A 57,671-nucleotide genomic window follows, 5' to 3' on the forward strand; every position below is an offset into this window, starting at 1 on the left:
CGCGGTCTAGTTCTTCGTTGATCATTTCGGCTTCGACTACGTCTCTTTTTGATACGTCGCCGATTGTTGCTTTGCGGATGTTTATTTCGGATTCTTTTAGGTTTTTTACTATTGCTTCTAGTGATCCGATTGTGTCTGCTTTTACTATTACTCCGCTTGTTTCGGTTTCTATTAGTATTTCGTTTACTTGTGATTGCATTTCTTCTTTTATTTGTTGTTCGTTTTGTTGGTTGATTACTTGGAATGGGTATCCTGCGAATACGTTTTCTAGGTTTGGTGCGACGATTTTTATTCCTGATGCGGCGTCGACTTTATTGACTTTCTGGAATTTCTGTCCTGTTTCTCGGATTTCTCGGGTTGGTTTGGGTTTTAGTAATCCTCTGATTTTTGTTTTTATTGGGTTTTGGTGGCTTCCGATTAGTATTTCATCGCCTACTTTTATTATGCCGTCGTAAAGGATTACGTCTATTGTTTTTCCGAGGCCTTTTTCTTCTTTTACTTCTAGGACTGTTCCTTTGCCTGGTTTTTGTTTTTGAACTATGAGGTTTTCTTGGAAGTAGTGTTGTGCTACGCCTACTAACACCATTAGTAGGTTTGGTATTCCTTCTCCGGTTTTTGCGCTTATTGGTATTATTCCGACTGTGTTGCTGTAGTCTTTGACTCTGTCGAATCTTTCGGATTGGAATCCGGCGTCGTGTAGTTTTCCGACGACTTCGTAGATTTGTTCTTCGAGTTTGGTTTGTGTTTTGTTTTTTTGGTTTTTTATGGTTTGTTGGAATGGTTGGTTTGGTGTTGTTTGCCATCCGGGTATTTTGTCTATTTTGTTGAGTGCTACTACGAAGGGTGTTTTGTATCTTTTTAGTATGTCTAGGGCTTCCTCTGTTTGTGGTTGGAATCCGTCTGTTGCGTCTACAACTAGTACTGCTAGGTCGGCTAGAGAGCCTCCTCTTGATCTTAGTGATGTGAATGCATGGTGTCCTGGTGTGTCTATAAAAAGTAGTCCTGGGACTTTGAAGTCTTTTTTATTTAGTAGTGGTCCACATAGGTTGTCTATTATGTCTAGTGGTATTTCTGTTGCTCCTATGTGTTGGGTTATTGAACCTGATTCTCTTTCGGCTACTGTTGAGCCCCGTATTTTGTCTAGTGTTGTTGTTTTTCCGTGGTCAACGTGTCCGAGCATGCAGACGATAGGTGTCCGTATGTTTTCCATTATTATTGCCTCTTTTTTGTTTTTTGTTTTGATTGTCTGCCGATATTTCTATGTTGGACTGTTTTTTTATGGGTTTGGTTTCTTTTTGTTGGGTTTACTGGTTTTTGAATTCTGGTTTGGTGGCTTTGAGTTCTTGGGGTGTTGAACTAGCCTGGCGCGTTCTTTGTTGTTTTTAGTGGTATGGGGCGATTTCGTCTATTAGATCTTGGTGGGCGATGAAGATTCTTCGGCAGCAGTATCGTTCTATATCTAGGTCGTTGAGTATTTCTCCTGGTTCTTCTCCTTTTTGTCTTCTTTCTTTGAATTCTTCCCAGGAGCTTCCGATTACTTTGCCGCAGGTGAAGCATCTGACGGGGATCATCATTTGGTGTTCACCTGTAAGATTTTTGTCTTCTGGCTCTTGCGCCTCTTCCACCAGCTTTCTTTCTTTCTTTTTGTCTTGGGTCGTTTATTAGGAAGCTTCTATCTCTATCTAGGAATGCTTGTTTTAGTTCGTCGTCTTCTGTGTATTTTACTAGTCCTTTTGCTATTGCTGTTTTTGCTGCGTCTGCTTGGCCTGAAGTTCCTCCGCCTTCGACCTTTATTTTTATGTCGATGTTTTCAGCTTTTTCTCCTGCTATTATTAGTGGTTCTTTTATTCTTAATCTCCGTAGCTCTGGTTCTATTATTTCGAGGGGTTTGTTGTTTAGGTATACTTTTCCTTCCCCCTCTTTGAATGTTGCTCTTGCGATAGCGTTTTTTCTTTTTCCACTTGATTGTACAATTTTATCCATTTTAAGACCAACCTAAGTATTTGCTGATGTCTTTTATTCTTATGTAGTTGTTTCCTCTTAATTCGTCAATATATTTGATTTCGAGGTTATTGAATTCGGCGTCTTCGTATTCTATTGGTACGCCCATGTTTACTTTGATATTTTTGAGTGCTTCTTTGCCTCTTGGCTTTTTTGGTAACATACTTTTTATTGTTCTCTTGACGATTTGATCTGGTACTCTTGGGTAATGTGGTCCCCAGTCTTTGCTTCCTCTGTCGTATCTTTCTTTGTATTTTTGGTAGATTTGTTCTTTGTTGCCTGTTACCGCTATTTTTTCTGCGTTTACTATGACTATTTCTTCTCCATCTAGTGCTTTTTTTGAGACTTCGGTTGCGAGTCTTCCTAGTATTGCGCCATCGGCATCTATGATCTTCATTTTGTTCACCTCTGTTTATTTTATGATTTTTATCCCTGTTCCGGAGGGGTTTTGCTCCATTAGTTCTTGAATCGTGATTGTTTCTCCTCCTGCTCTCTCTATTTTTTCTCTTGCTGTGTTTGAGAATTTAATTGCGGCTATTGTAGCTTCTTTGTTAATTCTTCCTGCTCCAAGGACTTTTCCTGGGATTATTATCTCTTGGTTGTCTTCGGCGTGTCTTTCGATTTTGCTTAGGTTGACTTCAGCATAGTTTTTTTGTGGTTTTTCTAGTCTTCTTGCTATGTCTCTCCAAAGATTGCTTTCTTCTTCTCTTGATTTCTTTTTAAGTTCGTTTATTAGGTTTATGGTGCCTGGATTTTTAATCATAATATCATCCTTATTGTTTTTTTATGTCCGAGTTTCCCGTTTTTTGTTCGGGATTGATCCGGGGGTTTTTTTAGTATTCTTGAAATTCTTCTTCGTTGAAGTATAGATTTAGTTCTCGTTCTGCGTTTTCTTGTGAGTCTGCTGCGTGAACTATGTTTTCGCTTATCTCTAATCCATAGTCGCCTCTGATTGTTCCTGGGTTGGCTTCGGCGGGATTTGTTGTTCCTATCAAGTTTCTTACTACTGGAACTGCATCTGGTCCTTCTATTGCCATTGCTACAATCGGTTTAGATGTTATGTATTCGATTAACTCGTTGAAAAAGTCTTTGCCTTTATGTTCTGCATAGTGTTCTTCGGCTTTTTCTCTGTCAAGCCATATCATTTTGAGGCCTATTATTTTGAGGCCTTTGTCTTCAATTCTCTTTATTACTTCGCCTATGAGTCCTCTCTCTACTCCATCTGGCTTTACTGCTAGGAATGTTCGCATTTAATCACCGGATGTCCACTCGATGTCTTTAGATTTTCTACCTAGCTTTACCATGTTTTTCTCACATTTAGAGGAGCAGAAGTAGTAGACTCTCCCTGAATTCTGGACATGCATTTTGCCTCTCCCTGGTGGTATTGAATCGCTACAGAAACTACATTCTCGGTCTTTCACCAACCTTATCACCTTGCTGATATGTCTTTTGCTTCTCTGGATGTGTCGATTAACATTAGTATGTCGCCTTCACGCACTGGCCCCATTACGTTCCGAGTGATTATTCGGCCCTTATTGTTGTCTTCTAAGATCCGGCATTTTACTTGAACTGCTTCTCCATGCATACCGGTTCTTTCAAGGACCTCTATAACCTCTGCGGGTGTTGCTTCATCATCCGTCATTTTTATCAAACATTTTTTTATTTTTTTTATTTATTTCTTTACTTCCGGTCGTTTATATTGGGTGGCCGGTTTTTTTAGTTGTTTTTACTCTCTGAGTTCGTCTGTTTTTTCTGAAATCTCTTTTATTAGGTCGTCGGCTTCACCACTATCAACTATTACTACGGATGCTGAAGATACGTTGTTAAGGCCTGCGGCTGCGCCGAGGTCATTTTGGCTTGATACATATACGTAGGGAACTTCGTTTTCTTCCGCTAGTATCGGTAGGTGTGCTACTATTTCTTCAGGCTCTACGTCTTCTGCTATTACTGCTAGTTCAGCTAAACCACTTTCTAGTGACTTTGTTACTTCGTTTGTGCCTTTAGAAATTTTTCCTGTGTTTTTTGCTACTTCTACTGCTTCTAGCGCTTTATCGGAAATCTCTTGTGGAACATCAAATTTAACATATACTTTGGACATTAGATTACCTCCTTTAGACAAATTGTCATCATAATTCATCGGTCTGTTGCATCATCGCCGCACCATAAATGGTTTGGTTTGACGCCGATAGAAATGCACTTTCAACCTTATTGAACCTTTTGCCTATTAACTTATTTGGGCTTTTTTGTTTTGCCCAGAGGACCTTAAAATAAGGATCAAGTATATAGCAAAAGGAAGCGAGTTGATTTAACCGATCCACACAACTCATATCCCCAAAAATATATACTTCTTTCGGTGTTGGTGGTTTGTTTTTGTGTTTGTTTTGTTGATTATCCTAAAACAGGGCTAAGACCCTCTTTGTTCACGGAGGGGGGACTGCAGCCCGATAGTAAAAAGTTAAGTGGTCTGAACACACCGATATTTGGCAGTTGGTTGAGTTGTCCGTCCTTTCAAACAAAAAGCAACTCGATAGTGTCTCAAGGGATACTATCTATAGCTTGAGACCGACATCGAAAAGATGTATTAGGTAACCCCCAATCCAGAACATTTGTGTTCTATGGAGGATCTATGGGGGGTGTGAAAGGCTACCAGAGATGAATAAAAACCTATCACGAGTATGATATATAAGCTATTTGTCTTAATCCAAACTTCTCTCAAAGTATATTTATATGTTGATTAGGTTTGTGAGAGAAGCATGATGTTATAGCAAACCCCTCTGCTAGGATAAGGTCGGATGGAAGCCTTCCCCTCTTTAGGTAAAGGTCACTTCACCTGTGGGCGTAATAGGCTTTGAAGGGGTTTTTTTGGTGTAGTTTTACGAATCCATATCTTTCAAACTGGATTATTTCGTCTTTTTTGATGTTTTGGATTGTTTTTTCTGCTACGCCTTCTTCGATTTCGCCTTGTTTTATTATTTTTAGTGGTATGTTGTCTTTTGTTGTCCATTGTATTATGTCGGCTCCTTCTTGTAGTACTTTCAGGCTGTTTCCGGTGTATATTGCTTTTCCTTTATCGGTTATTTTTATGTTGTATAGGTCTTTTAGCCGTACAATATCTCCTTTTTCGGTTTTTTCTGCGTCTTGTTTTGGTATCAGTAGTGTAGGGTTTTTGGGTACGTCTATTTGTCTTGTTTCTTCTCGGTCTGGGTGTAGTGGTGGTGTTGCGGTGTATTGTTCTGCGTCTTTTATCTCTATTTCTATGGGGTTTGGTACGAAGAAGTATCTATCTGCTTTTTTGTCTATTATTTTTCTGTTTTCTGCGTATAGTGTGGTCCAACTGAATTTTGAGTTTACTTCTGAAACTCCTAGTCCTTTCATGGCTGTTCTAATTGCTTCTGGCTGTATTCCTCTTTTTTTGAGAGCTCTTAATGTTCCTAGTCTTGTGTCGGCCCAACCGTTGTATTTGTCTTCTTCGATTCCTTTTTTTATGTTTCTTGTTGATAGTTCTACGCCTTCGATTGATAGTGTTCCGTGGTGTATGTATTCTGGGGTTTTCCAATCGAAGTAGTCGAATATGAATTCTTGTCTTATCATGTTTGGTATGTGGTCTTTTCCTCTGATTATATGGGATATGTCCATTAGGTGGTCATCGATTGCTACTGAGAAATTCATTAAGGGGTATGCGTGGTATTTGTCTCCATATACTGGGTGTTCTTGGTCTACTACTCTGAAGGCAGGCCATTCTCTTATTGCTGGATCCGGATGGTTTAGATATGTCTTTATTCGGAGTGCCACTTCTCCTTCTCTGTATTCGCCTTCAAGTGTTTTGTTCCATAGTTCTAGGTTTTTTTCTGGGGTTTGGTTTCTACAGTTACAGGCTTTTCCTTGTTTTTTAAGTTTTCTGAATTTTTCTGCCGGACATTCACATACATATGCTTTATCTTTCTTGATTAGTTCTGTAGCGTATTTGTAGTATGTCTCGATTCTCTCTCCTTGTATAATTTTTTCGTCTACATCGATTTCTAGATATTTTATGTCTTCTTCGATCATCTGGTATGCTGGAGGGTATACTCTTTTGGGGTCGGTGTCTTCGATTCTTAGTATGAAATCGCCGTTGTATCTCTTTACGTATTCATCATTGAGTATTGCTGCTCTTGCGTGACCTAAGTGGAGGGGTCCGCTTGGGTTTGGTGCAAAACGCATTCTTACGTTTTCAGTTTCGCCAGGTAGGTCGGGTAGGTCTTTTTGTTCTTTTTCTTTTTCTTCTTCGAGTATTTCTGGCGCTATTTCGAGTAGTTTTTTCCGTTGTTCTTCAATTGACATTTTGTTGATTTCATTGATAACTTCTTTTACTGTTTGTTTTACTTCCGCTGCTTTTTCTCTGAGGTCTTCGCGTTCCCCCATTATACGGCTCATAACGGCTCCTACATCAGCTTCTCCACCATAATCTATGGCATTTGCTAGTGAATATTTCTCGATATCTTCTCTCATGAAAGGTCACCGGGTTTTTTATCCCAAAACGAGTTCCTGACCGTTTCTAAGTATATGTACATCTTCGCTGAAGCAATATCCCATGCTTTCAGCTAGTTCGGCATAGGCACTGTTCATGTTGAGGTCGCCGTGTGCAGGTATTATGTGGTCTGGTTGCACCATATCGATTAAGTCGTAGTTGTCTTGTTTTGATCCATGGCCAGATACGTGTACTTCTTTAAACAGCCTTGCTCCCTGCATTTTTAGTTTTGTTTCTAGCGAGTATCTGTTTGCTCTGGTTAATGGGTTTGGTATTACTTTGGCTGAAAACACTACGTGGTCTTTTTCATTGATTTTAAGTGGTAATGTACCGTCTGCAAGTCTTGTTAAGGTTGCGCCAGGCTCTCCTTGATGTCCGGTGCAGATTATTAGATAGTTTTCTCGGCCTTCTTTTTTTATTTTCCTTAATATCTGATCTCTACCTTGAGGGGTTCCATATATCCCTACATTGTCTGGTAGAGACACTATACCCATCTCTTCAGCTGTTCCTGTATATCTCTCCATTGAACGACCTAATAATACAGGTCTTCTATCCATTTCTTCAGCAGCTTCTATAATTGATTTGATTCTGGCTATGTGTGATGAAAATGTTGTTACAAAAACCCCTACATCTTCGTTTTCTGCTTCATGTAATGTATCCCACACCATTTCTCGCGCTATAGACTCTGATGGTGTTTTTCCTTCATCCATTACGTTGGTGGAGTCGACTATTGCCGCTACTACATTTTCATCGCTTAATTCTTTCAGTCTCTTTACGTCTGTTTCTTCACCTAGAACTGGCCTTCGATCCAGTTTAAAATCAAGGCCATACAAAACAGCTCCTTTAGGTGTGTGTATTACTGGTAATACACAATCAGGTATGCTGTGTTGTGTTCTTATGAACTCAAGTTCTATGTCAGGACTTAGTAGGTAGTGTTGTCCTGCTTCCAGTTCATACACCGGATTGTCGACCTTGAACTTAACTTCTGAACGTATTTCTTTCTTTATTATCTCTGCAGTGAATGGCGTTGCTATTATAGGTGCGTCATACCTGTGAGCAAGTTTTGATATTGCTCCAACGTGGTCTAGATGACCATGGGAACAAACGATTCCTACAACATCACCATTGAAACTGTTCAGTATTGTGTCATCAGGTATCGCTCCAATATCGATTAAGTCAAGGGAATGCATCCTCTCTGTCTGGGTTTCTTCGTGTATCTGGACTCTGTCTAAATGAAGACCCATGTCAAATATGACCATCTCGTCACCTACTCTAACCGCAGTCATATTCTTTCCAACTTCTTCGTATCCTCCAATTGCTTTAATTCCTATATCCATGTTTTTTACTCCTTTTTCTTGTTTTTCTGTTTATATATCATTTTTTTAGAAAACACTCATTAGTGCTTAGTACCCAATTTGGGTGAATTTTAATTAATAAAATAATTGGTTAATTCATTAAGTCAATATTCCATCTATATCTTACTTAGATGAAAAACCATGTTTCTTGTTTCGTTCGAGTTAATTGGTTCTTATTTGTTTTTATAATTTCTCAATCAATTCAGGATGTTGGGAGAACAATAGCTCCAAACTAAAAGATAGTTTTTAGGTTTAATTGATTGAAATGTATAACGTTTATTTCAAGAGGTTAATGCTTGGTTTTTTTATAGTGATCTTTCTTTTATCCATTCTTTTGTTTCGCCTGTAATCACTTTGGGTGTTTCTTTAAGTTCTGAAATGTTTTTTGAACCAGTTAAAAACATTGCTATTATTAACTCTTCTTTTAATTGGTTTATTCGTTTTGTCAGGTTTTCAATATCTTTTGTTGCTGGCTCTACTAATGGTAGTGCTGACCCTGCTACATCAGCGTTTAATGCAATGCTTTTCGCTATATCTATACCAGACCTTATTCCTCCACTAGCCATGATCGGTAAGTTCACATCTGCCTCTAAAAGGCTTACCGCAGTAGGTATCCCCCAACCACTAAATGTCTGACCCAACTGCTCTTTTAATATATTTCCTTCATTCCTAGCCCGTATACTTTCAATTATTGTCCAATCGGTGCCTCCAAGACCCGCTACATCGATTGCATCAACCCCAGCATCTCTAAGCAGTTCTGCTACAGGCCTTGAGACTCCAGCACCTGTTTCTTTAACCATCACCGGAATATCTAGTCGGTTGGAAAGGTTTTCAATAGCATCTATAACTCCCTTTCCATTTGTGTCTCCCTCTAACTGAATGGCTTCCTGTAGAAAATTTAGGTGGATGCAGAATACATCCGCGTCTATCATATCTATAGCTTGATAGGCTTCTTCAACACCATATCCATCTGCGAATTGTGGTGCCCCTAAATTAGCTATTTTAAGAGCGTTAGGAGCATATTCTGAAACAATTTTAAGTGAACCAGCCAATGAATCATTTTCAATAGCTGCTCTCTGACTACCAACACCAATACCTATATTTAATTTCTCAGCAGCTATAGCCAATCTTCTATTTACATCTCTCAAGTTCGGATGGCCTCCAGTAATTGCTGGAATTACAAATGGAAAATCAAGTTTTTTGTTAAGAAATGTTGTAGTTGTATCAACCTCGTTTTTATCAACTTCGGGTAATGCTTTATGCAATAACGTTACATCCTGAAAACCGGTACTTCCCGACTCAACATCATATTTCTTACTCACATAGAGATGTTCTAGTTTCCTATCGGTTATCTTCATCATTGACCTCTCTATCTACCAAAATATTCTTAATTTAGATTAAAGATTTAGTAACCATTCGATTTAACCAAACTTGACTTACTCACTCTGTATATAGAACTTGAAACAACAATTTACTTTTCCAAAATAATTTCCATCAATCTACAGAGAAATCAAGCAGAGTACCTCGGGGCTTGATCCTGAGGTATTTCACTTAAATATCGGTGACATCCTCTTCTCCTTGAAGGAAGAGGTCTTTGCCCTGAATCAAGATAAATGAAACGAATTAACTCTTTTAATTTAAAATACAATATTAATCTAATATACAATGAATTTTTACTTTCTTCTCATATGGAAATACTCGGTTTATTTGGAGCATTCTCTAAAATCGCTTTAATTTAGTGTATTGCTGGAAATAGTTTAACAACCATAGTTTTATAGTTTATTTTATTTCGGTTCCTATTTTTTGGCCTTCAAGGAATTTTGTTATCGATTCGGGTTTTGTTGCATCGAATATATAGGATGGTATGTTTGTGTCTAAGAGTTCTTTTACTTTGTTTTTCATGCCACCTGTTACGTCTGTTGACTCGGATGTTTTGAGGTGTTTTTTATGTTTTTGTTTGAATTTATCGATTTTTTCGCCATTACTGTTTAGTACTGGTGTTTTTGTTGCCATTCCTATTCTATCTATTTCTAGTTTGCTGTTTCTAGCTATGTATGAGATTATTTTGTCCCCTGATAGTACGGATCCTCCGAACTCTGTATCTAATACCATGTCTCCATGTAATATTGGTATCATTTCTTTTTTTATTGCTGAATAGATTAATTCTAGTTCGAATTTTTTTATCTGGCCTTTTTTGGAGATTACACATGAGGATGGGTGTATCGTTAGGGTTGGGGCTCCATGTTCATTTAATGATTTTACAAAAAATGTATTTAGTTCTTTAACACTTCTTCTAACTTTTTCCATTGAAATTAAAGCTTTTCTAGACCTATCTCTCTCTGTTATTTTTTTGGGTTTAATTAGGTTTTCTTCTTTTACTATTGGATGGCCATATGAACCTGCTCCATGTACTAATATCAATTTTTTTGGTGATTTAGCTATTTCTTTCGTGACTCTGTTAACTGTTTTTTCATCGATAGACTTATATCCATTTTTTTCTGTTATAACGCTTCCACCTACTTTAAGTAGCTTCATTCTTCACGTACTCCAGTTCTTGTTATCTTTGTTTCAAATGCTTCATATCCATTTGATTTAATTGATGACTTGATTTTTTGTGAATTATTTCCTATGGCAAGTATACAGCCACCACCACCAGCACCGGTTATTTTTGCTCCTGAAGCACCTGCTTCCCGAGCTATATATACTATTTCATTTAGTTTTTGGGTTCCAACACCCAATGAATCTAAAAGTCCATGGTTTACGTTCATCAATCTACCTACTGCATCATAATCATTTTTATTAACTGATTGAAGGCCTTGTTTGGTTATTTTACCTATAGATGTTATTACCGGCTCGATGATTTCTGGGAAACTTTCTTTAAGTCTACTTACTTGTTCAACTAGAACTCCAGTTGGACCTGGTTGGCCGGTGAATCCAATTACAACAGGAATCTCTAGAGAGCCTTTTTTCTCCAATTCTTCTCCTGTTTCAACCCATGTCAAACCACCCATTGTTGAGGTGAAAGTATCACATGGACTAGCTCTTTTCTGAACCTTTTTTTCAACTCTGTATGCAGTTTCTGCTATTTCATCCTTAGTTAGCTCTAAACCTAGTAATTCGGATAGACTTTTTATTGATGCAACGGTTACTGCTGCGGATGAACCTAATCCTCCACCATAAGGCAATTGGCTTTCTATATTCATCTCAAACCCAGGTATATCTTTTTCAATCGATTTAATTTCCTTAATTGATTCGAAGACATATTCAAGTGGTTTTAATGTTCTTTCTCCCGGGATTAAGCGAGTTTCATCATTTATTAATTCTACCGTTACGTCTTTAAAAAAAAGATCATTTGAAAAAACCTTTATTACATTATCCGATCTCTCTTCAACTGTAACAAAAACTCTCTCATCTATTGCACATGCTAACGCTGGTTCGCCATAAACAACGGCGTGTTCACCAAATAAATACACTTTTCCAGGTGCAGAAAACTTAATCATTATAAACCACTTTGATTAGATAATTCAAGATTATTAAGTCTTTATTAGAGATACAGACCCGTTTCTACTTATAATTTAATTTTTTCTCTGAAAGATTGATTTATGGCACCTTTATCTCCCTACCCTAATGAGGGGTTTTAGCCCGAAATCAAAACATAAATTAAACCACTTTAAGATAATTTTCAAAGCCTTGTTTTCCCTAACTTATTTCAGGTTTTCATCTAAAGTTTATTGCTGCGTAACCTACGACTTGATTTCTATCTCCGGTTGTTTCTGCACTTGTTGTATACTCAAGTAATTCACCTTCTACTTCTTGGTTTCTAGCAATCTCTATTGCAACAGCTATTGGGCCATATCCGCAGATAGATATGTTGTTTTTTCTTACTGTGTTGTAAAATCCATCTATGTCTAGGTTTAGTATTTTTTCTATAGCTTTTTTGTCTTTCTTTTTTGCAGAACTCTCTGATTCGTAATGTGTGAAATCGCTGCTTGAAATTAAAGCTACTTCATATTCTTCCATTATCTCTAGTATTTTCTGGGATAACTCAATAGCGGTTTCCTTGTCTTGTAGTCCCATAGAGATTGGCACGATTTTGAAGTCTTTATGGAGGTATTGTAAGAAGGGGAGTTGTACTTCTATCGAGTGTTCTTGTTCATGGGCCAATGAGTCATATACAGCTATATCTGTTAGTTTATCTGATATCCCTGTATCTACCTCGATTTCGCCCAAGGGTGTTTTCCAACGATCTTTTGATAGGGATAGAGCGGCTCCACGTCCATGATGGTCTGGCCCTACAATAATGTATGTATCAACATCTCTTAGAGTTGAAATAGATTTTCCTGCGACTCTACCTGAATATCTATATCCTGCATGTGGAGAAATAGCTACCAATCCATCTCTAGATTCAGTAACGCTAACATTTTTCTCTATAAAATCAATTAACTCTTTTTTAGATCCGGGATAGAAGGTGCCAGATACTGCTGGATTCCTCATATTTATTTCTATTGTATATTTGAACAAAGATTTTTCGTTCCCACACTAAACCTCAGGGACATCCTTATCCCCCTAGAGAGGAGAGTTCTCACCCCTGAATCAACGTGAAAGTGTTCTAAAAAATATATTTAGGGCTCTCTTTAGCGTTTTTATTTCCCTATATCAAGGGTTTTTTATTGGGCCACGGGTTTTGGCCCGTGGTTTCTGGGTTTTTTGAGTTTAGATTTCTGTTTCGAAATCTTCTGGTTCGTATTTGAATTTGTCTTGTTCGCTTAATCTTCCTTGGCTTTTTACTGTTTCTCTTGCGAGTAACCAATATACCATTGCAAGTGATTTCCGTCCTTTGTTGTTTACGGGTATTACGAGATCTACGTTTGAAACCATGTTGTTTGTGTCGCATAAGGCGATTACTGGTATCCCTGATGTGTTTGCTTCGTTTAGGGCTTGTTGGTCTCCTATTGGGTCTGTTGCTACTACTACTTCTGGTTCTGTGTATACATCTAGGTTTGGGTTTGTGAGTGTTCCGGGTATCATTCGGTCGACTATTGCTTTTCCACCAATTATTTTTGCAAACATTTCGGCTGGTTTTTTTCCGTATTCCCGTGCGGATACGGCTAAGATTTTTTCTGGTTCAAACTGTGATAGGAAGTTTGCTGCTGTTTTGATTCGTTGATCTGTTTTCTCTATATCGAATATGTATAAACCGTCATCTCTTGCATGGTAGATGAAATCTTGCATGTCTTTAGATTTGTTCTGTGTTCCGATGTGCACTCCTGTTTTAAAGTAATCTTCAGTAGGAATCAATGTTTCTTTTTCTTCTAATACGTCTTGTGTTTCCAATTTAACACCTCATTTTTTTAGGTTAATCTCCAGTAATAGCTACTGGTATGTTTCCATTTTCTTCAATTCTAATTAATTCATTTAGTTTGGCGGTTCTTTCACCACCAATTGCCCCGGTTTTAATGATTTCGGAGCACGCGACAGCTAAGTGAGCTATTGCGGGGTCGGTTGTTTCCCCTGATCTATGGGAAACAGCTGTATAACAATCATATTCTTTAGAAACTTCTATTGCCTTTAATGTATCCTGTAAAGTACCTATTTGGTTTGGTTTTATTAGGACTGTGTTGGCTGCTCTAATCTCCATTCCTTTCTTAATTCTGTGTTTGTTAGTTGTGAACAAATCGTCTCCACATATTAGGGCTCGGTCACCGATTTCTTCTGTGAGTTTGCTGAAGCCTTTGTAGTCATTTTCATCTAATGGGTCTTCAACGTAGAAGATATCATAATCCTCTATTAATTGTGTTATAAACTCTATCTGGCTTTCAGTGTTTCTATCTTTATCTCTACGATATTTATATACAGATCCATCCCACATCTCGCTTGCAGCGACATCAAGAGAAATTTTAATATCAAAACCAAGTTTTTCACTGATTTTATTTATCGATTTATTAAGTATTCCGAGAGCTTCTTCAGTTGTTAAAGGAGCTACCCACCCAAGTTCATCTCCTTTTCCACCACCAAAACTAGATATCTGGTTGGAAAGTCTCTCTCCAACTTCATGGTGAACTAAAGCGTTAGCAAAAACTGCATCCTGCACTGTAGGAGGGTTCACTGGGATTGTTAAAAACTCCTGAATCTCTGTAGAACCCTCACCAGCATGCTCACCACCTTCAATTATATTCCCCAATGGCAATGGCATACTTGGGGTATATCCAGCTAAAACAGAGATATATTCATATAAAAACATCCCTTCATTTTTAGCAGCCGCTTTAGCAGTTGCTATAGAAATTGCTGTTGAAGCATTGCTCCCCAAACGACTAAAATCTCCAGTTCCATCGATTTCTCTTAAAAAAGAATCGATTTCGAATTGTTCATGTGCATCACGACCTAACAACCGGGGTTTAACTTCATTCTCTATCAAACTAATAGACTCTTCCACGCCACCATCCGGTAAAGCAACCGCTTCATGTTCACCAACACTCGCACCACTCGGAGAAGAAAACCTACCAACAACACCACCTAAATCAACCTCAACCTCTATAGTCTCCTCACCACGACTGTTCAATAGCTTACGAGTCCGAATGTCTTTAATTTCGCCCTTCATGTTGATTGATCCTGCTCCTGACTTTTCTACATTAACCATAAACACTTAAATCAATATCTTAACCCAACAAACCAAATGGCTGAAAAGGTGCTTACAAAGAATCTCACTCTTCCATAACCAAACACCACAACACTATATTTCTACTGCCCATTTGGGTTTCAAAACACACATACCGACGTCCTTATTTTGTCCAAACCTTTTTTCAAATTACGACACATCTCAGCCAAACAAACGTCAACTGCCTTCGTAATATCTGGCCGTAATTATTATTTAATTTTCCCACTACAAACCAACTTAAACCAACTTAAACCTATCAACCAGAACAAAATATTAAAAATTTCTCTCAAAAACTACTCCATCTAAATTAACCAAACTATTCAAAACCATAAAATATTGGCTCAAAAAACACCAAAAAATGGAGAGAAATTTTAAGTCGATTCAGTTTGACTCTCCCGATATTCATCAAAACTACCGAAATAATGATTACGTTTCTTAGTTTTATCACGAACTGTTAGAGGTATAACCTCTTCATCAAGTTCTTTCTTAGCAATGTCAATAGACTCCATCTCCTCATCCGTCTCTACAAGAACCGGTGCACCAAGAGATATCTGTAGAGCTCTGGCCCCAATTATCCTAGCCTTTTCAAACTTTGTATACTTCAAAACAATGACACCTCACAAGAAAAAATAAATCATTCAGCCAACATAGTTAAATCTCCAACAATAAAAACCTTTTGACTTAAAACCAAAAACATACCCGCAACTCTATCCTAAACCGGAAAAAACAAGCAATAAAGAAGTTCGCCGGTCAAAAACTCAGACATCTCCATTAAATAGTTCCCAAAAACAAGCTCTAAACAAAGAAAATCTAATTAAATTCTATTTATGAAGACCAAAATTAAGTTAAAAACCAATGAAATGACCTCCCCCTCAAAGAGAAGAGGTCTTAGCCCTGAGTTAAGATAAAACATGTTTCGAATATAGCTATAAAATCCGGTATTTTTCAAATATTTTAATAGAGCTGGAAATACATTGGTTTTGTCACGACTTTGCTAATGAGGTTGAAGCCTTTGGAAAAACTTATCTTAAGGTTGTCAAGCCTTCTAAAGCAAATAAAACATCACTTTGTAGGCTAGTTAAAAGAAGAAAAGAGGTTTGAAGATTATGGTTGAACTTAAAGATTGGTACAAATACTTATGGATATTAGGTTTTTTAGGATTGTTAGGTTTGTTCACAGATAATTGGGCATTCTATGGTTTTTTCGGTTTTTTTGGATTTATAGCATTTAGATCCACTAAACCTGCACAAGTAGATCTAAATAGATCCACAAGAAATGCCTTTATAGTTTCATTGCTAATATTCGCAACTTTCACCCCATACGCTACCTTAGTCGATATACCTGAATTGTATATCTCCGGATATGCCCTAAATTTCACTTTAATGATACTAGTATTCGTACTCTCAATGATGTACTACGAAAAAAAATAACAAAAAAACCAATAGAACTCAAAAACAGGTTAAAACCTACCAAAACCTACCAACCATCTATTATTTATATTAAATAGATCTTTTGATTAATTGGTAAACAACTAAACTACTCCATGCAGTTTTTTATTTAGAGGTTTTTGTACATCCAAAAATCTTTGTTGTTGAAAAATATCTAGAACTGTAACTAATACTGTAACTAGTAACTATAGCATTCTATTCTTGGAGCTGGGTTATATCACTAGAGAAATTGAGTTATCTGATATTGAAGAAGATGTTATCGAAATACATGGGAAGAGAGGGGAAAAGGCTGTTAAAGGCGTTAAAAAGGATTGTGTTAAGAAATATAGGGATTTCTGGGTTGTTGTAGGTAGTGAAGACCATGTAGTTATAAATGATGCTTTTTGTGACTGTGAAGATTATTTATACGAAGTTTCCTCAAGAAACTCGGATATAGAGTATTGTTGGCATGCTATAGCCGTTAAACTAGCTAAAAAAACAGGCTTATATAGTGAAGTAGATGTTTGGTATCATGAAATCAAAAAAAACCTGTAGTCAAAAAAACTATTTTAACTATTTTTCTTCACATAAATAGAAAGATCAAAAATACAAATCATTGATACAACTTATTTGCAGTTGGATTCAATTACTTGTTAAACTAATAGATTAATTAGATTAATAGATCATGGTTTTTAGTTGGGTTGTTTGTTTATGGTTGAAATAATATCTTTTGATGCTGATGGGACTTTGTTTAGAGTTGATATTTTGAAGAGGTTTTGGTTTCAAGAAATTCCAAAACTATATGCTGATAGACATTCAGTTGAACTGGATGAGGCTGTTTCTGAAGTTAAGGGACAGTATAAGGAGATTGGTCCCAGTGATATTAGGTGGTATTTACCTGAATATTGGTTTAATCGTTTTGAATTAACTGAATCTCCTAGAGAAGTGGTTAATGAGATTAGTCATGAGGTATCGCTTTATGGTGATGCTAGAGATGCTTTGATTGAGTTAAATAAGGATTATACATTAATTGTTGTTTCAAATTCTCCGAGAGAGATACTTGATACACAGATTAGTCGGATACCTTCATATTTTGATTATGTTTATAGCTCAGTTTCAGATTTTAAAAAAGTAAAAAACGACCCTGATTCTTATAGGCTGGTTGCAAAAGACCTGGATGTTGCTCCAGATAGAATTCTCCATGTGGGGGATAATAGGGAGCATGATTTCGAAGTTCCAAGACAGATAGGAATGAAGTCCTTACACCTTGATAGGTATACAGATAATCAAAAAGAAAACAGAATAAACAGTTTGAGAGAACTCACAAACAGTGATTTAATCAAAAAAATTAGGTCAAAAGAAATATTCAAAGAGATCCAAGAAAACTAGTTTTATCTTGATTCAGGGCTAAAACCTCTTCTCTTTAGGGAGAGGAGGATGGAACTAAAACAAGATAATAGTTTTTTTGAATGAGTATTGTGTTTTATCTCCTTGTTTATCTACTTAGTCTTCTAGCTATTTCTCTGAAAAAAGAGCTTAAAGCTTGTTTAGTGAAAAGGGTTAATGGTGTTTTTATTAGTTCTATCTCTGTCTGGCTGGATCTTACTGCTTCGAATATTCCCTCTACTGTTTTTTCACAATCCAGTTTTGTAACTCCTCGTCCAACCATTGCGGGGATATGAGAGTCGCTTCCAGCAACTATAGGGATGTTGTTTTTCTTGGTATATTTTTTTGCTCTAGCGTTGGCTATTCCGGTTATATAACGTGAGTTATAGACCTCTACTGCATCGATTTTGTCTTTTAGTTTATCTATTTTCTGACCGATTCCATGTCTATATCTATGGAATAGATGTGGAACTATAATGAAGGCGTTTTCTTTTTTAGCTATTTCTATAGTCTTTTCTACTGATAGGCCTGACTCGATTTTTTTGTTAATCCCTAATACGATGAGGTGGCCGTCTTGTGTTGTCACTTCAATTCCTGGAATCACTATTAGTTCTCTTTCTTTGCATATTTCTTGGGCTTCTATATTGCCTTCAATTCGGTCATGATCTGTTATAGCTATTGCATCTAGTCCTTGTTTTTCAGCAGAATCTATAATTTCTTTTATAGTGCCTGTTGCATCTTCGGAATATTCGGAATGAACGTGGAAGTCTACTCTAATATATCTCACCTATCTCTTATCTCAGTGACATCTTCACTTACCAAACCTTATGGTTTGTGAGGACAGTTCACAGTTGTCGGCTTCATTCCACGACTAAAGTCGTGGGCTTTCGGCTTGAAAAACTGTAATTTGTCTTCTCGGCAAAGGGGATAACTCTATTTCTCACTTAGTTTTAGGTTTTAGTATTAGTTTGGTATATCTATGTCCGTTTTTTAAGGGATATAATGGTTTTTTTGAGGTCAAAGGTAAGTTGGACTATGGTTTTGCATTTCTCCCTTAGTTATTCTGCTATCGCTTTCTGATATATGTGGCATAATCCTCTCCCTGGAGAGGAGAGGTCTTAGCTCTGAGTTAAGAATGATTCAAGTTAGTTGTGGAGCTCTCTGCTTTATTTAGATTATAAAGCTGGTTTTTATTTGTTTTATAGTTTTCTGTTTTTTTTTGTTTGGTTGAACGAATGTTTTTTATGTGTGTTATTAATAGATGTTATTTGATGTTTTTTGAAAGAGTGGTTTCTGAGGGTTTGGCGCATTTTTCTTATGTAGTTGGTGATAAGGGGGAAGCGGTTGTTTTAGATCCAAGAAGAGATGTTTCTGTTTATTTTGATATTTGTCTTTCCAATGATTCGAGAATTAAGTTTGTACTTGAAACTCATCGTAATGAAGATTATGTTGTTGGTTCTCGGGAGATTTCTGATCGATGTGATGGCTCTGTTTTTCATGCGGATAGTCAATTAAATTATAGGTATGGTGGTGAGGTTGTTGAGGGAGATGAGTTTAAGGTCGGTGATTTGTTGATTAAGGCGATTAAAACCCCTGGCCATACCCCTGGTAGTATGAGTTATTTATTGTATGACAAAGATGGTGGGCCTTGGATTCTTTTTACTGGTGACTCTTTATTTGCTGGGGGGGTTGGAAGGACTGATTTGCTTGGGAGTCAGATGGTGGAGGAGATGACTGAAATGTTATATCAATCGATTTTCCGGAAAATCCTGCCTATAGGTGATGAAGTTATAGTTTGTCCTGCACATGGCTCTGGCTCTGCATGTGGAGCTTCTATCTCAGATAGAGATTGGAGTACTATAGGTATTGAGAGAATGAGAAATCCAATGCTCCAGGTTGAAGATAAAGATGAATTTATTGAAAAGGTAGGTGTTGAACTTAAAAGACCACCATATTTCAGGAGAATGGAGGAGCTTAATCTATATCCACCTGTATTAAAAAGACTTCCTGTCCCTACTCCCCTTAAACCAAAGGAAGTTAAAGAAAGATTGAATGGTTACCAAATTTTGGATACCCGTACTGAGCTTGAGTTTGGGTCTGCACATCTCATGAACTCTATATCTATCATGTCTAAAAACCTACCTAGTTTTGCAGGTTGGTTTTTAAATTACGAAGAACCTGTTTTATTGATTACAAACGATGTTGAGAACAACGTAAAAAAACTTATCCGATTGGGTTATGATAACATACAGGGATATCTATCCGGAGGTTTGTTAAGTTGGCATACCTCAGGATATCGAACTAAATCGATCGATACTATAACGGTCCATAAGTTATGTCAAAAAATAGATCGAGGCAAGGTAAACCACATACTGGACATTAGAGATGAAGAGGAATTGAATAGAGATGGTGAAATCGAAGGTTCGATTCAAATAGAATTAACTAAGCTTACAGAAAACACTGATAAAATCCCTAAAGATGGTGAACTATACATCTTTTGTGGTAGTGGTATAAGGTCTATGACTGCAGCAAGTGTTCTAGAGAGATATGGATTTAACAATCTAAATGTTGTTTTAGGGGGACTCGCAGGCTGGTCTTCAAGAAAAAAAGACATAGTCTAAAATCTCTAAAATCCCTTTTTTTCTACAAAGAGAAACTGGGTGAGGTTCTTAGGCCTGGATTAAAATAAAAAATATTGGGGTTTAAGGAGGTTCGCTTTTTAAGCGTTTTTCCTTTCCGCCCTTGCTATATCTCCATCTCCATCTACATAATAAATAAATTTGCTGTAATCCGGCTCTATCTCTGTGTTTTTAATCTCTTCTCTCTCTGGGTTGTCCATCTTTCCTCCGCCTCGATTCATTTTTGATCTAAATACGCTGAGCGTACCATTAACATTTTTAGCATAGTAGAGCCATCCACTCTCTTTCTCTATATCCAGCTTTTCTAATTTTTCTCCCAAAATATACACCTCATTCAACCAGTGGGTAGGTATTACCTAAATAAGTTTCGGTGTTTTTTACAAAGATTTATAAGTTTACGGGTAATATTCGGTTCTAAATGGTTATTCCGGAGATTTCACCAAAGGATGTAACTAGAAAAATAACTGAGTTTATAGAAAAAGAAGTAGAACGTTCTGGGTCAAAAGGTGTAGTTATTGGGTTGAGCGGTGGGCTTGATTCTACTGTTTTAGCGTATTTATGTTCTGAGATAGAAAATATAGATGTTTTAGGGATTTCACTTCCCATAAGCAATAGTAATAAAGAAGTAAAACAAATCAAGAAAAACCTAGATATCTTTTTTAGAGAAATCAAAATAGAAAGCATCATAAACTCTTTTTCAACTTCTATCCCAGAGATAGATCGACCATCAAATACAAAACTAGCTGACGGCAATTTAATAGCCCGAACCCGGATGTCCATTCTGTATTATTACTCAAACATTAACAACATGCTAGTAATGGGGACAGGGAATAAAAGTGAGATATATATCGGATATTTCACCAAGCATGGTGATGGAGCTGCTGATATCCAGCCAATTGGAGATTTATATAAAACCCAGGTACGGGAGTTGGCAAAACATCTTGGCGTACCTAAAAAAATAATCAATAAAGAACCAACTGCAGGTTTATGGAAGGGCCAGACCGATAAAAATGAGATTGGTATGGACTACCAAACTCTAGATTCAATTATTCACAAACTCGAAGAAAAAGAGTCCTCAATCAATCAGACTTCAAACTCTCTAGATATAAATAGTGAGTTGGTTATAAAAGTTAAAAATATGCATGAAAAAACAGTTCACAAGAGGAAAATGCCTCCAATCTGCCGAATAAATAAATAATCTTTTTTCACAATCTATGACTAAGGACCTCTTTCTCTTCAAGGAGAAGAGGATTTCACTTATTAGTTTGACATTTCATTATTATTGCGCTATCGCCATTTGAATAATAGTTATCCACAATCTTGGATTTCTCAAACCCAACTGCTTCATAAAATCTTATCGCCGTTTTATTAGTTATCCTTACATGGCACCATAATTCAGATAACTCTTGTTTCACTCTATTTATTAAAACAGAACCAACACCATTTCTTGTATACTCCGGATGTACACCGAAAATAGATATATATCCGTTGCGTCTGAAAATTATGAATCCAACAACTTCATTGTTTATTTTAGCTACATAACACTCATTGGCACTGAAATCAGCAGAAAAAGTTAAAAAATCCTGCCGCAACATACCTGTATGTTGATTACACTCTACCTTAACTCTCCAAGCAGGAAGAAGTTCTTTAATTCCAGCCCTTAAAACCTCTAAATCCGATAAAAACTCCTCTAACCCTACAGCCAAATCCGAATCAGAGTTTCCAACACTAATCTCTTTCGCCATCTTCAATCAAACCCAAAACCATTATCAACACAAATTAATTTACGGCAACCGAATCAAACACACCAAACCAAATATTAATTTCTAACTAACATCCCTCAATACAAGAATACTATTTTGATTAAAATATCATTTCCCATCAATTCTGGATATTAAACTATACCATCACCAAATTAAAAGATTAAATTAAAATAAATTTACTCATTAAAATAGATCTATATAGTTAAAAACTATTTAAAAAAAGTTTTGTAGAAATTGGAGGAATAAAATAAATGATATAAACACCAATATTGTTTAAGGAATATTTGGAAGGCTTTAATTTAAATCAAGCCTTTTTCTGGAGGTTTATATTATGAATGTTAGTTTGGATAAGTATTATGGATTAATTTCTCCTCGGCCTACAGTATGTATATCAACTGTTGATAGTGATGGTAATAGTAATCTAGCTCCGTATAGTTTTTTAACCCCTTTGTCCTTTGACCCTCCATTGATTGTTATTGGTGTTGGTGAGGGAAAAGATACTTTGGTTAACGCGAGAGAAATCGGTGATTTTGTGGTAACCCCACTGACAGAAGAATGGATGGTTGAAGGAATTAAAACAGGAAAATCATTACCTAAAGGAGAAAGTGAGTTCGAATTAGCAGGTTTAAATACCGTTAGTTCTGAGAAGATTGATTCTCCAAGTGTTGCTGAAGCAAAAGTAAATATAGAGTGTGAGTATTACGATGAATTCGAAGTTGGAGATCACATACTTTTAGTTGGAGAAGTTGTGAATATATCTGCTAGTGAAGATGCTGTTAAAAATAGTAGGTTAGCTATAGAAAACCTAGGGGCTGTCGGTCATATCTCTGGAGAAGAGTTTTCAATAGCTAGAGAGATAACAAAAATTAAAAGAAGTTAATTAAGTTGTATCTAAAAAACTGACTTATAAAAGGGGTTTGTTGTAACAACCTTATACGTGTTTTAGGTTGTTTAAGAGGATTTATACGTCTTTTAATGGAGTGATTTGTTTGAAAAAACTTAGGAAGCTTTCAAGAAGAGATTTCATTAAGTTGACAGGTGGTGTAGCCGCGGTAGCTACTGTTGGTGGTTGTATAGATGGGATTATTCCTGATACAGATGTTCAGTTAATAGTTAGATCTCCACCGCAGATGGTTGAAGAGCTCGGTGTGAACTCTATTGATGGCTTTATGGCTTGGGAGCCGTTTAACGCGGAAGCAGTTGTTTCCGGATATGGAAACATCATTATGGAGAGCGGTGAGATATGGCCAAACCATCCATGTTGTGTTATGGCCTACAATAAAGAGTGGTTCGATGAGAATGATGATTCAGAAAATATATTGAAAAGAATTGCCTGGGTGCAAGTTAAGTCAACTCGATGGATTAATGAAGCTCTTGATGAAGATAGTGATGAATATGACGAGGTTGTTGATTTATCGAGAGACTTTACAGATAGGGGTGAAGAAGTAGTGGAAAAGGCTTTTGGACCTATAAAATTCGAATATGAGTTGAATAAGGATGGTACTCAAAGATATATTGAGGATCTTGAAGAGTATCAGATATTCGATTTTGCTCGTTGGAACGAGGTTGGTTATGAAGATGCTGAAGAATACGCCGAAGATATTATAGAGAATGAATATATTGAATGGGCGATTGAAAACATCGAGTTATCTGCTGAAGAGGTTGTTGAAGAGACCGGTGGTGAATATGGATATGAAATAAACATCGGTCACCTTGAAAACGACCTTCACCAACTCGCGTATATAGTGGCTAGTGAAAAAGGTTTTTTTGAAGCTGTTGGCTTGACTATCGATGAACCATCAATATATCCAAATGGAGCTGAACTAATGCGAAGTGGTTTTGGAGATAACGACATTGATATAGGATATCTCGGAACAACACCCGCTTTGATTCATAGGATAAATACCCCTGGATGTGAAATAGGTATTTTCACTGGTGTTAATGAAGAAGGCTCTGCCATAGTCGCAAAAGAGGGGATTGAAGAGATTGAAGATTTCGCCGAAATCGAAGACGCTGTCTATGCAACTCCTGGGGAAGGAACAATGCAAGAATTCATGTCAATCCGGGTTTTCGATGACGCTGGACTAACACTATAACCCCTACTCAATTTCTTCCCTATTTTACCCAAACTCTGAGCTAAAACCTCATCCTCTAGGAAGGAGGAGAGGTTTCACTTTTTATTAATGTAGTATGTTGTTATCACATCAATTATTACGCCATAAACAACTCCTGCAAACCAACTAGGTATGTCATTGAATCCAGTTGTTATTGCTATTGCCGTTGTTACAAATACACCAAGTATGAGGCCTCTTATTGCTGAATTTTTAAGCCAGTTATCCTTTCCAGGGATTAAAGTCCAAGTTCCTGCGAAACCTATTATTGCACCCATCACTACCCTGTTATACCACATTCCTGTTATAAACCATTCATTGCCTTCAAAGCCTATTCGGCCTCCTACACCGATTATGCAGAAAATTCCTAGTATTGCTCCCAATAAAATTGCAGTTCCTATTCTCTTTGAATTAAAATTCATTTCAAAATTCATTTTAATACTATTTCCTTTATTTTATTAGTGGTTTAATCTTCACATAGAAAACGTAAAGGTTTTTTCCCAAACGGTTTAATGTAATTTTACATTTTTATCGTTTTAGTTTAGACTTTCGAATTTTTTATATTATTAAACAAGTTCTTGAAAAAATATTTTTCTGGTTAAAACCTGTTTAATCAGTTTTAAACGGCTTGTTATTTTAGAAATTATTAAAGGAATGAATAATGTTAATATTATCCTGATTAAGTGTCTAAAAATCTCTTATTTAGGGAGTGACAGAGGTCAGGTCTTGTGAATAGAGGTTGTCTTTGGCATTATTCGTGAGTTGAGGGAGAATACCGTTTTAGGTGATTATAAAGAGTTTTGGGTTTCTCTATCTAAATCGATGTAGTTTGAATTTTAGAGTTTAAGAAGGGTGTAGGGGGTGGTTTTTGTTTAGAATTAGGGCTTTAAATAGATCTATACTTTATATATAAGATGGTTTTTGTTTGTGGGAATAGTTTAGTGGTGTATATTTGTATTGTTTTATCGATAGATTTTTAGAGTTTAATTTCTAGATAGGTATGTAGGGTTTGATCTTGCCTCTAGGTGATGAATATGTCTAGGAAGAGAAAAGGACGTAAAAAGTCTAAGGAACTCGAGGAGAAACTGCTTGAAGAGCATCTTGATGACATTAAGAAGATTGAGGAGGGGAAAGAATCGGAAGAGTGATTGTTGAGTTAGAGGATGAAGAGATTGAAGTAGAGGTGAGTGAAGGGGAGAAGATATCGAGTCTGGTTGAGGAACTTGATATTGATGCTGAATCCATGGTTTTCACTATGGATGATAGGTTTGTGCCGATGGATGAAGAAATTAGGGGGTCTAGCCGTATAGGGGTTCATAGAGTTGTTTCTGGAGGTTGATTTTGGGTTTATTTAAAACCCATTTCCTTTCTTTTCTTTTTTTGTTTTTTGTTTTTAGTGTTGGTGTGGTACAAAGGTTTCCACTCCTAATATGATTGCTATTCCTAGTAGGAACATTGTTAGGATGATTATGCTTGTTTTTATGTTTTCTCCGTTATGTATTTCTGGTATTAGGTCTGCCGCACCTATGTATATGAATGCTCCTGCTGCAAAAGGTATTATGAATACGGGGTCGATTATTTCTGCTCCTATGTATGCTACTATTCCTCCTGGTATTATTAGTAGTGCTGCGAGGAAGTTGACGAATAGTGCTTTTAGTTTTTCCCAGCCGCCGTAGACTAATATTCCAAAGTTTCCTAGTTCTTGTGGTATCTCGTGTGCTGCTACTCCTATGGCAGTTACTATCCCAAGACTGTAGTCAACAAGGAATGCAGCGCCTATTAATATTCCATCAACGAAGTTATGAATTCCGTTTGCTATCAGTATCATATAGCTAAATGGGGTTTTCACGTGTTCTTCTGGTGCTTTATGGCAGTGATGCCAATTAAGGTATTGTTCAAGTATGAAAAAGAAAACAAAGCCCCCTATTATCAGTAGTGGTGCTGTAAGCTCTCCATGTCCAACTCCAAGCTCGTAAAATGCTTCAGGTATTAGGTGTATAAATGCTGCAGCGATCAATGTTCCTGCTGCGAAAGCCACTAACAGTTTAATGAGTTTTTTGAAAGTTTTATTACTTAATGCTAGAGTTAATATCCCAATCCAAGCTAGAAGCGCTATTATGGTTGTTGCCGTTAGAATCCAGATTAATTCCTGCATCTTTATCTCCAGTAATATATTAATTTATTTAATCACTCTTTTCATATTCTGACATCCAGCCGGAATTAAATCAGGGGTAGGTTTCAGACTGGTTGTGTGTTGATGGATATTTATTTTGTTTTGCATTTCCACATTACTTTATTTTTATATTTAAAAATGGTTTCAAAAATCTATAGGGATCATAACTTGTTTTTATTCAAGGTATCTATTTTTTGTAGTGACATCCTCCTCTCTCTAAAGAGGAGAGGTCTTAGCCCTGAGTTAAGATAAATCAATGTGTCTGGAGAAATTAAGTGTTGGATTTTGAGTTTAGAAGGAGTTTTTTTGTTTGTAGGTTTATTATATTTGTCTTAACGGAGTTTTTAGGGAGTTTATAGGTTTTTTTGGTTTTTGTTGATGTTGGGTTGGGGTGGTTTGTTTTTATTTTATTTTATTTTTACTCTTCTTCCTTCTAGCATGTATACTATTCTTGCTCCGATTTTGCATACTAGGTCGCCTGCTCTTTCGAGGTATCTGGCTACGAATAGTAGGTCGGTTGCTTCGTCGACTGTTTTTGGGTCTTTTACCATGAATATGAATAGTTCGTTTTGTATTTGGGTGAATGCTTCGTCGACTATGTCATCGTATTCTGATAGTGATTCTATTTCTCCTATTTGGTCGTTCATTATTGAGTTTTCGGTTATTTCTATCATTTCTGATATTGTGTCTACCATTCTTCGTGTGTCTACGAGGGGTTTTAGGGGTGGTTTGTCGCCTCTTTTTTCAGCTATGAGAGTTAGTCTTTCTCCTAAGTCGCATATTCTTTCTAGGTTATCTGCTATTTTCATCATTGATGCTATGAATCTTAAGTCGCTTGCGACTGGTTGGTGTAGGGTTATCAGGCGCATGCAGTCTTTTTCTACTTTTAGTGTTATTTTGTTGCTTTTTTCTTCGAGTTGGTGGACATGTTCCATTTTATTGGCGTCATAGTTTTCTAGTACGTCTACTGAATTGCATATTGTTTCTCTGGCGTAGTGGCATAGTTTGAGGACGTCGTTTCTGGTTTCTTCGATTGCTTCTTCGAAGCTTTTTCTTTTGGGGGGTTTTTGTTGGTTATCTTCTTCTATTTCTTTCATTTTAATCAACTATTTTTGAGTTATTTTTTGGGTTATCCGAATCTTCCTGTGATGTAGTCTTCTGTTCTCTGTTTTTTGGGGTTTTCGAATAGTCTATCTGTTTTTGAAAATTCTATTAGGTCTCCCATGTATAGGAATGTTGTGTAGTCGCTTACTCTGGCTGCTTGCTGCATGTTGTGGGTTACGATCACTACTGTGTATTTGTCTTTGAGTTTGAATATTAGGTCTTCGATTTTGGACATTGCTACTGGGTCTAGTGCTGAGGCTGGTTCGTCCATTAGTATTATTTCTGGTTCTACTGCGAGTGCTCTGGCTATGCATAGTCTTTGTTGTTGTCCTCCACTTAGGTCTAGAGCGGATTCGTCTAGTCTGTCTTCTATTTCGTCCCAGAGTGCTGCGTCTTTTAGGCTTTTTTCCACTATTTTGTCTAGTTTTTCTTTATCTTTGATTCCAGCGATTTTAGGTCCGTATGCTACGTTGTCGTATATGGATTTTGGGAAGGGGTTTGGTTTTTGGAAGACCATTCCTATTTCTCGTCTTAGTTTTGCTGTGTCAAGGTTTTTTTCGTAGATGTTTGTTCCGTTGTATTGTACTTGTCCTTTTATTGTGCAGTTTTCTATCATGTCGTTCATTCGGTTTAGACATCTTATGAATGTGGATTTTCCACATCCGCTTGGACCGATTATTGCTGTTACTTTGTTTCTTGGTATGTCCAGTGTTATGTTGTTTAGTGCGCGTGTTTCGCCATAAAATACTTCTAGGTTTCTTACGCTCATCGCTGGGTCTTCTATGTATTCTCCATCAATCTCGATTGGTTGGTTTGTTTTTTTGTTTGGTTTGTTTTTTCCTATTTTATTGGGTTTTGGTTCGTTTAATTCAGTTGTTGATAAAAGTTTTTTTAGCATAATTTTGTCACCTTTCGTATCTATTTCTTATATATACTGCTATTGAGTTCATTGTGAGTAGTAATGCCAGGAGTAATATGATTCCGGCTGCTGCTATCTCGTTTTGGAATGCTGCTACTGGTTCTTGTATCCATCCGTATATTTGTAGTGGTAGTGCGCTGAACTGGCTGAATAGGCCATCTGGTGTTGTGAACATGGATGTTGCTGCGCCGATCATTATTAGTGGGGCGGTTTCTCCTACTGCTCTTGATAGTGATAGTATTGTTCCTGTCATTATTCCGGGTAGTGCTTTTGGTAGAACTACGTTTCGGATGGTTTCCCATTTTGTTGCTCCTAATCCATATGATGCTCTTCTTAGGCTGTTTGGTACAGATTTTAATGCTTCTTGTGAGGATACGATGACGATTGGTAGTATAAGGAGTGTTAGTGTTAATGCCCCTGCTATTAAGCTACTTCCCATTTGTAGTGCTCTAACGAATAATGCGAGACCTAATAACCCGTATACTATTGAGGGGACGCCTGCAAGGTTGGATATATTGATTTCTATTATTTTCTTTATTTTTCCGTCTTTTGCGTATTCTTCAAGGTAGATTGCGGTTCCTACTCCGATTGGTAGTGTGAAGAATGCGGTTAGTATAATAAGGTATATTGAGCCTATGAGGGCTGGATAGATCCCTGCTTCTTCTGGTAGTATGGATGGTAGGCCTGTGATGAAATCTATTGATAGCCAACCCCAACCGCTTCTTAATACATCTGCTAGTAATACAAATAGGACTATGACCCCTACGAGTGTTGCCATTAGGCATATTGCGGCGAATAACCTTCCTCCAGGGCTGTCCATTTCCTGGCCTTTTATTAATTTGAAGGTTTTTAGTTGTTGGAGGGTTTTTTCTATGTCTATCAGTCGTATACCTCCTGATATCTTGATTTCATGTATTGGCTAACTAAGTTCATTAGTAATGTGATTATGAAGAGGAGTAGGCCTACTGCGAATAGGCTTTGGTAGGGTAGTGAGCCTACTGCTACGTCGCTTGAACCGATTTCGACCATTGCTGCAGTCATTGTCTGGATTGATTCGAATGGGTTTGCTGTTATGTTGGGGTTTCGGCCTGCTGCTATTGTTACTGCCATTGTCTCACCGATTGCTCTTGATATTCCAAGTATGAATGATGAGAGTATTCCTGAGACGGCTGCTGGTATTGTTATGTTTGTTGTTACTCTGAATTTTGTTGCTCCTAATGCGTAACCTCCTCTCTTTATTTCGTTGGGTACTGCGTTTATTGCGTCTTCGCTGAGGCTTGATACCATTGGAAGTATCATTATGCCTACTACAATGCTTGCGCTGGCTGCGTTGAATATTCCTACGTCTGGGAATATGGTTTGTAGGATTGGGGTTATGAAGGTTAGGGCGAAGAAACCATAGACTATTGTTGGTATTCCGGCTAGAACTTCTAATATTGGTTTGATGGTTTTTCGAGTTCTTTTGTCGGCATATTCGCTTAAGTATACTGCTGTTGCAACTCCGAGTGGGATGGCGACAATTGCTGCTCCAATGGTGATCATTATGGTTCCTGAAAGTAGTGGTAGTACCCCGAACTCTTGTGGTAGCATGGTGGGGTACCATTCTGTTCCGAATAAAAACTCTGTGATTGGGACTTCTGAAAAGAAGCGTATTGAATCGCTTAATAGTATGTATATTATTGCTAGTGTGGTTAGGACGGATATGATTGCGCAGGTGAGAAATAGTATTTTAAATCCTTTTTCTTTTAGGTTTCTTAGGCGTGTTGAGTCGAGGCTTTTGGTCATTTTGTAACCATTCCAATCCTTTTTTAATTCAATATTTCAGGTAGGTTTTTGTATGGAGATTTCTGTTTTTTTATTCCTCTATATCTAGTTCATCGAGTATTTGGTTTAGCTTGTTGAGGTTTTCTTGTTTTAGTTCTTCTCCACCTGGGACGTATCCTATCTGTTGTATTTCTTCACTTGCTGATTGTTCTATGTAATATTTTAAGAAATCTCTTATGTGTTGTTTTTTGAGTGATTGTTTGTTTACGTAGGTGTATACTGGCCTTCTAAGTGGTTGGTATTCTTCATTCAGTATTGTTTCAAAGGTTGGTTCTACTGGGCCATCGCTTTGATCGATTGATAGTGCTTTTATGTATTCTTTGTTGTTGTGGTAATATCTGAATCCGAAGTATGCCATTGAGTATTTTTGTTGTCTTACTCCGATTATGTTGTAGTTGTGGTTTTCGAAGCCGCTGTATCGTCTTGATGCACCTGTTTCCCCTACTATTTCTTTTGTGAAATAGTCAAAAGTGCCTGAAGCGCTTGTTGGTCCATATAACTCGATTTCTTTGTCTGGCCATTCAGGTTTTACATCGCTCCATTTTTCTGCGTAGTTTTCTGGTTTCCAGATCTGTCTTAGTTGTTCTGTTGTTATGTTGTCTATCCAGTCAGCGTTTTTGTTCACGACTACTACTATTCCGTCGTATGTTAATCTGAATTCTTCGAACTCTATGTTGTTTTGTTTGCATTTTTCTCGTTCTGAATCTGTTATTGGTCGGCTTGCGTTGTTGAAATGTGTTTCCCCTTCTGCGAATTTGGAGAAACCTCCGCCTGTTCCTGATGTTCCTAGTGATAGTTCAGCTCGGCCTTCGTATTCATCGTGGAATCTTCTTGCGATGAACATTGCGAGGGGGTAGATTGTTCCGCTGCCATCTATATTGATTCTGTATCTTCCGCCTAATGTTATGCAGCCTGGTATTAGTGCGGCAGTTGTTGTTGCTCCTATTAGTTTAAGGAAATCTCTTCTGCTGAGGTCTGTTGTCTTTGGCCAGTCCAATTGGTTTTCACCAGTGTTAAGCTAAATGGGTTAGACATATATAGCTTACCAATATAATAACTTGTATCTATATACAGTATATATTCTATGTATTTTAGTGGTTGGTATAATGGAATCAAGAAAAATCTACAAAAGCGGTGGCTCCACATACGTAATGTCACTACCCAAAAAATGGATAAAAGAATTCGAAATAAAAGAAGGCGATTCATTACTACTCTCAAAAAGCGAATCAGCAATAAACGTATACACTGAAAAAGGTGGAGCAGCCCAAAAAAACATAAAAATAAACACAAAACAAATCCCAAACCCAAACGGATTACTCAGAACAATAATAGCAGCATACCTAATGGGCGCAGAAACAATAATCATAGAACTAAACGAAAAAACAAAAGTAGAATTCAAAAAGAAACTAGAGACAGCAATAAACAACCTAATCGGAATCGAACTAGTCGAAGACATAGGAGACAAAATAACACTCGAAATATTCATAGACTACAAACGAATGGGTGCAACAAAAGTCCTAAACAGAATATACAACATAATGGACTCAATGCTACACGACCTAGAAAAAGGAATCAACCTCAACGACAAAGAAATGATAAAAGACGCCCTAAACAGAGAAGCAGAAGTAGACAGACTATACTTCCTAATAGTAAGAGAACTAAACTACGCAACAACATTCCAAGCCATACACGAAGAAATCGAAATAAAATCACCAAGAGACGTAATAAGCTATTACGCAATAGTAAAAAGCTTTGAAAGAGCCTCAGACCACATAGAAGACATAAGTAGAACATACCTACAGATAATAAAATGCACCAACAACACAAAAATCTCACAAGAAATCGTAGAACTAGCAAAAATGCTAAGAAAACTACTAAAAAAAGCATGGCAAACCAGAACAAACAAACAACTAAGAAACTACGAAGAAGTATTCAACGAAATCCAAACATTCCAAGAAAGACACAAAGAAATACACACAAAACTATTCACAGACCTAGAAAACCCATCACTCGTACGAAAATACACAGACATAATGATCTCACTAAGCAGAATCGCCCAATACATAAGCGACATGACAGAAAACGAAATAAACATAAACATAAAAAACTTCGCAATAACAAAAACCAGTAAATAACCAAAAAAACCAGAAAAAAACTAAATAAACCATAAAAAACCCTAAAAACTATTTTCAACAAAAAACAAACAAAAAGACAGAAATGCTAATCAAAAAAGCAAAAAAAGGAAAAACAACAAAAGAAATCAAAAAAATCGCGAAAAAAGAAAACATCGAAATAAAAAAACTAACCAAAAAAATCGCAAAAGGCCACGTAGTAATACCCAAAAATAACAAAAGAGAAATAAAAAACCCAACCGGAATAGGAAATGGCCTAACCACAAAAGTAAACGCAAATATAGGCACCTCACCCGACTATCAAGACACACAACAAGAAATAAAAAAAGCAAAAACCGCAATAGAGGCTGGAGCAGACACAATAATGGATCTAAGCCTTGGAAAAAACATGGACCAAACACTAAAACAACTAATAAAAGAAACAGAAGTCCCTATAGGAACAGTACCAATATATAGTGCCTTCTACGGCAAAGAAATCCCGGAGATAACAACAAACGACATACTAAAAACAATAGAAAAACACTGCAAAATGGGAGTGGACTTCATAACAATACACTCAGGAATAACACAAGAAGCACTACAAACACTTAATCGAACAAATAGAACAATGGACATTGTAAGTCGAGGCGGTTCTTTAATATCAGCATGGATTACACACCATCAAAAAGAAAATCCATTACACAAAAAATTCAACCAAATAATAGAGATAACAAGCGAATACGACATAACCCTAAGCCTTGGCGATGGAATGCGGCCCGGCTGTATCGACGACGCAACGGATAAAACACAACTAACCGAACTAAAGACACTTTCCAAACAAGTTGAAAAATGTCGAGAAAAAAATATCCAAGTAATGGTTGAAGGCCCTGGACACATACCTCTAAACGAAATCGAATTCAATGTAAAAATCCAGAAAAAACTATGTAACCAAGCCCCATTCTACGTACTCGGCCCCCTAGTAACCGACATCGCTCCGGGATACGACCACATAACCGGAGCAATAGGTGGTGCATTAGCAGCTTGGAATGGAGCCGACCACCTATGTTATGTCACACCTGCAGAACACCTATGCCTCCCAAACCAAAAAGACGTAAAAAAAGGTGTAATAGCCTCAAAAATAGCTGGACACGCTGCAGACATAGCAAATGGAATCCAAACAAACCAAGATAAAGAGATGGCGGAAGCTAGAAAAAACCTAGACTGGGAAAAACAAATTCAAAAAGCAATCGACCCCCGAAAACCCAGAGAATACAGAGAAAAAAGACCAACAAAAGACAAAGAAACATGCAGTATGTGCTCAGACCAATGTGCATTAAAAACCGCAGAACAATACCTAAAACAAAACTAAAAAAATTAATTCACGCCAAAAAAGATATCAACACAACCTCAATAGTTCAGTTAAGGCCGATGTCTTTTTTAATCTGTCAAGATTAATACCAGTACTAAAAAGAGGTTTTAATATGAGGGATGATGTTCTACAACAATAAAGAAAGAGAAATAAGAATATTTGACACAACACTACGTGATGGCGAACAAACACCTGGAGTTTCACTCAGCATCGATGAAAAAATAAAGATAGCTAGCCAGTTGGACAGCCTTAACGTAGACGCAATCGAAGTGGGGTTTCCATCCTCATCTAAAGGAGAGATGGATTCAGCTAAAAAAATAATAAAAGAAAACTTCGATTCAAACATATGTGGCCTTGCAAGAGCAAAAAAGACAGACATAGATGCATGTCTGGAAGCCGGAGTCGACACAATACACCTATTCATATCAACCTCAGATATCCAACTAAAACACACAATCAAGAAATCGAAAGATGAAGTAAAAGAAATCATCACCGACCAAATCACATACCTAAAAGACCACGATGTAAACTGCCTATTCTCAGCAATGGATGCAACCAGAACAGACATCGAGTTCTTAATAGACGTTTATAAAAAAGCTGAACAAGCAGGAGCAGACACAATAAACGTCCCCGACACAGTTGGAATAGCAACACCCCACTCAATGGGCCAGTTAATTAAAAAAATTTCCAACGAAATATCAATACCAATAGACATACATTGCCACAACGACTTCGGATTAGCAGTTGCAAACAGCCTACATGGAGTCGAGTTCGGCGCAAAACAAGTTCAAGTTACAGTAAACGGTGTTGGAGAAAGAGCAGGAAACGCATCACTCCAACAAGTAGTCATGGGAATAGAATGCCTACTAAACCTAAAAACAAACATAGAAACAGAGAAACTATATGAAACTTCAAAAATTGTCGAAAGACTAACAGGAATCCAAATACTACCAAACACCCCAATAATAGGAGATAACGCATTCTCACACGAATCAGGAATACATGCCCAAGGAGTAATATCCGACAGCGAAACATTCGAACCAGGAATAATGACACCCGAAATGGTGGGCCACAAACGCCGAATAGTACCCGGTAAACACGTAGGCCGACACGCAGTACGAAACATGTTACTCGACGCAGGACTCAAACCTAACGAAAAAGAACTCAATGAAATAGTCTCTAGAGTAAAAGACCTCGGAGACAAAGGAAAAAAAGTAACAGATGTAGACCTATACACAATCGCCGAAGTCGTAATGAACTCAATATCTAAAGAAGTCATAGACCTACAAGAACTAGCAGTTATGACAGGAAACCAAATGACACCCACAGCATCAATAAAAGCCAAAATCAAAGGAAAAGAAAAAAGAGCATCCGACATAGGCGTAGGACCTGTAGACGCAGCAATAAACGCAGCACAATCACTAATAGATGAATTCCCAGACATAAGCCTAAAAACATTCAAAGTCGAAGCAATCACAGGTGGATCCGACGCAATAGCAGAAATAATAATAGAAGTAGAAGACGACGAAGGAAGATCCGTAACAGCTAGATCTGAAAGCGAAGACATAGTAATGGCAAGCGTCGACGCATTAATCTCAGGCATGAACCAACTAATGATCAAAAGAAAAAAACAAAAATAAAAACTATACCCCCATAAAAAACGGGGGTTAGCTATATTATCCTAAAGCAGGCCTTAAGAACTCTTTCTCTTTAGAAGAAAGGTCACTTCACGGCGGTGTCCAAAACCTGAATTGAAAATGATTCCTTAAAAAGGGTGAAATCATTTTCCCCCTGAAGAGGAGGTGACTTACTGCTTTCTCAAACTCACACAAAGGTTAATTTTGATAGTTTTATGAGCAAACTAGAGCATTTGAAAATAGTTATTGAATCTGATTCTTCACGCTACCTCCCCAGTTAACTTAAATTCAAATCAGAAAGATAGGGATGGATATGAGGTCCTTACACTTATTCAGGAGGATGGAGGATGTCATTCTGTTACATCTCTAAGTTTAGTTAAGAGTAAGGATGCTCCGATAATTATTGTTAGAATTAGGGTTAGGTTGATACCTGGGGTTTCTCCAACATTTATGGTTATTTTTTCAGTGCCATATTCAATGATTTCATTTTCTGTCTTATATCCATCATTTTTTACGATAACTTCATGTTCTCCGGCTTCATCGAAACTAACCGTAGTTACTCCATCTGAGTCGGTGTATTTATTATTGCCATCTACAATTACTGTAGCGTTTTCAACCGGTTCTCCTTCGTGGGTAACTTTCAGTTCTATCTCCCTATCCACCACTTTATATCCTTGATCGGTTTCAATGGTTACGTCTAGATTTTTTTCTACATATGTGTAGTTGACTTCAGTCTCCATCCAGGAACTATAGTAATTACTGGTATTTTCTTCTTTTTCAGCCCATATATAAACAGTTCCAGATGAGTTATAGGTAAACACTACCTCTCCATTTTCGTCTGTTTCAAGAGTTTTATCTCCTGCCGTAACATTGACACCTTCGATAGGTTCATCATAAATGGTTACATTGTAAACCGCTTTTTCACCTACAGCTACCTCATCGGGGCCGTCTATCTTTAAATCTCCATAATCGCCTTTATATATATCTATAGCTCCAATTTTATCTTCATCAAGATTGATTTCTATTATTTCCAGCCCTGTTCCAGTTGGTGTAAAAGACAGCCAACCAACTTGACCTGAACTATTTTCATCATATTTAGTTGTTGAAGAAACATTGCATTCCTTAAAAGGGCCATTAAAATCGATTTTAAATTCATTTTGAAGTTGATCATCATCTTCGTCTGCCTGTTTTAACAATAGCTTCAATTCATGCGTGGAACCGAAAGGTAGTTCCATCGATAAATCACCATGTCCCTTATCTATTGTCTCATTAAGTATCGGACTGAAAACTTCTATATAAGGGTCTTCGGCCTTTAACAATGGTTCTTCAACAACCGTTGATTCATTGAAACCTGTTTCTTCACAACCAATTCTCCAAAAAATCTCTATAGGTTCAGATGGAGTGAAATTAAACGACATATCTCCATTTTCATCTAAACTAAATCCCTCTCTATCCATTGAAGAATTCCACTCATCAACAAAACTTTCGTTCAATCCATCTTCATCACTACTGATTAACCATAGATTTCCATTTTCAATTGGGGCTTCATTGAAATCCTTTACCGATACATTAATTTGGTATTCTCTGTCGATTCCTGAAGTAGCTATAGATATATCACTTTGTGCATTGATTGTGAACTCTATCTCTGGAGGATGTACATGGAACTTGGTTTCTGTAGTGTTATCATTCCAATTAATTGTTACATTATATTGGCCAGTTTCATTGAAAATAAATCCATTTTTCTCCTCAGGATTAATTGAAAACTCGCTATCATCTATCTCTTCCTCCGTTATGTTATAAAGCTCCATATCTCCCAATGTTATTGAGATCATTGCTTCATCAATTTCTTCGTCTAATGATATGTTTAGAGATTGGTATTTAATGCCAGCTGTTAATTCATCTGGCTCGATGTTATCAGAGTTGCTGGCAATCAATAAACCTTGTGCTGGAGCAATTGATACTATAATTAAGAAAATTAAAGCAGTTGTTAAAATTAAGTATTTTGTTTTTTTAAATCTAATTTCCATTCATTATCCCTCAATTTATCTTACTGAAATCGGTTTTGTTATCTGTTCTTGAGTTGTGTTTTGTGGTTATTTTAGGTTCTCTATATCAATAGTTTTTCATTTTACATTAAATCAAGGAAAAAGTTTCCATCCTTTAGATGGAAGAAGTATGTCAATTTAGTAGTTAACCTTATACTGATTAATTATATAAATCAAATATGAGTTTGTAAGGAGGGTTATAATCATATGAAAACTCTATTTAAACGGAGGTTGAAACTGGTTTTAGGACTGGTTTTATTGGTATCTCTTTTTTCACTTGCTTCAGTCTCTGCGGTATCTGCAGAAGAGGAATTTATAGACCCCCGGATACAGCCGGAAGACATAGTGAAAGGGGATAACGTGTCATTCACATCGCAAGTATGTACTCCGATAGAAATAGTTGAAGGCGATTTCAATGATCCAGAACATTTTGAAAACACTATCGATCAGATAGATCAGTTCGCGGTTTTGAGTTGGAATGAAGAACAATTAACTTATTTTGGTATTGATATGCGGAATGCAACTGTCGAAATACCTGAAAACGGTTTAGAAAACCTTGAAATCAATGATATTTATCTAATAACCGAGGGTGAAACAAACGAAACTGTTGAAGCTGAGTTAGTGGAAGCTGAATACAACCAAATAACCCTTTATGTTGACAGTGAAGATGAAAGATACGGCAGTTTTGAAGTCAACTTTGTCCCAGATCCATATCGTGGTTTTGTAGATGCTGAAAACCAAAGTGCAAATCTATGTTGTATCGAAATGAAATGGAATACAGGTGAAGAAGCAGTTAGTGGTGATTATCACTTCAGACTGTCCTCAATAATAGGATGTAGTTCAAATGCTTTCACTGTCGCTGACGGCCAATTAGATATCTCAGGTCCTGAAGAAGTTGTTGTTGGAGAGGAAGCTGAATACAGTGTTGTAGATCAAGAAGGTGAACCTGTTGAAAACGTGACAATTGAGGCAGATGGATATGAAGCCACTACTAACGAAGATGGCGAAGCTGTAATTGTTTTCGAAGAAACCGGTGTATTCAAGGTAGAGGCAGATAAAACAAATGAATTAATTTACTTAAGCGATGACATGTACACTCAAGTAACATCAGAAGTACCTGGATTCACATTCGTGATAGCGATAATAGCTATATTAGGTGCGGTTGGAGCTTTTGCATTGCTGAATAAAAAAACTGACTAAAACTGACTAAAAGAAGGGAGTTAAGGTAGGTTTTGTTGAGGGGGTTTTGGTTTACCTCCCTTCAAAACCACTTTATCTATTTTTATTTTTGTTTTTATTTTTTCCTTGCTAAGACTTTCACTATAGCTCGTTTTCCTTGTATCGTTTCTTCGATTTTCTCGATGTACTCTATAACGGTTAGTGGTTTTAGTAGTGATAGTAGTTGGCCTCTTTCATATCTTACTTCATCGGTTTCTGGACCGATATCGATTTCTATGTCCGCTTTAATGTGGCTTTCCCAAATCAAATAGCCGCCTTTTTTTAGGCCGTTGATTATTTTTTGGATTTGGTTTTCGTCTTTTATGTGAAAATAGCTAAGCGTTATTAAATCATATTTTTCAGACTCGATATCATATTTTAGAACGTCTGTGTGGATCCAGTTTACTTCAACTTTTTTTTCTCTAGCTCTTTTTTGTGCTATTTTTAATGCTTCGCTTGATAGGTCTATTGCGTCAACTTGATAGCCTTTTTCGGCTAGATAGATTGAGTTTCTTCCTGCTCCACATGCGATGTCAAGGGCGTTTCCTGTGGTAAGTTTTTCAATTTTTTTAGATAGGAATGGTGATGGGTCTTCTCTTCTATGTCGTCCTTTTTTATATCTTTCATTCCATTCCGATTCATCGAACTCTCTATCTTTATTCATATCTTTTTCCTCAATTCTGGTATTCTGGGATGTGGCTTCCTCCTATTTTTTTAAGACATTGTGAAGCCATTTGATTTCCTTGTTTTAAGCAGGTTTCGGGGTTTTTATTTTTAAGATATCCATCTATAAATCCAGCTGCAAAAGCGTCGCCAGCACCTGTTGCATCAACTACATCCACTTTATTTGCAGTTGCTTTATAATTTCCATCCTCTCTATATAACGCTGCTCCCTGACTACCCAGAGTTACGACTACGTTTTTAACTCCGGTTTTAAGTAGTTTATCTGCAGCTTTATCTATTTCATCTTCGACTAGGTATTTAAGTTCATTTTTGCTTAAAAACAGTATATCGATTTTATTGATTATTGGTTTTAGTTTTTTAAGGCCATACTGTCTGCAGAGTGGTCCAGGGTTGTAGCTATATCTGTTTTCTGTTTTTAAGATGTTTTTAGTCAATTTGAGTCCTTTTTCATCCAGAAATGAACTTATATGTATCAATTGGGGTTTTGATAGGTATTTAGGGTCGATTTTCTCTAGTTCTATATTCGAGCCAACCCCGCCATAGGTATATAAAGTTCGGTCTCCTTCTGAATCTACTATACTGATTGCTGTTCCCGTTCTACCTTTTTTCCTCTGAACCATGGTGCTATCTATTCCATTTTTCTCGAGGTGTTTTAGGACCAGTTCTGATTCAACGTCATTCCCAATAGCTCCTATGAAACCAAGTTCTAGGTTGGATTTTGATAGCCATGAAATAGTGTTGTATGCTGAACCTCCTGCTGATTCCTCAATACGGGTTATTGGTGATTCTCCACCTCTTTCTGCCAATTGTTTCGTGAATAAAAGGCGATCCAGGTTTAAGTTGCCGACCCCAACTACATCCATTAAATTCACCCTAAATCTGCAGCTTCTCCTCTAACCACTTTTCTATATCCAAGGTGTTCTGATACAATCTCATCAACTATATTTTCTTCCACTAACCGTATATCCGGTAAAGATGTATTCAATTTAACTAACAACTCTTTATATGGTTTTGGAGCTTTTTCAGGGTTTTTCTTTATTTCATTTATATTTGAAATCCATTTTCTCACCAGTTCTTCAGGTTCGTTAGATCTTAATATCGGTTCAATAAAAAGTATGTTTTCAGAGCCTATTGCAAACCTGGCGTGAGGTACTGCATATTTATTTCCATTAAAAACTATGCTTTTACCTCCGGCCTTCGATATCTCTCCAAGCATTTTGTAGTCAGTGATACTATCCCCCACCACAGATATATCTCTTAGTGGAGTGTTAAGGCTCTCTGAAATTTCTTTAACTGCTTCAAGTTTTTTAGCACCACCGACCACTTTAACCCTCTCTAAAGGATCCCCATACTCTGTTTTAGGTAGTTCTTTAAAGAAAAAATCATCAAGTTTTTTAACAAGTTTATCTTCATCTTCTATATTAACTATCTCTTCACCCATCTCTCTAATTCGTTTTTTAAGGCCTGGTGACAAAGATTCCTGTAAACCCTGAAAATCAATATCTGTACACCAAATATCTTCAGGTGGAACACCAATCCTCTCTCCAATAGTGTGGGCATGATACCTATAGCTAGTGGAGATTATATTAACAACCCATCCACCCTCTTTAAGGCTTCTAACAAGTTCTTTCGACCCATCAACCACCCTAGCTTTATCAGAAATCTCACATACATCTCCCTCATCTATTCCCTCAGCAACAAGAAACGGAGCTATAAGAGATAAAGTATCACCCGGCTCATAACCCTCTCTACCTTCAAGAGAGATAATATCATCAAACCTACTAATCTTCTCAAAAATCTTTTTACCATCATCAATCAAACCCATAACTTCAAATGCATTATCTTGTGGAGATAAAGGCCCCTCTAAATCAAAACAAACAATTTTAGACATATATCTATCCTCCATGAAACGATTAATTTATCTAATCCAAACCAACATCATTTTATCGCACAAAAGACAAAACGATATAGCCAATATAAACCATCTAACCTAGAGCTCTATTGAACTAAAAAAAATTTCTATCCATCATAAAAAGGTAAGATGTTTTTTAATAGGTTTTTAAAAAAATCTATCGTTGTTTTTTTATAAAAAAAGATAACCCTATTTCTCCAGTAATTTGACTGGAGAAAAATTACTTTATTAATTAATTATTTGTTTTGGAAAGGGGTTGGATGTCATTAACTAGTTTTTGAGTTATTTTTGTTTTGTTGTTTGTTTTTTGTGTTTAGATTTTTTGTTTTTTTGCTAGTAATTCGGCGTTTAGTATTGATGCACCTGCTGCGCCTCTTATTGTGTTGTGTCCTAGTATTGTCATCTGGATTTCATTTTCTCCTCGTATTCTTCCTGCGGTTACTGACATTCCATTTTGTTTGTTTCGGTCGAGTCTTGTTTGAGGTCTGTCGTCTTGTTCTGTAATGATTACGGGGTTTTTAGGTGCTGTTGGTAGGTCTAGTTTTTGTGGTTCTCCTTCAAATTTGGCCATTGTCTCTTTTATTTCATCAACGGTAGTTTTTTCTTCGGTTTCGATCCATAGGTTTTCTAGATGTCCGTCTAGTACAGGTACTCTGTTGCAGGTTGCGGTTACGTTGAAGTCTCTGTGTTTTATCTTTCCATCTTCGAGGTCGCCCAACATTTTCTGGATTTCTGTTTCGACTTTGTCTTCTTCTCCACCTATATATGGTATTACGTTGTCAACTATCGCCATCGATGGGACTCCTGTGTATCCTGCTCCACTTACTGCCTGAAGTGTAGCGACTCTCAAGTCGGTGATTCCGAATTCACGTGCGATTGGGGTTACTGGTAATGTTAATATTATTGATGAACAGTTTGGGTTTGTTATTATTGCGCCATCCCAATCTCTTTGTTCTCTCTGGATATCGATTAAATCGATGTGTTCTGGATTTACTTCTGGTATTAATAAGGGGACGTCTTCTGCCATTCGGTATGCTGATGCGTTGCTCGCTACTATGTATCCTTGTTCAGCAAACTGTGGTTCAACTTTTTTGGCTATGTCTGATGGAAGTGCACTGAAAACTATGTCTGCTTGGAACCCAGGTTTGGTTTCAACCACTTCTATATCTCTGACTGAGTTTGGCATATCTTCGTTTAATACCCAGTCAGCGGCCTTGCTGTATCTTTTTCCTGCACTTCTCTCGGAAGCTGCTAGTGCTGTTAAATTAAACCATGGGTGGTCGGAGAGTAAGGAAATGAATCTCTGACCTACCATTCCAGTTGCACCGATGACTCCGACGTCTATATTCATTTTAATTTCTCCGTTTTTTAGACAGGTCCGACTGGACACTCGGTTTCACAGTTTCCACATTCAACACATTTTGAACTATCAACTTTTGCGACTTCTTCTACAGTTACTGCATCTACAGGACATACACTCTCACACGCCCCACAGGAAATACATTCTTCTAAGTCAACTATTGCTGGCATTACAAAAAACCTCCATTAATTTTCGTGATAATTAGATGTTTTTTAGATATATAAAAACTTTCCATTTAAAGGATAGAAAACTACATTAACCACAAATAAACAAAATAGCTACAACAACCTAAACCTTTTAGGTTATTTATTGATTGACATCCTTCATTACCTAAAGAGGGGAAGAAACTTACAACCCTCTCAAACTCTCACAACTGTTAATTTTCTTCTTTATATTCTTTCTTAACGACCTCTATAATTTTTTCAGCAGTTTTTTCTCCAACCCCATCAACTTCCATCAACTCTTCTTTACTTGCAGTGAAAATATTTTTAACAGAACCTAAATCTATTAAAAGGGTTTCAGCAGTTTTAGGACCCACCATAGGTATTGATGAAGCAACATACCTCTGTATTTCACCCATAGATTTTGTAGGTTTACTAGAGTGGGGGTTAGGTGTTTTTGAACTACCAATTTGCTCCCTTTTTGCAATTAATTTAATATATTCCGCTGTTTCAAAACTGTCTTCTGTCCTAATTATTGGGATTCCATAATCGATAGATATCGAGGATATCGCACCTCTAATTGAGTTTATATGTATATCTCGTCCAGCTCTAGTGTCCAACCCTTCAATCACCAAAACTGGACATTCGAAGTTATCACGTAACTCAGATAATTGATCAAAAAGACCTCTATCCCGGTCAACCATCGAAGAAACAAAATCCATTGTTGATTTACGTTCAACACAAGCCCTATCTGACAGCACATAATCTCCGATATCCAGTTTATCAACAACAACCTCAACATCAGACTCTTTTAAGGCTCTAAACACATCACAACGTCTCTCCCTATAATCAACTACAACAGTTGGAAAATCCATCAAAAACCCCCTCTACACCCAAAAACAACTATAACCTCCATAAACCACAATATATCCATTATAAACCAAACTCAACCTCATTCTATCGATTTACATCCATGGTCTCTAATATCAAATATTTTTTTTAGACATACAGTAACAACCTACCCCGCCTGAATGCCCGGGGCTTTCCCCTCGCACTTCCCTAACGCCACCTTACCACCTTAAAATATGGGGGAGGTATTTAGCCCTAACCTAAGATAATTTCTATGTTAACCGTCTTATATTTATTATACATCAAAGTTAATTACTGTATCCATTAAGGAAGAACTAAAAAAAATAATTAATTTGTAAAAATGGGTTAAAGGGGTGTAGTTATTTGAAAATCCTAGCACCGGTCAGGTATCCTATCATCGATCAGAGTAGGAGAACTTTAATTAAAGCAAAAGAAATTGCTGAGGAAAATGATGCTGAACTTATTATACTCTATGTAAATTTATTTCAAGAAGGAGATGACATAAAAAAAATTGAGCTTCGACGAGAAGTTGACAGAATTATAGATGGATACACTGCTCAATATATTGTTAAAGAAGGATTCCTTGTTGAAGAGGTTATTCTTGAAGAAATAGTAAGGCAAAACCCCGATTTAGTTGTTCTTGGTAAAAACCAAGAGTCAAAATGGAAGAGACTACTTAAAAGTTTGATGAAAAAACGGGATATGAACAGATACTTCCTAAACGTTGAAAAATATATAAAAGAAAAAGCAGATACAGAAATCATAGTAGTAGATTGAAATAAATCAAGAATAGTCATTACAACATAAAAATTTAAATACATAATAATCCCCTTTTTTATTTAAAGGATGGAAAAACCATATTGATTGAAAACACTGAATATCTCTGGAGTCAGATATCTGAAGCAGCTTATGCATTCGGTCCCCGACTTATAACAGCTATAGTTGTAGTTTTAATTGGGTATATACTTGCTAAATGGTTGGTTAAACATTTCACAAGACCTATAGCTATATGGCTCAAACGACCAGCACTTGTAAAACCAGCACTTACGGCAATAAAATACTTAATTATAGTAATATTCATATTAATTGGCTTAAGGATCGTTGGAATAGAACTAACCAATATATTGTTAAGTGCAACAATCATGTCCGTTATAGTCGGTGTGGTAGTTGCTCCAATTGCTGCAAACTTTATTTCAGGCGCTTTTTTATTATCTGACCGTCCCTATGATGTTGGTGATCTAATACACATTCCAAATTTAGATCGAACCGGGTTCGTAAAAGAGATAACGATGTCCTATACACGGATATTGACTCTAGAAGACACCTCTCTAGTAGTGCCTAATAGAAGAATGAGGGACAGAGATGTTGAAAACTTCACACAAGGAGATTTAAGAATAAAAAGAACTTTCGATTTCGAAATAAGTTACGACAGCGACCTTGATAAAGCAAGAGAAGTTACTAAAAAAGCTGCAGGCGAAGTTGAGGGCGTAATAACAAAACAAAAACGAGTAACATTAATGTCAACATATTACCCAATAACACCTCAAACAAGGGTTAAAGAATTCGGAGATAACGGAATCAAACTCCAAACAGTATATTGGTTAGAAACACCCTACTACCTCAAAAGGATGAACTCCAAAGTAGCATACAACATATATAAAAAACTAATGGAAAACGATATAGAGATACCATACCCACACCGACAGATAATAATGAATGAAGACAAAACCAGAGAAAAATAAGACCTAAACAACAAAAAAACAAAATAAAAAAATTAAAACCAAATACAAAAAATTAAAAACGATTACGAAACTTCATATAGGAAGTTTTAGCGTTCCTCGATATGTGGTTCAATGATTATCCTGTTTCTGTTTTTATCCACATAGATATCTGCAGTGCAGATAGATAGGTCCAACCCAAGGTTCCTACCAATCTCTCTGGGAACGGTAAGTTTTAGGTATTTTTTTCCATTACTTTCATACTGTGAGAACTTACGTTTACCTATAAAAACGGGTGAACCAATCATACTACCCAGTATTTAGACTAAAGCAAATAAAGTTATCCACTATATTTTCCCAAAATACCTTCAGCTCGGAATTGCTCCTTTAATTAAATAGGATAAGCCTGTTAAGAAAAACGCTGCAGCTACCCAGTAATACAGTAAAGTGGGGTACAAAATAACTAGGATTCCTGCTGCGAAGAGAACTATACCCATAAATATATTCACTACCCGGTTTGTTTTAGGAATTTTGCTTTGAGTTTCATCCATAATATCAACCACTCCAACTAGACTAAATGGACCATAATGGAGTTTTTTATCTACAATAACTGTACGTAACTCGTTTCCAAATATATTCCAGAAATTTTTAAAGAATATTATGTTTAACAGTATTAAAGCAATTATTACAACTGCAGTATACGTAATGGGGTCCCAATAATCTTCAAAATGTGTTAATAATAACCCTAATTCGTCAAAAAACAATCCAAGACCTGTACCATAAAGTAATGCCGCCAACCTATGTATCTTCTTATCTTTGTAGATAATAGCAATCCATCCAGCTATTATCATAAATATAACGCCGTAATAGAAGTGATGAATCATATAGTATTCAAATGGAAAAAAATCCCTACCAGTAGCTATATCTCCCAAATAAAAGACGTAAAGTCTAGCAACTATAAAGGAGATTAAAAAAGAGATAAATATCAATAAAGGCGCTTCTTTATATGTAGTACTATATTCCTCTTCATGTTCTTTAGATTTCATTATTCACACAAAAAATGAATAAACAAATGAGCATAAGGTTTATCTTAAATAACTATATAAATACTTGCTTTACATTAGTTTTTATTTTTTTAATTCAAGGTTTTTTGTTATAGGTCGATTGTCCTTAATCTCTGTGCATTTATGGCTACGATTACTGTGCTTGCAGACATCAATATAGCGCCTATAGCTGGTGATAACAGAATTCCAATCGGTGCTAATACTCCAGCAGCTAATGGTAATGCAAAGACGTTGTATCCTGCTGCATAAACTAAGTTCTCCTTCATTTTACGATAGCTTTTTTTACTTAAATTTAAAACACGGATTACGTCATAAGGGTTGTTTTCAACCAACACGATGTCTGCTGACTCAATTGCTATATCTGTACCACTCCCGATAGCTATTCCAACATCAGCTCTAGTTAGTGCGGGGGCGTCGTTAACTCCGTCTCCAACCATAGCAACTAATTTACCTTTGTTTTGAAGTTCAATGATTTTTTTATCTTTGTCTTCTGGAAGTACTTCGGCAAAATATTTTTTTATTCCAAGTTCATTTGAAACATATTTAGCAACCTTTTCCGAATCTCCTGTCAATAGAGCTATATCTATATCCATTATTTTTAATGCTTCAACGGTGTCTTTGCTTTCGTCTCTAATTTTATCTGCAAGTGAGACAGCAGCCAAAACTTCTTTATCTTGAATTAAATAAACGACTGTATGTCCATTTAAACCAGCTTTTTCACTAAAAGTAGTGATTTCTTGAGTTGGTTTAACGCTCAGTTCTTTTAATAGGTTTTCACCCCCTACATGCACCTCTTCATTTTCATAGGTGGCTTTGACACCTTTGCCTTTAATTGCTTTAAAGTTTTCAACACTTGGTGTTTCTATATTTCTTTCTTTAGCTGTTTTTGTTATTGCTTTAGCTATCATATGCTCTGAATCTGATTCAACAGCGGCCATCATCCTTAAAGCTTCTTCCTCACCTATTTTAGGTGATGTTTTTATTTCAATAACTCTCTGCTCTCCAACAGTTAATGTTCCTGTTTTATCAAAAACTACTATATCTACATCTCTAGCTATTTCTGATGCAATTCTATCCCTTATCAAAATCCCGTTTTTAGCAGCTATTGTTGTGTTTATAGCTACAACAAGAGGAATTGCTAGGCCTAATGCATGTGGACATGCTATTACCAAAACCGTTACAACCCGTTCAACAACATCAATCCCAAATCCAATTGAAATCGTCCATGCGATACCGGTTATTATAGCCATAAAGACTGCTGCGTAGAACAACCAGCCAGCAGCTCTATCAGCTAAAACCTGTGTTTTAGATTTAGTTTTCCGTGCATCTTCCACCAAACGCATGATTCCGGCGAGAGTGGTTTTATCTCCAGTGGCGTTTACTCTAACTCTTAAACTACCATCTCCGTTTAACGTACCACCAACCACCTTGTCGCCAGGTTCTTTTCTAACAGGGTTTGATTCCCCTGTTATCATCGATTGATCAACTTTAGTACTTCCTTTTTCAACAACACCATCAACTGGTATGTTCTGGCCTGGCCTCACTAAGACTAAGTCATCTTCCTTAATTTTATCTAATTCAACTAGTTCTGTATCTCCAGAGCTTGTTATTACCTCGGCTTTTTCCGGCATTAAATCAGCAAGTTCATCTAAAGCCCCTGATGCACGTCTAACGCTACGCATCTCAATCCAATGGCCTAATAAAAAAATCACGATTAGGGTAACAAGTTCCCAATACAAGGTCATTCCAATATCGAAGATTGAAGCGAAAATACTGTATGTGAATGCAACCATTATCGCCAGTGAAATCAACATCATCATTCCTGGTTCCCTGTTGCGAGCCTCGACAACCCCCATTTTGAGGAAGGGGATTCCACCAACTATGAAAACGGTTGTGCCGAAAAAAATAGGTATATATTCACTGCCAAGAAAGATCGGTGGTGCATAGTTGAACCAGTCTTGGATTGTTGGGCTGTAAATCAAAACGGGTATGCTTAGGAAAAATGATATTAAAAATCTTTTTTTGAAAAGTTCTTCATGTCCGGAGTGGTTAATCTGAGTTTTATTTTTTTCATGTTTTTCTTTATTGCCGCATATTCTGCAGCAACTGCATTCCTCATTTTTTTGTGACATTTCAAAGCCTAAATATTTTATTTAAGTCAAGCAAATATTCTTTGTTTTTAATTATCTTTGTTTTTCTGGTTTATTAGTTTGGCAAAAAGATAAGGTTGGTTAAGGATAATTTGAAGTTGTTTTGGTTCTGAATATTGGTGAGTAACTATGAAGTTGTTTATACCTGGTCCGGTTGAAGTTCGAGATGATCTTCTTGAAGTTATGTCGGATCCTATGATTGGTCATAGAAGTCCTGAGTTTTCTGAGCTATATGATGAAGTTGTTAATGGGTTGCAGAGGGTTATTCAGACTGATAATGATGTTTTTATCTCCACTTCGTCTGCTACGGGACTTCTAGAGGCTGCTGTTAGAAACACTGTTGACAAGAAATGTCTTAATCTATCTAACGGTGCCTTTGGGGATCGTTGGCATGAGATCACTGAGCGGAACGGTAAAGAATGTAGGAAACTTGAGTTTGAGTGGGGTAAGCCTATAGATCCTGAAGTCGTTGAAGAAGCTTTTGATGAAGAGTTTTATGATGTTGTGACTGTTGTGCATAATGAGTCTTCAACTGGGTTAATGAATCCTGTTGAAGAGATTTCAGAGGTTATTCCAGATGAGACTTTATTGCTTGTTGACACAGTCAGTTCTATGGGTGGTGTTGACTTCCCAGTAGATGATTATGATGTAGATATCTGTGTTTTTGGTACACAGAAATGTATGGGTTTGCCGCCAGGCCTTGCTTTCTGCTCTGTCAGTGAAGATGCTATTGAAAGGTCGATTGATGTTGGGGATAAGGGATATTATTTCAGTTTCGATATTTTCAGGAAATATAATGAGAGACGTCAGACTCCTACAACTCCAAATATATCGCTTTTGTATGCATTGAAAAAACAACTTAGTTATATACTTGAAGGGGAGGGGCTTAAATCACGTTGGAAAAGACATTCTGTTATGGCTGAAACAACTCGAAGTTGGGCTAGAGAACATTTCGATGTCTTTCCTGAATCGGGGTATGAGTCTGAGAGCCTAACAGCGGTTGAAAACACTAGGGATATAGATGTTTCTAAAATGATTTCAAGATTAAAGGCTAAGGGCTACGTTATCAGCAATGGATATGGTGATTTGAAAGAGAAAACTTTTAGAATCGGCCATCTCGCAGATCGAGAGCCCAGAGAAATTAATGAACTTCTCAACCTTATTGATGAGATACTTAATTTATAAGGTATATTTGTAACGATTTATCTGGGTTTAGTTATAGACGGCTGTTGTTTGTTTCAGGTGTTTATTATGGGTGTTGGCGGTAAAATTAAGGTTGGAGTTGCGGACACAACGTTCGCTAGATACGATATGGCTTCTGACGCTATTGATGAGATTGAAAAGAGAGCTTCCGTTGAGGTTCTGAGGTACACAGTTCCTGGAGTTAAGGATTTACCGGTAGCTGCTAAGAAACTTATAGAGGAGCGTGGAGCCGATCTAGTTCTAGCGTTTGGGATGCCTGGTCCGGAAGATATCGATAAGATGTGTGCAGATCAAGCTTCTAATGGGTTGATTCAAGCCCAGTTGATGACTAACACCCATGTTTTAGAGGTTTTTGTCCACATGGATGAACTTGATAGTGATAAAGAACTTGCTGATCTTGCGGAGAAACGTGCAAGAGAACACGGTAGAAATGCAGTAAAGTTATTACTTAAACCCGAACATTTAACAAGAGAAGCAGGTATGGGTGAAAGAGAAGGGGGGCCTGATGTAGGTCCATTGTTTAGGTGATATTTATGTCTGTAAAACTTGGTTTCGTTATATCTGAATTTAATTACGATGTTACGGAGAGCATGCGGGAACTTGCAGAGAGGCACGCTGATTTCTTAGGTGCTGAAGTCGTTGAAGAGGTTTTTGTGCCAGGTGTTTTTGACATGCCTTTGGCTATTAAGAACCTATTGGAAACGGATAAAATCGATGCTGTAGTCACATTGGGTTGTGTAATTGAAGGGCAGACCGATCACGACCAGGTTGTTGCTTCTCAGACCTCGAGAAAGATTACGGATTTATCTCTTGATTATGATAAACCGGTTTCGTTAGGAATAAGTGGTCCTGGTCAAACAAGGCATGAGGCACAGCAAAGGGTTGATTATGCGAAAAGAGCTGTTGAGTCAGCTGTAAAGATGGCTGAGAAAGACCTATGAGCCGAAAAATTTCACGCAGGGTTCAGAGGATTGAATCCTCTGCGACTCTCAAGATGGCGGATCTTGCTAAAAAGCTTCGTAGAAAAGGAGAGGACGTTATTTCCCTAGGTGTGGGTGAACCTGACTTTGACACTCCATATAACATAAAAGAGTGTTCTAAACAAGCTTTGGACGATGGTTTTGTTCATTATACTGATTCAAAAGGTATTCCAGAGTTAAGGGAGCTTTTGTCTGAAAAACTCAGTCGAGATAACGGTATTAAGAAAAAACCTAGTGAGATTATCTTAACTCCAGGAGCTAAGTTTGCTATATTCCTTGCCTGCCAGACATTGCTTGAAGATGGGGATAAAGCTTTGTTGTTTGACCCTTCATGGGTTTCATACAAAGAAAGCGTAAAGATGACTGGTGCCGAGGTAGAATGGTGTTCAATGAATGAGGATCTCCGGCCATCAGTTGAGGAGTATAAAGATATTCTTGAGTCAGAAAACATCTCTATTGTTGTTTTAAACAGTCCCTGTAATCCAACGGGCCAGGTTTATAGTGAAGAAGAAGTTCGTGAATTAGTTGAAATTGCTTTAGATAATGATGCAACGGTTCTTTCAGATGAGATTTATGAAAAGATTGTTTACAACCGTGATCACTATAGTCCTGCATCTGATTATCAGGATGTAGTGACAATTAATGGTTTTTCTAAAACCTATTCCATGACTGGATGGCGTTTAGGCTATATTGTTGCTGATGAAGACCTCATTAACCAGTTTATAAAGATACAGCAACATTCTGTTAGTTGTCCAACCTCATTTGCTCAAAAAGGTGCTTTATGTGCTCTTAATGACCCTGTGTCTGATGAAGTAGTTAGTGAGATGGTTGAGCGTTTTAGAGATCGTAGAGATCTGCTTGTGGAGGGATTGAACTCTTTCAGTGAGGTTGAGTGTGTTACGCCTGAAGGTGCGTTTTATGCATTTCCCGATGTTGGAAGGGATTCAGATATGGTTGCTGAAAGATTGCTCAGAGAGTGTCATGTAGTTGTTACTCCTGGCTCTGCTTTTGGAGAAGATTCTAGAAACAATATCCGTATTTCTTATGCGAGGTCTGAAGAACGGATAAAGGAAGCTTTGGAGCGAATGGAAGAAATATTTGATTAAACATTTAAGAAAACTATGGGTCTTAGGAATTGATTCAGATGAATAACTATTTTAGTTAAGTTTAGTTAAGTTATTTTCATAGGTTCTATTTTTTATTCCTGAGACCTTTTAAAAAAAACGTTTTTTAGTTTTTTAGAAATTTAAAAAGAGGTTGAGAGGTTTCTTTTATGGGTTAGTTTTCTTTTAGGGATAGCTATTATCTTTCACTGTAGAAGTGTTTGGGGGGTTGTTTGTTTAGGAGGTTTTTGGTTAACGGAGGTAGTTAGTCCTTTTTTTGTTTCTTGGGTGTTACTTGAACGTCTTCTGGGTTGAAAGATTTCCATTTTGCGGTGTATCCTAGTTTTTCTAGTGATGATTCTGTTAAGTTATGTTTTTTTAGTATTTTTTTGACTTTTGGTAGTTTTTTGTCTGAGAGTTTGTTTATTTCTGTTTTTATTTCTTTTATTTTGTTGGGTGGGATGTATTTGTTTTCGCATACTGCTCCTTGATGTTTTTTTAGTTTCTTTTTGATTGTTTCTGGGGGTACGTTTTTTTCGTTAGCTTTCTTTTTTATGTCTGTTATTTCTTTTTTCTCTGTGATGTCTGTTACATCTATTTTCTTTATCTGTTGGTTAACTGCTTCTTCTTCAAGTTTTTCCATTCTTTTTATTATTTTTTTAAGTGGGATTCTTTTTTTATAGAAAAAAACTTCTTCTGCCTGATTGAAATCTTGTTTAGTGCATTTTAGGTTTTTGTTTACGGCTAGAATTACTGGTTTATCTGCTTCCATGTTTTTGACTTTCTTAATCTTCTTTTCTATGTATTCGGGAGTCCAGAAACCAACAACCTCTAGGTAGAATGATTTGTTGTATTTTTCGAAACTGAAGTCAGGTATCATTACGCTGTTTCCTGACTTTATTATTGTTGGTTCTCTTTTAATTTGCCAACCGGTTTTTATTTTCTCTAGCCTGTTTGCAAGGTCTCTCTCAACCTCACTGTCGAAACTTTGTTCTTTATCTGTCTTCATGTATGGGAAGTAGTCTTGTTTTGAGTCATCAAGATGGAAATTGTATATTCTTGGTTCGCCTCTATCTTTTTTCTCTATTTTGGCAGATACTTTCCAATTACTGGATTTCATTATGTATGGTAGGAGTCTTGCAAGCTGGTTTCCATATTTACGGGTTTTTTTAAATAAAGAGCCAGGGCCTGTAACCTTTATGTCTAGATTGGGGTTAACGGTGTACATCAAACCGAGGTATTTAAGAATTCCAAATATCTGTCTATAGTTATCTGTTACATTGAATTTAATTTCTAATGCATCGAAAAGTAATGTTTGTGTGGCTGATAGGTTGTATTGTTTAATTAGGTTTGTTGGGTTTCTATTTACGTTTGTTTTTAGGATTTCGTTTTCTTTTCTGTCTGCCCAAAACCATTCTTCTACTTCCAATGGATCTATGTTGTATTCTCTAGCTGTTTCTCTGATTAATCGATCTCTTTCTTTTTTGTCCGTTACATATCCCTTGCTGTATAAATTGCTTCTTATCTCTTGGGGTGGTGTTTTTGCTTTGTTTTCGAAACTGCATCTTCTTTCTATTAATGCGTGAAGTGCTCTTAAGAACTTGAAGTCTTGGTGTGTTTCATGTGATTTAACGGCTTCTTCTATTTCTCCTCTCGACCTACCAGTTTTGAATTCATTGATTACTGTCCTGGCTTCTTCTATATGTTTTCTGGGTTCTCGGTATCGAGGTTTTATCTCTGTTCCTTTTTTCTTGGTTTCTAGTAGTTTTTTAGTTAGGATTGTTAACACATCCTTATTCTCGTTTTCTTCTACTTGAGGTGCGTAGTTCGGTTGTGTTTTTGGTGACTACTTCGTATAGGACTGTGTCATTTCCGGAGGGCCTTAATAACCTACCTAATCTTTGTCTATATTCCCTTTTGCTTCCGGTTCCACTGAGTATTATACCTATGTTTGCGTCTGGGACATCTACTCCTTCATCAAGTACCTTTGAACTTACAATCGCTGGATAGGTGTCGTCTTTAAATTTATGTAAAATCGATTCTCTTTCTTTTTTATTTGTTTCATGTGTGATGGCGGGGATTAAAAACCGTTTAGATATTCGGTATACCATGTCATTGTAACGTGTAAATATGATTATTCTGTCTTCTTGGTGTTTTTTAAGTAGGTTGGCAAGTTCCTGGATTTTGGCTTCAGAGCTATATGCGATCTTCCTAGCTCTGTTTTTTGCTCTAACGGCTCTCCAAGCTTCTGGGTCATTTCCACTACGCATTACAACTTTCTTAAAATCTCCTGGCCCATTCATCTGTATATTTCTTGACCTTAGGTAATTTCTGAATATAGATGTATACTCTTCGTATCTCTTCGATTCTTTTTCGGTTAACTCAACTCCTATAACTTCTGTTCTATAGTCTGAGAGGTATTGGCCGGTGAGTTCGTCAGTGTCAACTTCGTATACTTTGCCGCCGAGAAGGTTTGACAGTTCATGGTGTAGGTCGTCTTCTCTTTCGTATGTTGCTGTCAACCCCATTCTATGTGGTGAGGCAAAGAACTCAGCAATGTGTCTATATCCCTCTGAAGGCAGGTGGTGTACTTCATCGAACAGAATCATCTTAAATTTATTACCGAGTTTTTCAGCATGTATGTATGCTGAGTCATATGTTGAAACTGTTATTGGCTTTAGTTTTTTCTTTCGACCTGTATACTCACCTGCAGGTAGATTTTGCTCCTTTAATACATCTATCCATTGATCTACCAAATCGAGTGTAGGTACCACTATAAAAGATGGTGAGTTTATTTTAGATATGGCGCCAATACCAACGTATGTTTTTCCAGAGCCTGTTGGGAGAACTATAACTCCTCTAGTGAACTTCATCCACTGGGAGATTGCTTCTTTTTGATATGGTCTTAACTCTACATCGAATTTAAAATCTGACATAGGTATTGTGTCTAAAACACGGTCTTCATACTGGATTTCTGATTTTTCTAGGTAATCTTTGATATCTCGATATCTATAGGCCATTGCACGTAGGTTGTCGGTTCTCTCATCCCACTTAGTGTATGGGAGGTTGTATTCTCCTTCAATAGCTATTGTTCCTTTATCATACTTTAAAAGCATTTTTTATCAAATCTGGATTTATTCATATATTTAGAACAATGGTTTAGTTTTTGTTTTGTTCCTTCAGTTTGAATGATTTGTATATTCCAACCGCTCCAGACATCATGACGTCACCTATTGGGTGGGCATATTCAATGTTTATTGTGTTGGGCATTACGTCTCTTCTTGGACCAGTAACAATTATTTTTTCAGGCTCTATAGATTCGGAGACATATGCTCCATGGCCTCCATCTCCAAAAACTTCGTCATCGGTTATTTCTCCATGGATCAATTTATCAATCAACTCTGTTATCCTGTCATCATCTAGCATTCTGGTATGGTGTTCAAACAAACCAACCAATTTATTTTCTTTAATTGAAGCCGCCATGAAATGGCCGTTTCCAGCGTCAACAACAATTTCATCTCCACCTTGATAACACCCGATTATTGCAGCTATTTTAGAGTCTAATGCGATAGATTCATAACTTGATAACTGGCTTAATGCACTGTCGATTCTGCTGAACCTACCTGTTTTTTCTTTAAAAACAAGGTCTTTTAGCAGGCCTTTTTCTTGAATAACCTCTTTGAAATAACTGAATCTATATCTCCTGTCAGATATTCCTTCAGGCGCAACTCCATGGTCTTGCACGCCTATACCTATCTTTTCTGGCTGTTTGATTTCTATTGAATCTAAAAAACCATGTATTTCATCTAACAAAAGGTCTCCCATCTCAACCTTTGTATACCCATTATAATCTTGAACTTCCTCTTTATCGATTATTTTAATACCCATATCTCTAACAAAATCTAGGTTGTCTGAAAGGGTTCGAGCCGCCTCTTCAACCATAACAACATCATTTGACCTAACATGGTTCTTTATAACCTTAGAAACAGGGCCTCCACCCATCGTGTTGCCAGTGCATAGAAGGTCTCCTTCAACCTGTCTTATTTTATCTGCAACTATCCTTGTAGGAGATGGTAAAACCATTTTAACAACATTTTCATCAAGCTTATCAGTTAATAAAACGTCCTGTGTTCCCTTTCCTACATCAATTGCTAATGTCAATGGCCCTAACCCATCATGATTAGAAAACAAAAAAACACCTCAAGATACTAATTGGTTCTTTAATTACAAATCTTTATTCAAAAAAAATATCTAAAAACTGTAGAACTATCTTTATTTCTTTGTGTCTAAAAGAGTTACACGCTCTAAAACCAATAGAGGTATTTTATCACTACCGATTGCTCTTAACTCTTCTTCTGAGATATTGTATATCTCCTTGATTTTATTTATCTTCTCTTTTTTATATTCAAGTAATGAGTTATCGATATTTAAATCAAGTTTTTGCTTGAGAGATTCCCAATCAATGTCTCCAATTCCTACAAAACCTACTTTCTGTTTACCTTCTCCAACACCTGCTTTTTCTATAGCTTTATCTATCTGTCTTTCACCAACTATGTAGAGAAGCATCTCCATACTTAATGACTTTGAAATCGGCTCGTTGTGCCAGGACCTAATTGCTTTCTCCGCAGCGTGTTTAAGGTGTTTTTCACCGGCTATAATATCTGCGTTAACAGCTTGAATAGCTCCATCACCTCCACAACTATTCAATGATTTTAGAAAAACATCTAAATCTTCTATATATAATCGACCGGCCTTAACTTCTACTTCAATTTTATCAACACTGATCAATTGATTACTGTCCTTTCTTTCTAGAACCATTTCTATCAAGCTCCCTACGAATCTTATCAACTGTTTTCGGGCCCACGCCATCTATCTCTTCAATCTCTGTTTTTTCGTCAATCAAGGTATGTAGGTCTGATTTAGTTCTATATCCATTTCTATAGAGCTCTCGAGCTCTGACTCTACCGATACCTGGGATGCTAACAAGGTCTGATAACTCTCTCTTCACTCCGTACTGCATTCTTCTCTCAAGATCTCTAAGCTTATCTATATAGAGGGATAATGACATTTTCGATAACTCAGCAGCAGAATGTAACAACCATTCAGCTGTTCCAGCTTTACGCCGTATGTCTCCAGAACTCACTCCATATCTATCACAGATCTCATCGTCATCTATTTCCTCAACCCAGTCCTTTAAAAGCATTGAGGTCTTAACTTCACTCAAGAACCAATCATCCATCTCCCCTCTCTCCCTGAGTCGGGGATTTTCTTTAAGAAAAGACTCAACATGTGAATAATCATTCTTTCTCATATACAAAGTATCCATATCTGGGGTTTCACATACCATGTGAAGAAACTCAATGTCATCCTTCATTTCACGGCCTGAAAGTCGTTCTAAAATCCTGGAAGCACTTAAAGGATCTATATACAACTCGGAAACCCGTTTACCTATCGCAGTAGAATCTAACTCTTGGTTATCGCTAAAACCAAAACCACTGGCCTCAATAAATCCTTCAGACTCAAGAAAACCAAGAACCCTCTTAACCAATAACTCAATATCTTCAGAACGGTTCTGTATTGAGAAAAACGTACGTCCAATGAAATCCATCAACTCATTATAACTACCAGCAAAACCCGAAGCTATTGTAGATAACACATGTGACCTTAAAGCAGGTTCAGAAGCAAGTTTTGAAGAAATATCTTCACTATCACCTACAATATATCGATCAATAAGCTGGTCTCTCTCAACCTGGTTTTTAGCTATCAATACAGCCTCACCATATGGATCCATTCCAGGTCTACCAGCACGGCCAAACATCTGTTTAACATCAAGAACAGGTATAGGCTTCATACCATAATTAGGGTCATACCTCTTGTAATCCCTAACAACAACACGCCTCGCAGGTAAATTAACCCCCCAAGCCAACGTTGGAGTGGAACAAATAACCTTTAAATCACCATTTGAAAAAAGACTCTCTATACGCCTTAAATGCTTATTTCTCAATCCAGCGTGATGAAAACAAACACCCCTCTCAACATAACGAGCAAGCCGTTCCTCCTCATCAGTAACCCCCTCAATATCTCTAATTTCATCGGCAAGACCCATCAAACGATCTTCTTCCTGTGGAGATAGAAGATCGTCAAGAGAACCAACAACACGTCCAGCAGCCCCCCGAGAATTACGTCTCGAAGAAGTGAAAACAAGAGCCTGACCACCCTCAA

Annotated in this window: 61 protein-coding genes (2 of these 61 only partly in view); 18 read left to right on the top strand and 43 right to left on the bottom strand. The window is 37.0% G+C overall.

The annotated features are described in order from the left end of the window. The 18 genes from infB to QEN48_RS07385 form a co-directional block, all read right to left on the bottom strand. Positions 1 to 1,210, bottom strand: partial view of a translation initiation factor IF-2 gene (infB, locus tag QEN48_RS07300; protein WP_280108241.1) — the 5' portion only. Its footprint begins 557 nt before the window's first position; the window shows 1,210 of its 1,767 coding nt (coding positions 1–1,210); the start codon lies at positions 1,208 to 1,210; its stop codon lies off the left edge, out of view. A gap of 172 nt (positions 1,211 to 1,382) precedes the next feature. Next, positions 1,383 to 1,574: a DNA-directed RNA polymerase subunit N gene (locus tag QEN48_RS07305; RefSeq protein ID WP_280108242.1), complete on the bottom strand. Its 192-nt coding sequence runs from the start codon at positions 1,572 to 1,574 to the stop codon at positions 1,383 to 1,385. A 7-nt stretch (positions 1,575 to 1,581) separates the two neighbouring features. Continuing rightward, on the bottom strand, positions 1,582 to 1,983 hold the full coding sequence (locus QEN48_RS07310; protein ID WP_280108243.1) for a 30S ribosomal protein S9: 402 nt from the start codon (positions 1,981 to 1,983) through the stop codon (positions 1,582 to 1,584). Position 1,984: 1 nt separating this feature from the next. Continuing rightward, positions 1,985 to 2,398: a 50S ribosomal protein L13 gene (locus tag QEN48_RS07315; RefSeq protein WP_280108244.1), complete on the bottom strand. Its 414-nt coding sequence runs from the start codon at positions 2,396 to 2,398 to the stop codon at positions 1,985 to 1,987. Positions 2,399 to 2,413: 15 nt separating this feature from the next. Beyond that, complete coding sequence (locus QEN48_RS07320) at positions 2,414 to 2,764, bottom strand: 50S ribosomal protein L18e (protein WP_280108245.1); 351 nt, start codon at positions 2,762 to 2,764, stop codon at positions 2,414 to 2,416. A gap of 70 nt (positions 2,765 to 2,834) precedes the next feature. Then, complete coding sequence (ndk, locus tag QEN48_RS07325) at positions 2,835 to 3,251, bottom strand: nucleoside-diphosphate kinase (RefSeq protein ID WP_280108246.1); 417 nt, start codon at positions 3,249 to 3,251, stop codon at positions 2,835 to 2,837. Further along, positions 3,252 to 3,422, bottom strand: a complete 171-nt coding sequence (locus QEN48_RS07330) for a 50S ribosomal protein L24e (RefSeq protein ID WP_280108247.1) — start codon at positions 3,420 to 3,422, stop codon at positions 3,252 to 3,254. 8 nt (positions 3,423 to 3,430) lie between these two features. Beyond that, positions 3,431 to 3,643, bottom strand: coding sequence for a 30S ribosomal protein S28e (locus QEN48_RS07335; RefSeq protein ID WP_280108248.1), 213 nt, complete (start codon positions 3,641 to 3,643; stop codon positions 3,431 to 3,433). An 84-nt stretch (positions 3,644 to 3,727) separates the two neighbouring features. Then, complete coding sequence (rpl7ae, locus tag QEN48_RS07340) at positions 3,728 to 4,099, bottom strand: 50S ribosomal protein L7Ae (RefSeq protein ID WP_280108249.1); 372 nt, start codon at positions 4,097 to 4,099, stop codon at positions 3,728 to 3,730. A gap of 728 nt (positions 4,100 to 4,827) precedes the next feature. Beyond that, entirely contained in the window at positions 4,828 to 6,489 is a 1,662-nt protein-coding gene (locus tag QEN48_RS07345; protein WP_280108250.1) for a glutamate--tRNA ligase, read from the bottom strand. An 18-nt stretch (positions 6,490 to 6,507) separates the two neighbouring features. Next, positions 6,508 to 7,845, bottom strand: coding sequence for an RNase J family beta-CASP ribonuclease (locus QEN48_RS07350; protein WP_280108251.1), 1,338 nt, complete (start codon positions 7,843 to 7,845; stop codon positions 6,508 to 6,510). Positions 7,846 to 8,168: 323 nt separating this feature from the next. Continuing rightward, positions 8,169 to 9,221 carry a type 2 isopentenyl-diphosphate Delta-isomerase gene (gene fni / locus QEN48_RS07355; RefSeq protein ID WP_280108252.1) on the bottom strand — a complete coding sequence of 351 codons (1,053 nt, stop codon included), beginning with the start codon at positions 9,219 to 9,221 and terminating at the stop codon, positions 8,169 to 8,171. 421 nt (positions 9,222 to 9,642) lie between these two features. Next, complete coding sequence (locus QEN48_RS07360) at positions 9,643 to 10,398, bottom strand: isopentenyl phosphate kinase (RefSeq protein ID WP_280108253.1); 756 nt, start codon at positions 10,396 to 10,398, stop codon at positions 9,643 to 9,645. Continuing rightward, on the bottom strand, positions 10,395 to 11,363 hold the full coding sequence (mvk, locus tag QEN48_RS07365; RefSeq protein ID WP_280108254.1) for a mevalonate kinase: 969 nt from the start codon (positions 11,361 to 11,363) through the stop codon (positions 10,395 to 10,397). The genes QEN48_RS07360 and mvk overlap by 4 nt, the downstream gene beginning before the upstream one ends. Before the next feature lie 217 nt (positions 11,364 to 11,580). Continuing rightward, positions 11,581 to 12,357 (bottom strand): MEMO1 family protein, encoded by a 777-nt coding sequence (locus QEN48_RS07370; RefSeq protein WP_280108255.1) that lies wholly within the window; start codon positions 12,355 to 12,357, stop codon positions 11,581 to 11,583. 219 nt (positions 12,358 to 12,576) lie between these two features. Beyond that, entirely contained in the window at positions 12,577 to 13,197 is a 621-nt protein-coding gene (gene rpsB, locus QEN48_RS07375) for a 30S ribosomal protein S2 (protein ID WP_280108256.1), read from the bottom strand. A 22-nt stretch (positions 13,198 to 13,219) separates the two neighbouring features. Beyond that, on the bottom strand, positions 13,220 to 14,500 hold the full coding sequence (locus QEN48_RS07380) for an enolase C-terminal domain-like protein (RefSeq protein WP_280108257.1): 1,281 nt from the start codon (positions 14,498 to 14,500) through the stop codon (positions 13,220 to 13,222). Between the two features lie 389 nt (positions 14,501 to 14,889). Continuing rightward, entirely contained in the window at positions 14,890 to 15,123 is a 234-nt protein-coding gene (locus QEN48_RS07385; protein WP_280108258.1) for a DNA-directed RNA polymerase subunit K, read from the bottom strand. Between the two features lie 501 nt (positions 15,124 to 15,624). Between QEN48_RS07385 and QEN48_RS07390 the strand changes: the two genes are divergently transcribed. From QEN48_RS07390 to QEN48_RS07400, 3 genes are all read left to right on the top strand, one after another. Then, positions 15,625 to 15,948, top strand: coding sequence for a hypothetical protein (locus QEN48_RS07390; RefSeq protein WP_280108259.1), 324 nt, complete (start codon positions 15,625 to 15,627; stop codon positions 15,946 to 15,948). 219 nt (positions 15,949 to 16,167) lie between these two features. Further along, the gene (locus QEN48_RS07395; protein WP_280108260.1) at positions 16,168 to 16,500 is read left to right on the top strand and encodes an SWIM zinc finger family protein; all 333 of its coding nucleotides are present in this window, start codon (positions 16,168 to 16,170) and stop codon (positions 16,498 to 16,500) included. A gap of 156 nt (positions 16,501 to 16,656) precedes the next feature. After that, positions 16,657 to 17,334: an HAD family hydrolase gene (locus tag QEN48_RS07400; protein ID WP_280108261.1), complete on the top strand. Its 678-nt coding sequence runs from the start codon at positions 16,657 to 16,659 to the stop codon at positions 17,332 to 17,334. A gap of 106 nt (positions 17,335 to 17,440) precedes the next feature. Here QEN48_RS07400 and QEN48_RS07405 read toward each other — a convergent pair whose 3' ends face one another. Next, positions 17,441 to 18,118 carry a PHP domain-containing protein gene (locus QEN48_RS07405; protein WP_280108262.1) on the bottom strand — a complete coding sequence of 226 codons (678 nt, stop codon included), beginning with the start codon at positions 18,116 to 18,118 and terminating at the stop codon, positions 17,441 to 17,443. A 484-nt stretch (positions 18,119 to 18,602) separates the two neighbouring features. Between QEN48_RS07405 and QEN48_RS07410 the strand changes: the two genes are divergently transcribed. Next, on the top strand, positions 18,603 to 19,952 hold the full coding sequence (locus tag QEN48_RS07410) for an MBL fold metallo-hydrolase (protein WP_280108263.1): 1,350 nt from the start codon (positions 18,603 to 18,605) through the stop codon (positions 19,950 to 19,952). Positions 19,953 to 20,050: 98 nt separating this feature from the next. Here QEN48_RS07410 and QEN48_RS07415 read toward each other — a convergent pair whose 3' ends face one another. Continuing rightward, a complete protein-coding gene (locus QEN48_RS07415; protein WP_280108264.1) occupies positions 20,051 to 20,290 on the bottom strand; it encodes a hypothetical protein in 240 nt (79 codons plus the stop codon). Positions 20,291 to 20,388: 98 nt separating this feature from the next. Here QEN48_RS07415 and QEN48_RS07420 point away from each other — a divergent pair, with 98 nt between their 5' ends. Then, entirely contained in the window at positions 20,389 to 21,168 is a 780-nt protein-coding gene (locus QEN48_RS07420) for an NAD+ synthase (protein WP_280108265.1), read from the top strand. A gap of 55 nt (positions 21,169 to 21,223) precedes the next feature. On the opposite strand, the gene QEN48_RS07425 is transcribed toward QEN48_RS07420, so the two are convergent. Further along, positions 21,224 to 21,715: a GNAT family N-acetyltransferase gene (locus QEN48_RS07425; protein ID WP_280108266.1), complete on the bottom strand. Its 492-nt coding sequence runs from the start codon at positions 21,713 to 21,715 to the stop codon at positions 21,224 to 21,226. A gap of 349 nt (positions 21,716 to 22,064) precedes the next feature. On the opposite strand from QEN48_RS07425, the gene QEN48_RS07430 reads away from it, so the two are divergent. Together QEN48_RS07430 and QEN48_RS07435 are read left to right on the top strand one after the other, a co-directional pair. Beyond that, positions 22,065 to 22,613: a flavin reductase family protein gene (locus QEN48_RS07430; RefSeq protein ID WP_280108267.1), complete on the top strand. Its 549-nt coding sequence runs from the start codon at positions 22,065 to 22,067 to the stop codon at positions 22,611 to 22,613. A gap of 109 nt (positions 22,614 to 22,722) precedes the next feature. Then, entirely contained in the window at positions 22,723 to 23,829 is a 1,107-nt protein-coding gene (locus QEN48_RS07435) for an ABC transporter substrate-binding protein (RefSeq protein ID WP_280108268.1), read from the top strand. Between the two features lie 74 nt (positions 23,830 to 23,903). On the opposite strand, the gene QEN48_RS07440 is transcribed toward QEN48_RS07435, so the two are convergent. Further along, the gene (locus tag QEN48_RS07440) at positions 23,904 to 24,227 is read right to left on the bottom strand and encodes a hypothetical protein (protein WP_280108269.1); all 324 of its coding nucleotides are present in this window, start codon (positions 24,225 to 24,227) and stop codon (positions 23,904 to 23,906) included. A gap of 761 nt (positions 24,228 to 24,988) precedes the next feature. Between QEN48_RS07440 and QEN48_RS07445 the strand changes: the two genes are divergently transcribed. Continuing rightward, on the top strand, positions 24,989 to 25,183 hold the full coding sequence (locus QEN48_RS07445) for a MoaD/ThiS family protein (protein WP_280108270.1): 195 nt from the start codon (positions 24,989 to 24,991) through the stop codon (positions 25,181 to 25,183). A gap of 54 nt (positions 25,184 to 25,237) precedes the next feature. On the opposite strand, the gene QEN48_RS07450 is transcribed toward QEN48_RS07445, so the two are convergent. The 6 genes from QEN48_RS07450 to QEN48_RS07475 all read right to left on the bottom strand — a co-directional run bounded on the left by QEN48_RS07450 (position 25,238) and on the right by QEN48_RS07475 (position 30,861). Next, positions 25,238 to 25,999, bottom strand: a complete 762-nt coding sequence (locus QEN48_RS07450; protein ID WP_280108271.1) for a ZIP family metal transporter — start codon at positions 25,997 to 25,999, stop codon at positions 25,238 to 25,240. A 425-nt stretch (positions 26,000 to 26,424) separates the two neighbouring features. Next, positions 26,425 to 27,114 (bottom strand): phosphate signaling complex protein PhoU, encoded by a 690-nt coding sequence (gene phoU, locus QEN48_RS07455; protein WP_280108272.1) that lies wholly within the window; start codon positions 27,112 to 27,114, stop codon positions 26,425 to 26,427. Between the two features lie 32 nt (positions 27,115 to 27,146). Then, the gene (gene pstB / locus QEN48_RS07460; RefSeq protein WP_347985135.1) at positions 27,147 to 27,890 is read right to left on the bottom strand and encodes a phosphate ABC transporter ATP-binding protein PstB; all 744 of its coding nucleotides are present in this window, start codon (positions 27,888 to 27,890) and stop codon (positions 27,147 to 27,149) included. 136 nt (positions 27,891 to 28,026) lie between these two features. Then, a complete protein-coding gene (pstA, locus tag QEN48_RS07465; RefSeq protein WP_280108274.1) occupies positions 28,027 to 28,860 on the bottom strand; it encodes a phosphate ABC transporter permease PstA in 834 nt (277 codons plus the stop codon). A 59-nt stretch (positions 28,861 to 28,919) separates the two neighbouring features. Continuing rightward, positions 28,920 to 29,825, bottom strand: a complete 906-nt coding sequence (pstC, locus tag QEN48_RS07470; protein ID WP_280108275.1) for a phosphate ABC transporter permease subunit PstC — start codon at positions 29,823 to 29,825, stop codon at positions 28,920 to 28,922. Positions 29,826 to 29,895: 70 nt separating this feature from the next. Continuing rightward, complete coding sequence (locus tag QEN48_RS07475) at positions 29,896 to 30,861, bottom strand: substrate-binding domain-containing protein (RefSeq protein ID WP_280108276.1); 966 nt, start codon at positions 30,859 to 30,861, stop codon at positions 29,896 to 29,898. Between the two features lie 109 nt (positions 30,862 to 30,970). Between QEN48_RS07475 and QEN48_RS07480 the strand changes: the two genes are divergently transcribed. The 3 genes from QEN48_RS07480 (at position 30,971) to QEN48_RS07490 (ending at position 34,984) form a co-directional block, all read left to right on the top strand. Then, positions 30,971 to 31,999, top strand: a complete 1,029-nt coding sequence (locus QEN48_RS07480; protein WP_280108277.1) for a phosphate uptake regulator PhoU — start codon at positions 30,971 to 30,973, stop codon at positions 31,997 to 31,999. An 82-nt stretch (positions 32,000 to 32,081) separates the two neighbouring features. Further along, positions 32,082 to 33,344 carry a phosphomethylpyrimidine synthase ThiC gene (gene thiC / locus QEN48_RS07485; protein ID WP_280108278.1) on the top strand — a complete coding sequence of 421 codons (1,263 nt, stop codon included), beginning with the start codon at positions 32,082 to 32,084 and terminating at the stop codon, positions 33,342 to 33,344. 122 nt (positions 33,345 to 33,466) lie between these two features. Continuing rightward, the gene (locus QEN48_RS07490) at positions 33,467 to 34,984 is read left to right on the top strand and encodes a 2-isopropylmalate synthase (protein WP_280108279.1); all 1,518 of its coding nucleotides are present in this window, start codon (positions 33,467 to 33,469) and stop codon (positions 34,982 to 34,984) included. 347 nt (positions 34,985 to 35,331) lie between these two features. Here the strand turns inward: QEN48_RS07490 and QEN48_RS07495 are convergent, their stop codons facing one another. Further along, positions 35,332 to 37,008, bottom strand: coding sequence for a carboxypeptidase-like regulatory domain-containing protein (locus QEN48_RS07495; protein WP_280108280.1), 1,677 nt, complete (start codon positions 37,006 to 37,008; stop codon positions 35,332 to 35,334). Positions 37,009 to 37,233: 225 nt separating this feature from the next. Between QEN48_RS07495 and QEN48_RS07500 the strand changes: the two genes are divergently transcribed. Beyond that, on the top strand, positions 37,234 to 38,226 hold the full coding sequence (locus QEN48_RS07500) for a hypothetical protein (RefSeq protein WP_280108281.1): 993 nt from the start codon (positions 37,234 to 37,236) through the stop codon (positions 38,224 to 38,226). A gap of 94 nt (positions 38,227 to 38,320) precedes the next feature. Here QEN48_RS07500 and QEN48_RS07505 read toward each other — a convergent pair whose 3' ends face one another. From QEN48_RS07505 to QEN48_RS07530, 6 genes are all read right to left on the bottom strand, one after another. Next, a complete protein-coding gene (locus tag QEN48_RS07505; RefSeq protein ID WP_280108282.1) occupies positions 38,321 to 38,908 on the bottom strand; it encodes a class I SAM-dependent methyltransferase in 588 nt (195 codons plus the stop codon). 10 nt (positions 38,909 to 38,918) lie between these two features. Beyond that, entirely contained in the window at positions 38,919 to 39,791 is an 873-nt protein-coding gene (locus QEN48_RS07510) for a carbohydrate kinase family protein (protein ID WP_280108283.1), read from the bottom strand. Between the two features lie 5 nt (positions 39,792 to 39,796). Further along, positions 39,797 to 40,819, bottom strand: a complete 1,023-nt coding sequence (locus QEN48_RS07515) for a hypothetical protein (protein WP_280108284.1) — start codon at positions 40,817 to 40,819, stop codon at positions 39,797 to 39,799. 334 nt (positions 40,820 to 41,153) lie between these two features. Further along, positions 41,154 to 42,191, bottom strand: coding sequence for an aspartate-semialdehyde dehydrogenase (asd, locus tag QEN48_RS07520; RefSeq protein WP_280108285.1), 1,038 nt, complete (start codon positions 42,189 to 42,191; stop codon positions 41,154 to 41,156). A 17-nt stretch (positions 42,192 to 42,208) separates the two neighbouring features. Next, positions 42,209 to 42,370 (bottom strand): 4Fe-4S binding protein, encoded by a 162-nt coding sequence (locus tag QEN48_RS07525; RefSeq protein ID WP_280108286.1) that lies wholly within the window; start codon positions 42,368 to 42,370, stop codon positions 42,209 to 42,211. A gap of 206 nt (positions 42,371 to 42,576) precedes the next feature. Next, a complete protein-coding gene (locus tag QEN48_RS07530; protein WP_280108287.1) occupies positions 42,577 to 43,236 on the bottom strand; it encodes an ERCC4 domain-containing protein in 660 nt (219 codons plus the stop codon). A 358-nt stretch (positions 43,237 to 43,594) separates the two neighbouring features. On the opposite strand from QEN48_RS07530, the gene QEN48_RS07535 reads away from it, so the two are divergent. Beyond that, the gene (locus QEN48_RS07535; RefSeq protein ID WP_280108288.1) at positions 43,595 to 44,008 is read left to right on the top strand and encodes a universal stress protein; all 414 of its coding nucleotides are present in this window, start codon (positions 43,595 to 43,597) and stop codon (positions 44,006 to 44,008) included. Positions 44,009 to 44,091: 83 nt separating this feature from the next. After that, on the top strand, positions 44,092 to 44,973 hold the full coding sequence (locus QEN48_RS07540) for a mechanosensitive ion channel family protein (protein WP_280108289.1): 882 nt from the start codon (positions 44,092 to 44,094) through the stop codon (positions 44,971 to 44,973). 86 nt (positions 44,974 to 45,059) lie between these two features. Here QEN48_RS07540 and QEN48_RS07545 read toward each other — a convergent pair whose 3' ends face one another. The 3 genes from QEN48_RS07545 to QEN48_RS07555 all read right to left on the bottom strand — a co-directional run bounded on the left by QEN48_RS07545 (position 45,060) and on the right by QEN48_RS07555 (position 48,145). After that, the gene (locus QEN48_RS07545; protein ID WP_280108290.1) at positions 45,060 to 45,257 is read right to left on the bottom strand and encodes a hypothetical protein; all 198 of its coding nucleotides are present in this window, start codon (positions 45,255 to 45,257) and stop codon (positions 45,060 to 45,062) included. 60 nt (positions 45,258 to 45,317) lie between these two features. Beyond that, a complete protein-coding gene (locus QEN48_RS07550) occupies positions 45,318 to 45,995 on the bottom strand; it encodes a hypothetical protein (protein WP_280108291.1) in 678 nt (225 codons plus the stop codon). A 107-nt stretch (positions 45,996 to 46,102) separates the two neighbouring features. Further along, positions 46,103 to 48,145, bottom strand: a complete 2,043-nt coding sequence (locus tag QEN48_RS07555; protein WP_280108292.1) for a heavy metal translocating P-type ATPase — start codon at positions 48,143 to 48,145, stop codon at positions 46,103 to 46,105. 147 nt (positions 48,146 to 48,292) lie between these two features. Here QEN48_RS07555 and QEN48_RS07560 point away from each other — a divergent pair, with 147 nt between their 5' ends. The 4 genes from QEN48_RS07560 to QEN48_RS07575 all read left to right on the top strand — a co-directional run bounded on the left by QEN48_RS07560 (position 48,293) and on the right by QEN48_RS07575 (position 51,452). Continuing rightward, entirely contained in the window at positions 48,293 to 49,348 is a 1,056-nt protein-coding gene (locus tag QEN48_RS07560) for an alanine--glyoxylate aminotransferase family protein (protein ID WP_280108293.1), read from the top strand. A gap of 66 nt (positions 49,349 to 49,414) precedes the next feature. Continuing rightward, positions 49,415 to 49,894, top strand: a complete 480-nt coding sequence (gene ribC / locus QEN48_RS07565) for a riboflavin synthase (RefSeq protein WP_280108294.1) — start codon at positions 49,415 to 49,417, stop codon at positions 49,892 to 49,894. Between the two features lie 5 nt (positions 49,895 to 49,899). Beyond that, complete coding sequence (gene ribH, locus QEN48_RS07570) at positions 49,900 to 50,307, top strand: 6,7-dimethyl-8-ribityllumazine synthase (RefSeq protein WP_280108295.1); 408 nt, start codon at positions 49,900 to 49,902, stop codon at positions 50,305 to 50,307. Continuing rightward, positions 50,304 to 51,452, top strand: a complete 1,149-nt coding sequence (locus QEN48_RS07575) for a pyridoxal phosphate-dependent aminotransferase (protein WP_280108296.1) — start codon at positions 50,304 to 50,306, stop codon at positions 51,450 to 51,452. Before ribH ends, QEN48_RS07575 begins: the two co-directional genes overlap by 4 nt. 262 nt (positions 51,453 to 51,714) lie before the next feature. On the opposite strand, the gene QEN48_RS07580 is transcribed toward QEN48_RS07575, so the two are convergent. The 5 genes from QEN48_RS07580 to QEN48_RS07600 all read right to left on the bottom strand — a co-directional run. Next, on the bottom strand, positions 51,715 to 53,238 hold the full coding sequence (locus QEN48_RS07580) for a DUF790 family protein (RefSeq protein WP_280108297.1): 1,524 nt from the start codon (positions 53,236 to 53,238) through the stop codon (positions 51,715 to 51,717). A 4-nt stretch (positions 53,239 to 53,242) separates the two neighbouring features. Continuing rightward, a complete protein-coding gene (locus QEN48_RS07585; protein ID WP_280108298.1) occupies positions 53,243 to 54,565 on the bottom strand; it encodes a DEAD/DEAH box helicase family protein in 1,323 nt (440 codons plus the stop codon). 43 nt (positions 54,566 to 54,608) lie between these two features. After that, on the bottom strand, positions 54,609 to 55,610 hold the full coding sequence (locus QEN48_RS07590) for a DUF1786 family protein (protein WP_280108299.1): 1,002 nt from the start codon (positions 55,608 to 55,610) through the stop codon (positions 54,609 to 54,611). A 111-nt stretch (positions 55,611 to 55,721) separates the two neighbouring features. Next, a complete protein-coding gene (gene cgi121 / locus QEN48_RS07595) occupies positions 55,722 to 56,267 on the bottom strand; it encodes a KEOPS complex subunit Cgi121 (RefSeq protein WP_280108300.1) in 546 nt (181 codons plus the stop codon). Then, positions 56,242 to 57,671, bottom strand: the 3' portion of a protein-coding gene (locus QEN48_RS07600) for an ATP-dependent DNA helicase (protein ID WP_280108301.1). Its footprint extends 733 nt past the window's final position; only the last 1,430 of its 2,163 coding nucleotides appear in the window; its start codon lies beyond the right edge, outside the window — the gene reads right to left on this strand; its stop codon occupies positions 56,242 to 56,244. Before QEN48_RS07600 ends, cgi121 begins: the two co-directional genes overlap by 26 nt.

The organism is Methanonatronarchaeum sp. AMET-Sl (assembly GCF_029854155.1).
Taxonomy (GTDB): Archaea; Halobacteriota; Methanonatronarchaeia; order Methanonatronarchaeales; family Methanonatronarchaeaceae; genus Methanonatronarchaeum.

What these genes read in the sequence shown, in the direction of transcription:
- QEN48_RS07410 (WP_280108263.1), top strand. Translation starts at nt 18,603, where the DNA reads ATGTTTTTTGAAAGAGTGGTTTCTGAGGGTTTGGCGCATTTTTCTTAT.
- QEN48_RS07345 (WP_280108250.1), bottom strand. Translation starts at nt 6,489, where the DNA reads ATGAGAGAAGATATCGAGAAATATTCACTAGCAAATGCCATAGATTAT.
- QEN48_RS07525 (WP_280108286.1), bottom strand. Translation starts at nt 42,370, where the DNA reads ATGCCAGCAATAGTTGACTTAGAAGAATGTATTTCCTGTGGGGCGTGT.
- QEN48_RS07335 (WP_280108248.1), bottom strand. Translation starts at nt 3,643, where the DNA reads ATGACGGATGATGAAGCAACACCCGCAGAGGTTATAGAGGTCCTTGAA.
- QEN48_RS07500 (WP_280108281.1), top strand. Translation starts at nt 37,234, where the DNA reads ATGAAAACTCTATTTAAACGGAGGTTGAAACTGGTTTTAGGACTGGTT.
- ndk (WP_280108246.1), bottom strand. Translation starts at nt 3,251, where the DNA reads ATGCGAACATTCCTAGCAGTAAAGCCAGATGGAGTAGAGAGAGGACTC.
- QEN48_RS07505 (WP_280108282.1), bottom strand. Translation starts at nt 38,908, where the DNA reads ATGAATAAAGATAGAGAGTTCGATGAATCGGAATGGAATGAAAGATAT.
- QEN48_RS07585 (WP_280108298.1), bottom strand. Translation starts at nt 54,565, where the DNA reads ATGCTTTTAAAGTATGATAAAGGAACAATAGCTATTGAAGGAGAATAC.
- QEN48_RS07515 (WP_280108284.1), bottom strand. Translation starts at nt 40,819, where the DNA reads ATGTCTAAAATTGTTTGTTTTGATTTAGAGGGGCCTTTATCTCCACAA.
- QEN48_RS07390 (WP_280108259.1), top strand. Translation starts at nt 15,625, where the DNA reads ATGGTTGAACTTAAAGATTGGTACAAATACTTATGGATATTAGGTTTT.
- rpl7ae (WP_280108249.1), bottom strand. Translation starts at nt 4,099, where the DNA reads ATGTCCAAAGTATATGTTAAATTTGATGTTCCACAAGAGATTTCCGAT.
- pstC (WP_280108275.1), bottom strand. Translation starts at nt 29,825, where the DNA reads ATGACCAAAAGCCTCGACTCAACACGCCTAAGAAACCTAAAAGAAAAA.
- QEN48_RS07510 (WP_280108283.1), bottom strand. Translation starts at nt 39,791, where the DNA reads ATGGATGTAGTTGGGGTCGGCAACTTAAACCTGGATCGCCTTTTATTC.
- fni (WP_280108252.1), bottom strand. Translation starts at nt 9,221, where the DNA reads ATGAAGATAACCGATAGGAAACTAGAACATCTCTATGTGAGTAAGAAA.
- QEN48_RS07550 (WP_280108291.1), bottom strand. Translation starts at nt 45,995, where the DNA reads ATGAAATCTAAAGAACATGAAGAGGAATATAGTACTACATATAAAGAA.
- pstA (WP_280108274.1), bottom strand. Translation starts at nt 28,860, where the DNA reads ATGGACAGCCCTGGAGGAAGGTTATTCGCCGCAATATGCCTAATGGCA.
- ribH (WP_280108295.1), top strand. Translation starts at nt 49,900, where the DNA reads ATGTCTGTAAAACTTGGTTTCGTTATATCTGAATTTAATTACGATGTT.
- asd (WP_280108285.1), bottom strand. Translation starts at nt 42,191, where the DNA reads ATGAATATAGACGTCGGAGTCATCGGTGCAACTGGAATGGTAGGTCAG.
- QEN48_RS07350 (WP_280108251.1), bottom strand. Translation starts at nt 7,845, where the DNA reads ATGGATATAGGAATTAAAGCAATTGGAGGATACGAAGAAGTTGGAAAG.
- QEN48_RS07400 (WP_280108261.1), top strand. Translation starts at nt 16,657, where the DNA reads ATGGTTGAAATAATATCTTTTGATGCTGATGGGACTTTGTTTAGAGTT.
- QEN48_RS07315 (WP_280108244.1), bottom strand. Translation starts at nt 2,398, where the DNA reads ATGAAGATCATAGATGCCGATGGCGCAATACTAGGAAGACTCGCAACC.
- QEN48_RS07370 (WP_280108255.1), bottom strand. Translation starts at nt 12,357, where the DNA reads ATGAGGAATCCAGCAGTATCTGGCACCTTCTATCCCGGATCTAAAAAA.
- QEN48_RS07450 (WP_280108271.1), bottom strand. Translation starts at nt 25,999, where the DNA reads ATGCAGGAATTAATCTGGATTCTAACGGCAACAACCATAATAGCGCTT.
- mvk (WP_280108254.1), bottom strand. Translation starts at nt 11,363, where the DNA reads ATGATTAAGTTTTCTGCACCTGGAAAAGTGTATTTATTTGGTGAACAC.
- phoU (WP_280108272.1), bottom strand. Translation starts at nt 27,114, where the DNA reads ATGAAAGAAATAGAAGAAGATAACCAACAAAAACCCCCCAAAAGAAAA.
- QEN48_RS07420 (WP_280108265.1), top strand. Translation starts at nt 20,389, where the DNA reads ATGGTTATTCCGGAGATTTCACCAAAGGATGTAACTAGAAAAATAACT.
- QEN48_RS07480 (WP_280108277.1), top strand. Translation starts at nt 30,971, where the DNA reads ATGGAATCAAGAAAAATCTACAAAAGCGGTGGCTCCACATACGTAATG.
- QEN48_RS07490 (WP_280108279.1), top strand. Translation starts at nt 33,467, where the DNA reads ATGTTCTACAACAATAAAGAAAGAGAAATAAGAATATTTGACACAACA.
- cgi121 (WP_280108300.1), bottom strand. Translation starts at nt 56,267, where the DNA reads ATGGTTCTAGAAAGAAAGGACAGTAATCAATTGATCAGTGTTGATAAA.
- QEN48_RS07310 (WP_280108243.1), bottom strand. Translation starts at nt 1,983, where the DNA reads ATGGATAAAATTGTACAATCAAGTGGAAAAAGAAAAAACGCTATCGCA.
- QEN48_RS07555 (WP_280108292.1), bottom strand. Translation starts at nt 48,145, where the DNA reads ATGTCACAAAAAAATGAGGAATGCAGTTGCTGCAGAATATGCGGCAAT.
- QEN48_RS07495 (WP_280108280.1), bottom strand. Translation starts at nt 37,008, where the DNA reads ATGGAAATTAGATTTAAAAAAACAAAATACTTAATTTTAACAACTGCT.
- QEN48_RS07575 (WP_280108296.1), top strand. Translation starts at nt 50,304, where the DNA reads ATGAGCCGAAAAATTTCACGCAGGGTTCAGAGGATTGAATCCTCTGCG.
- QEN48_RS07425 (WP_280108266.1), bottom strand. Translation starts at nt 21,715, where the DNA reads ATGGCGAAAGAGATTAGTGTTGGAAACTCTGATTCGGATTTGGCTGTA.
- ribC (WP_280108294.1), top strand. Translation starts at nt 49,415, where the DNA reads ATGGGTGTTGGCGGTAAAATTAAGGTTGGAGTTGCGGACACAACGTTC.
- QEN48_RS07545 (WP_280108290.1), bottom strand. Translation starts at nt 45,257, where the DNA reads ATGATTGGTTCACCCGTTTTTATAGGTAAACGTAAGTTCTCACAGTAT.
- QEN48_RS07305 (WP_280108242.1), bottom strand. Translation starts at nt 1,574, where the DNA reads ATGATGATCCCCGTCAGATGCTTCACCTGCGGCAAAGTAATCGGAAGC.
- pstB (WP_347985135.1), bottom strand. Translation starts at nt 27,890, where the DNA reads ATGAGCGTAAGAAACCTAGAAGTATTTTATGGCGAAACACGCGCACTA.
- QEN48_RS07320 (WP_280108245.1), bottom strand. Translation starts at nt 2,764, where the DNA reads ATGATTAAAAATCCAGGCACCATAAACCTAATAAACGAACTTAAAAAG.
- QEN48_RS07560 (WP_280108293.1), top strand. Translation starts at nt 48,293, where the DNA reads ATGAAGTTGTTTATACCTGGTCCGGTTGAAGTTCGAGATGATCTTCTT.
- QEN48_RS07530 (WP_280108287.1), bottom strand. Translation starts at nt 43,236, where the DNA reads ATGGATTTTCCAACTGTTGTAGTTGATTATAGGGAGAGACGTTGTGAT.
- QEN48_RS07360 (WP_280108253.1), bottom strand. Translation starts at nt 10,398, where the DNA reads ATGAAGCTACTTAAAGTAGGTGGAAGCGTTATAACAGAAAAAAATGGA.
- QEN48_RS07380 (WP_280108257.1), bottom strand. Translation starts at nt 14,500, where the DNA reads ATGGTTAATGTAGAAAAGTCAGGAGCAGGATCAATCAACATGAAGGGC.
- thiC (WP_280108278.1), top strand. Translation starts at nt 32,082, where the DNA reads ATGCTAATCAAAAAAGCAAAAAAAGGAAAAACAACAAAAGAAATCAAA.
- QEN48_RS07430 (WP_280108267.1), top strand. Translation starts at nt 22,065, where the DNA reads ATGAATGTTAGTTTGGATAAGTATTATGGATTAATTTCTCCTCGGCCT.